We start from the raw sequence: 55928 nt of genomic DNA on the forward strand, positions 1-55928 counted from the left end.
GCCATCCAGCGGCCAGGCCAGCGTCGGCTTTGCCTCGCGCAATGCGGGCCGGGTGAACTGGCTGAAGATCAGGCGCGCTTTTTTCCACGCCAGCGAGGTGCGGGTTTCACCGATGATCTGTTCGAACAGCTGCAGGGTCGAGTTATGGATCTCTTTGGCTCGCGCCGCCGCCAGGATCACCGTATCGGGAGTGACGACCTCGCGAATAGCCCGCAGCTGATGCTCCAGCAGCGCCAGGGTTTTCGGGACTTTGATCAGCACCGCCGCCGGGGCCGCAGGCAGTTCGGCCAGGCTATCCACAAAGTGAACGTCGCTGTCATCCATATCGTTGAATTTCAGGTTCTGACGGGCAGCCTGCTGGCTCAGCCAGGAGTCACTGACGTGCCAGACGGTGCGCGGATTCAGTGCACAGGTTAATGCCCCGAAACTGTCGTTGAACACCAGCACCGGTCCCTCTGGCAGCGCCTGCTGCAACAGGTATTCATCAGCCGCGTCCCAGGCTTGTAATGGACTTTCGTCACGCATCTGCGGGAAACGATGCAGGATCAGTGTGCGATCGTTCAGTTCAAGTTGGCTCATGAATTCTCCGGCGTGGTACACTTTGATTAATTTTCGCCCCGATAAAAAGGGCGCGCAGTATACTCTTTTTCGCCTGGAATCCCTAATGTCCCAACTGATCTACCTTCAGGGTTATCCTGCCCCGCTGCTTGAGCAGGTTCAGACGCTGATAGCCCACCAGCGCTTAGGTGCGTTTTTGCAGGAACGCTACCCCGACACCCACGATGTCATGAGCGACAAGGCGCTGTATGACTATACCCAGGCGCTGAAGAACCGTTATATGCGCAACGCCCCGCCAATCAGCAAAGTGATGTGGGATAACAAAATCAAAGTGATGAAGCACGCGCTGGGTCTGCACACCGCCATTTCACGGGTTCAGGGCGGTAAGCTCAGGGCGAAAGCGGAGATCCGCATCTCCACCTTTTTCCGCCTCGCGCCGGAGCCGTTTCTGCGGATGATCGTAGTGCATGAGCTGGCGCACCTGAAAGAGAAGGATCACGACAAAGCGTTCTATCAGCTCTGCTGCCACATGGAACCCGACTATCACCAGCTCGAATTTGATGCGCGCCTCTGGATGACCGACCAGGCGATGCGCGGCAACGCCGCTTAAAGAAACTCCTGCGCTTTCTGGATCAGGCTGGTTTTGGTCAGCGCCCCCAGAAAGCGTCGCTCTTCAGGATTATTGAGCACCGGCAGCCGCTCCAGCGTGACGGCCGCAAAGGCTTCCCACCCCTCGCGCATACTCTGATTCTGATAGGCCACCGGGAAATCCTGGTCCATCACGCACTGTACCGGTGAGTCGAGGGTGATCTCCTGCGCCAGCACCCGGCGCGAGATCTCGTGGATCGACACCACGCCGAGAAAAGCACCTGCCGCGTTTATCACATAGACGTAGCGTTCACGCTTCAGCGAACTGACCGCCAGCGCCTGCCCTACCGACTCTTCCGGCTGCAGCGCCGCTCCCGGAATAATCAGCTCGGCAATGCGCATATTATCGAAATCATATTTCGCTTCTGACCGGCTGAAGTGATGGCTCACTACCGGATAGGTACTGGCAGACTGCAGGCGATAGACCACCATCGACGCCAGCACCGTGGCGATCATCAGCGGAAACAGCAGGCTGCTGTTGAGCGTCATCTCCAGCACCATCAGCATCGCCATCAGCGGGGCCTGGCTGACCGCTGCCAGCACCGCCGCCATGCCGATGGCGGCATAGAGCAGCACATTGCCGAGTGGCAGATGCAGCGCCGCGCCGACGGTAGCGAGCGTCACCCCCAGCAGCGCGCCAATCAGCAGCGACGGGGTAAAAAGTCCGCCTACTGCATTCGACCCCACCGACAGGCTGGTGGCGAGCGTTTTCAGCACCAGCAGTAACAGCAGCCCCGGCAGCAGATAGTCACCCGCCATCACTTTGACGATCACCTCATAGCCGTTACCGAGAATATCGGTGGAGATCAGCGCCAGCAGGCCGACGGCGAATCCGCCTGCGCCCAGCCGCAGCGGCAGCGAGGCGATCCGGCTGAAGAGCAGTCTGCTGCGGGCGATGCTTTTGATGACGATCCAGCCCGCCAGACCGGCGCTCAGACCAATCACCACCGTCATCAGCAGCGTGCTGAGGTCCATGGTGAAATCAGCCTCCGCCAGCGGATAGAGCGCGTTGCGGAAGCCCAGCGTCCACATCATCATTACTGCCGTGGCGGAGGCGATAATCAGCGGGATCAGCCGCTGCAGTGCCGAGATGCCGAAGGCGATCTCCGCCACGAAAATCGCCGAGGCCAGCGGTGCGTGATAGACCGATGAGAGGCCCGCTGCTGCCGCCATCGCAACCACGTCGCTGTTTTTCAGGTTCAGCGATGCAGGTAACAGACGGCCAATCGCACTGCCGCAGAGCGCCGACAGCTGCACCATCGGCCCCTCTTTACCTATCGACGCACCGCTGCCGATACTGGCTATCGACGACAGGGCGCGAAACAGCGAGGTCCGGGTAGGCACCGCATCGAGCCGGGCGTTGATCACTTCCAGGTAATCGGTTTTTATCGTCTGCTGCTGTTCGAGGGCGACCGCATAACGCAGAAAAAAGCCGGCCAGCACGCCACCTGCGCCCACCAGCAGCGGCCAGAAGATCCACGGCCAGAGCGCAAGGGACTCGGTAATCTCACCGCTGCGGGCAAACAGCAGATGGTTGATCAGCTCAATGACGCCGCGAAACGCCAGCGTGACCAGCGATGCCGCGCAGCCGACCGGAATGGCGATCAAGAGTGTGGTCCAGTTTAATGCGTGCTTATTTGCTTTCACCTGCGCTCCCTGTTGCTGCCTGAAAATCGTCGCGTCCGCATAGTAGTGGAATGCAGATCGCAGGATCAATCTCTGCCCGTCCGGCACCCTTGCGCAGCGTGGAAGAGATGTTACTCTGCCGTTTTACTGCTGCCGGAGAGATGACGTGATTCGTTTTGCCATTGTGGGAACAAACTGGATTACGCGCCAGTTTATTGATGCCGCTCATGAAACCGGCGCGATGACACTGCACGCGGTTTATTCACGCAGCCAGTCACAGGCCGACGCGTTTGTTGCCGATTATCCCTGCCAGCAGACCTTTACCTCGCTGGACGCCCTGGCCGCCTGCCCGGAAATCGAAGCGGTCTATCTGGCCAGCCCCAATGCCCTGCACTGTCAGCAGGCGCGGCTGTTTATGTCACACGGCAAGCATGTCATTTGCGAAAAGCCGCTGGCGTCGAATCTGGCAGAGGTGGAGCAGATGATCGCCTGCGCCCGTGAACATCAGGTCGTGCTATTTGAGGCATTCAAAACCGCCAGCCTGCCCAACTTCCAGCGGCTCCGGCAGGCGCTGCCGGATGTCGGTAAGCTGCGAAAAGCGCTGCTGAGTTACTGCCAGTACTCCTCACGCTATCCGCGCTATCTCAACGGTGAGCACCCGAATACCTTTGATCCGCGCTGGTCGAATGGATCCGTAATGGATATTGGCTATTACTGCCTGGCCGCGGCGGTGACGTTGTGGGGTGCGCCCGCGCGCGTGCAGGCCAGCGCAACGCTGCTGGAAAGCGGCGTGGATGCTCATGGCGTCGTGGTGCTGAGCTACGGTGAGTTCGACGTGACGATTCTGCACTCCAAGGTGAGCGACTCAAGCCTGCCCAGCGAGATTCAGGGGGAAGCGGGCGCGCTGGTGATCGAAAAGTTAGCGGAGTGCCAGCAGCTGATCTTTGCGCCGCGCGGCGGGGAGAAGAAGGTGCTGAGTGAGCCGCAACAGAGCAACACGATGTACTATGAAGCCGCCGACTTTGCCCGGCTGGTTGCGCAGCGTCAGGTGGAGCACCCTGGGCTGGCGGTGTCGCGCACCACGGCGGCGCTGCTGACGGAGATCCGCCGCCAGACCGGGGTGATCTTCCCGGCGGATCGCGCCGCTGTGTAAATATTTCTAAATATGACTGAGAACGATTGCTTCCTGAGTAGCGAAACCGTAACGTACTCTCCTGCAAAGGGGAGTAACTTGTAAGCTGATTGATCGTCACTACGTTGCGAAAGCATCCGGTCATCAGGCAACCCGGAATCGATTTCTGTGTTGTAAGTGAGACCTTGCCGGAAGGCGAGGTTTGCTTACAGAAAAATAAGCGGCTGATGTCTTCTGACTTCAGCCGTTTTTTTATTTTAAGACAGGATACGACTATGCAGACTGTGGGTACGCCTCTTCTCTGGGGCAGCTTTGCGGTTGTGGTGCTGATCATGCTGGCTATCGACCTGCTGCTGCAGGGACGCCGTGGCGCGCAGACCATGTCTTTCAAACAGGCGGCTGTCTGGTCGCTTATCTGGGTTTCCGTCTCTCTGCTGTTCAGCGCCGCCTTCTGGTGGTATCTGGAGGGCAGCGCAGGCCGTGAGGTCGCCAATACGCAGACGCTGGCGTTCCTGACCGGCTACGTACTGGAGAAGGCGCTGGCGGTGGATAACGTCTTCGTCTGGCTGATGCTCTTCAGCTACTTCTCGATTCCGGCCAACCTGCAGCGGCGCGTGCTGATCTACGGCGTGCTGGGTGCCATCGTGCTGCGTACCATCATGATATTTGCCGGAAGCTGGCTGGTAACGCAGTTCAGCTGGATCCTCTATGTGTTTGGTGCCTTCCTGCTGTTTACCGGCGTGAAGATGGCGCTGGCGAAAGAGGATGACAGTGCGGTGGGTGACAAACCGGTGGTGCGCTGGCTGCGCAGCCATTTACGTATGACCGACGATCTCGACGGCGAGAAGTTCTTTACCCGCAAAAACGGCGTGCTGTTTGCGACGCCGCTGCTGCTGGTGCTGATCATGGTGGAACTCAGCGACGTGATCTTTGCGGTCGACAGTATCCCGGCGATCTTTGCCGTGACGACCGACCCGTTTATCGTGCTGACGTCAAACCTGTTCGCGATTCTGGGCCTGCGTGCCATGTACTTCCTGCTGGCAAACGTGGCGGAACGCTTCTCGATGCTGAAATATGGTCTGGCGATTGTGCTGGTGTTTATCGGCTTCAAGATGCTGATTGTCGACCTCTACCATATTCCGGTCGGTATCTCACTGAGTGTGGTTGGCGTGATTCTGGCCTCAACCCTGCTGATTAATGCCTGGGTCAACCGCAAAAGAGACCAGAAACGGATCTCACCATAATTACCTGCGGGGGCAGCGGATGCCCCTGTTTTATTTTGCGGCGCCCTGCCGCGACATTTCATCCCTCTGTCACACTTCCACTATCCAGCATAATAAAAACCCGACCTCCGCCACAGCGACAGAATTTTCTCTTTTCTCGTCCAATCTTTTCCTTATACTCCGCCGGGCAAACCGTTTTAGCCGATGCAAAACATCGCGCCTGAAACTACATCCGCGACAAAATATAGAAAATATTATGCAGAAAACTCTCTCCTCACGTCTGGGCACGCTGCTCGCCGGAAGCCTGGTGAAGCAAATCATGATTGGGCTGATCGCCGGTGTGGCGCTCGCCTGGATTTCACACGATGCCGCGCTGGCGGTGGGTCTGCTGGGTGAACTGTTTGTCAGTGCGCTGAAAGCGGTTGCGCCGGTGCTGGTTCTGATGCTGGTGATCGCCTCGATCGCCAGCCACCAGCAGGGCCAGAAAACCAACATCCGGCCGATTATTATGCTCTACCTGCTGAGCACCTTTTTCGCGGCGATCGTTGCGGTGGCCTTCAGCCATCTGGTGCCGCAGACGCTGACGCTGGCGGTGGGCAGCACAGAGATCGTGCCGCCTTCCGGGATCACGGAAGTATTGCGCGGACTGCTGATGAGCATGGTATCGAACCCGATTACTGCCCTGATGCAGGCTAACTATATCGGTATTCTGGTCTGGGCCGTTGGCCTGGGGCTGGCGTTCCGTCACAGCAGTGACACGACCCGCGCGGTGCTGAATGATGCTTCGGAGGCCGTCACCTGGCTGGTGCGCTGCGTCATCCGCTGCGCACCAATCGGGATTTTCGGTCTGGTGGCGTCGATTCTGGCGTCAACCGGCTTTGGCGCGCTGTGGCAATATGCCCATCTGCTGGCGCTGTTACTGGGCTGTATGCTGCTGATGGCGCTGGTGGTCAACCCGATGCTGGTGTTCTGGAAAATCCGTCGTAATCCCTATCCGCTGGTCTTTACCTGCCTGCGTGAAAGCGGCGTCACCGCCTTCTTTACCCGCAGCTCTGCCGCCAACATTCCGGTGAATATGGCGCTGGCAAAACGTCTTGGCCTGGATGAGGATACCTATTCAGTGTCGATTCCGCTGGGCGCAACCATCAGTATGGCGGGAGCCTCAATCACCATCACCGTGCTGACGCTGGCGGCCGTGCATACGCTGGGCATCAGCATCGATGTGCCGACGGCGATTCTGCTGAGTCTGGTGGCGTCACTCTGTGCCTGTGGCGCATCCGGGGTGGCAGGTGGTTCACTGCTGCTGATCCCGGTGGCCTGCAACATGTTCGGCATCCCGAATGACCTGGCGATGCAGGTAGTCGCGGTGGGCTTTATTATCGGCGTCCTGCAGGATTCGGCGGAAACCGCGCTGAACTCCTCGACCGATATTCTGTTTACTGCCGCCGTCTGTCAGTCAGAAGCAGAGCGCGAAACCAGCCGGGCTTAATTTTTCAGATAGCGCAACCGCTCAAAGAGCGGGTGGCGGCGTCCGAAGAGTAAAGCGTCCCGCGCCAGGGAAGGCGCGGGCTGAGCGAGCAGGGATGCTTTAAGCGACGTTGCGATCGGCCTCCGCCACCCGCGACGGGCACAGAATTAACCGACGATGATGGCAACGCCAGAGTTGCCATTTTTGCCCGGCTAATCAGAGCGTCACACCGCTTTTGAAAATCGCCAGTTCGCGGAAATCGTTCTTCTCATTGTTGGTCAGCTCACCGCTGGCAATCGCAACGATGTGGTCGACAAAATCTTCCAGCATCGCCTCCATACTCATTCCCTCGATCAATCGGCCGGCATTAAAGTCGATCCAGTGCGGCTTCTTCTCTGCCAGCGGTGTATTGGTTGCCAGCTTCACCGTCGGTACAAAACCGCCATAGGGTGTACCGCGTCCGGTACTGAACAGCACCATGTGGCATCCGGCGCCCGCCAGCGCACTGGTGGCGACGGCATCGTTGCCCGGCGCACTCAGCAGATTCAGCCCCGGCGTTTTTAACCGCTCGCCATACTTCAGCACATCGACCACCTGGCTCTGCCCCGCTTTCTGGGTACAGCCCAGCGACTTCTCCTCCAGCGTGGTGATGCCGCCCGCCTTGTTGCCCGGTGACGGATTCTCGTAGATCGGCTGCTGGTGATCGATAAAGTACTGTTTGAAATCGTTGATCATCGCCACCGTTTTGCGGAAGGTCGCCTCGTCGCGACAGCGGCTCATCAGAATCTGCTCTGCGCCAAACATCTCCGGCACTTCGGTCAGTACGGTGGTGCCGCCGTTGGCGATCATCTGATCGGAGAAACGGCCCAGCAGCGGATTAGCGGTAATGCCGGATAAGCCATCCGAGCCGCCACACTCCAGACCAAACTTCAGCTCGCTGAGCCTGCCGGGTTCGCGACGGTCGTGGCGCATTTTCTGATAGAGCGCATGCAGGCGCTCGACTCCGGCCTCAACTTCGTCGTCATGCTGCTGGCACACCATAAACGCCACCCGGTCGCGTTCAAACGCGCCAAGCGTGTCGCGAAACGCATCGACCTGATTGTTTTCGCAGCCCAGGCCAATCACCAGCACCGCGCCCGCATTGGGATGGCGCACCATATTCTGCAGCATCGTGCGGGTATTTTCGTGATCCTGCCCCAGCTGTGAGCAGCCAAAGGTGTGGCTGAACAGAAACACGCCGTCTGTCCCTTCTGCCTGCTGCGTCTCTTTCAGGAAGCGTTGCAGGATATGGCGCGCAATACCGTTGACGCAGCCGACGGTAGGCAGGATCCACAGCTCATTGCGGATACCGACCTCGCCGCTGGCGCGACGGTAGATCTGCACCTCGCGATCGCCCGGCTGTGGCGGCAGCGTCACAAAATCGGGCTGCCAGGCGTAGTCGTCCAGGTCGCTGAGATTGGTGCGGGCGTTCTGCGAATGGATCAGCTCTCCGGCAACGACCGGCTGAGTCGCATGGGCAATCGGCAGCCCATATTTGATAATCAGCGCATCCTGCGCGACCGGATGCAGAGCAAATTTATGCCCGCGCCCTACCGCCTGCTGCAGTACCACACTTTGTGACGGCAGCTCGACGGTGGCACCCACCTCTAAGTCACGTAACGCCACCGCGACATTGTCGCGGGGATCAATTTTAATCGCATCTTGCATAGCGTTATCTCAGTTGGCTCAGCGCCTCACGCATTCCGTGGGCGACGATGTTTTGCAGGTGTTGAGTGACCTGTTCAGCCAGACCGGGCTGACAGGTTAAATCCTGGCCCCAGTGCTGCGTGTTGCCGAGCACGCCCTGCACCAGTTGCGGCAGCGAATGCGGGTCGGCCTCACAGGCTTTCCAGGCTTCAGCGTAAAAGGCCAGCCAGTGCGGCTCATCCTGCAGCGGCCACGATTTTCCGGCTGACTCGCCGCGATAGAAAGCGATCAGCGCCGCCAGTGCAAAGGTCATGTGCGTCGGCCATGTGCCGGTTTGCTGATGGGCAGCAAGCAGCGGCGTCAGCAGTCGGGTGCGGAATTTGGTCATGCCATTCAGGGCAATCGACAGCAGCGCGTGTCGAATAAAAGGATTGCGGAAGCGGCGCACGACGGCATCGGCAAACCTGTGCAGTTCCTCTGGCGGCAGATCCAGCGTCGGGATCACCTCGTGGCGCAGTAGCCGATCCACAAATCCGGCGATCGCCGGATCGGCCATCGCCTCACCAACGCTCTCAATACCAGCCTGAAACGCCACCGGCACCATCGCGGTATGCGCACCATTAAGGATGGCGACCTTCTGTGCTTTATAAGGCGCGATATCATCCACATGCCGGACCTGCGGCGACAGCGCCGCCAGTTTCAGTTCACTGAACAGCGCCGATGGCCCCTGAATCACAAACTGGTAGTAGACTTCGCCTGCCACCAGATAGCGATCTTCATAGCCCAGCTCGCTTTGCAGCTGCTCACTCTCCGCCGGAAAACCGGTCACGATACGATCTACCAGGGTGTTGTAGAAGGCACAGTGCTGATTAACCCAGATTTTAAATTCTGATGGCAGATGCCAGAGGTCGGCGTAGCGGAGCACAAGTTCGCGCAGCGTGTCGCCGTTGTGGTCTATCAGCTCGCACGGCACCACCAGCCAGCCCCGGTCGCTGGCGCCGCTGAAGTGGGTATAGCGCGCCCAAAGCAGCTGTGTCAGTTTGCCGGGAAAACTGCCGGCAGGGGCGTCAGAGAGCCGATCCGTCTCGCTGAACGTGATCCCCGCTTCGGTGGTGTTGGAGAAGACCATACGCAGATCGGGATTGCGGGCCAGCGCCATAAACGCGTCATGCTGCTGCCAGGGCTGGATCTCGCGATTGAGGCTGCGGATCAGCCGGGTTTCGCTGATCGGCTCGCCTCGATCGTTCAGTCCCCGGATCAGCGTGGTGTAGAGACCATCCTGCTGATTCAGGCTGTCGCTGACCTCACGGTTGCGCGGCCGCACCACCACGATCCCGGCATCAACGCCCTGATGTTCATTCAGCCAGTCAATTTGCCAGTCGATAAAGGCACGCAGAAAGTTGCCTTCACCGAACTGGATGATCCGGTCGCGGTAGACCGCACCCGGAAAGTCGTGGCGGTTCAGCCTTTTCATCATCAGGCTCCCAGCTCGATGCCGAAGTAATCACGGGCATTGTCGAAGCAGATGTTGCGGACCATCTGACCTAACAGCGCCTCGTCGGCCGGTGCCTCGCCCCGCTCGACCCACTGGCCAATCATCTGGCACAGCAACCGGCGGAAATATTCGTGGCGGGTGTAGGAGAGGAAACTGCGGCTGTCGGTCAGCATTCCGACAAAGCGACTCAGCAGGCCGATCTGCGCCAGCTGCGTCATCTGACGCTGCATGCCATCCAGCTGATCGTTAAACCACCAGGCTGAGCCGAACTGCATCTTGCCCGCCTGACCTTCGCCCTGGAAATTGCCTGCCATGGTGGCCAGCACTTCGTTATCGCGCGGATTCAGGCAGTAGAGAATGGTTTTGGGCAGCGCGTTATCCCGGTTCTGGGCACCCAGCAGGCGCGCCAGTGGCTCTGCCAGCGGCTGGTCGTTGATGGAGTCGAAGCCCACATCCGGCCCCAGCAGCTGAAACTGGCGCGGATTGGTGTTGCGCAGTGCGCCGATGTGATACTGCTGCACCCAGCCGCGACGGGCATATTCGCTGCCCAGCCAGACCAGCACTGCGGTTTTAAACTGTGCTGTTTCCTGTGGGTCGGGCGCGGCACCGCTGCGACGACGCGCCAGAATGGCATCCAGCGTGGCGTCATCCGCCTCGGCATAACAGACCACGTCCAGCGCGTGATCCGAAATCCTGCAGCCGTGCGCGGCGAAGTGATCCAGCCGCTGATACAGTGCGCGGCGCAGATCGTCGAAGCGCTGCACACTGATGTCCGTCAGTTGCTCCAGCGATGCAATCCACGGCAGGAAGGTTTCCGCTTCAATGTTAAACGCTTTATCCGGTCGCCAGCTCGGCAGCACCCGGACGCTGAAGCTGGCATCGTCTGCCATCGCACGGTGATGCCGCAGATCGTCCAGAGGATCATCGGTGGTGCCGACCATCTTCACGTTCATCTGCTGCATGATGCCGCGCGTGGTGAAGCTCTCCTGCGCCAGCAGCGCATTGCAGCGATCCCAGATGCTGTCAGCCGTTTTTTCTGAAAGCAGCGTATCAGTGATGCCGAAAGGCCGGCGCAGTTCGAGGTGGGTCCAGTGATAGAGCGGGTTACCAATCGTGTGGGGCACGGTGCGCGCCCAGGCATCAAATTTTTCGCGGTCGCTGGCGTCTCCGGTAATGAACGCCTCAGCCACACCGTTGGCACGCATCGCCCGCCATTTGTAGTGGTCGCCTTTCAGCCAGATATCATAGAGATTGGCGAAGCGATAATTTTCGGCAATCTGCTGCGGAGGTAAATGGCAGTGATAGTCGAAAATCGGCTGATCTTTCGCATAGTCGTGATAGAGACGACGGGCGAATTCACTCTCCAGCAAAAAATCCTCGGTCATGAAACGTGACATACAAGCATCCTCATCTACTGAACCACCAATGGCTCAAAGTTATCATACCAATTCTGGTGTGTTACCGATTTGTTTGCGATCCTGCTCACATAAACAGCGTTGCCGGGCGACCGTTATGGACGTTTTTGTCGCCGGTAGCGCGCTAAATGGCTGTCATTACGCAGGTTTCCAGTATCCCACAGTGCAGAAAGGGTTTTTGTGATAGCTCTCAACTTTTAAAGTTGTATAACAAGTTAGGCTCTCGCTCTGTCGTGAGATCGCTGACGACAGACAAATGGCAAGGTCAAAACAGGGTTGCTGTGACAGAACCTGCGGGCGTGAGCAAAACTGCATCACGAGCTGTCCCGCTCCAGATAACAACAGCGGCAAGACCGCATACAGAACTGGAAGAGGTAGAGGATGCGTAAGATCAAAGGGTTACGCTGGTATATGATAGGGCTGGTGACGCTCGGCACCGTGCTGGGGTACCTGACCCGCAACACGATCGCCGTGGCCGCCCCGACATTACAGACAGAGCTGCATATCACCACGCAGCAGTACTCCTACATAGTGGCAGCTTACTCAGCCTGCTACACGCTGATGCAGCCGGTCGCCGGGTATGTGCTGGATCTGCTCGGCACCAAAATCGGCTATGCGATGTTTGCAGTGCTGTGGGCAATCTTCTGCGCCGCCACCGCGATGGCGGGCAGCTGGGGTGGCTTCGCACTGGCACGGGGCGCGGTCGGTGCAGCAGAAGCTGCGATGATCCCGGCGGGCCTGAAAGCGAGCAGCGAATGGTTTCCGGCCAGAGAGCGGTCGGTGGCGGTCGGCTACTTTAACGTCGGTTCCTCTATCGGCGCGATGCTGGCTCCGCCGCTGGTGGTCTGGGCGATCGTGGCGCACAGCTGGCAGATGGCCTTTATCATCACCGGCGTACTGAGCATGGCCTGGGCGCTCTGCTGGCTGATTTTTTACAAGCATCCCAAACAGCAGACCAAACTCAGCGACGAAGAGCGGAATTACATTATTTCCGGTCAGGAAGCGCAGCATCAGACCGGTAACACCCGCAAAATGTCGGCGCTGGAGATCATCCGTAACCGCCAGTTCTGGGGCATTGCGCTGCCGCGCTTTCTGGCAGAACCGGCCTGGGGAACGTTTAACGCCTGGATTCCGCTCTTCATGTTCAAGGTTTACGGCTTCAATCTTAAAGAGATCGCGCTGTTTGCCTGGATGCCGATGCTGTTCGCGGATTTTGGCTGCATTCTGGGAGGCTATCTGCCGCCGCTGTTTCAGCGCTGGTTCGGCGTTAACCTGATCGTTTCCCGTAAGCTGGTCGTGACCCTGGGCGCGGTATTGATGATCGCACCCGGCACCATTGGCCTCTTCACCAGCCCCTATGTCGCTATCGGGCTGCTGTGCGTCGGCGGCTTTGCGCATCAGGCGCTGTCCGGTGCGCTGATCACCCTGTCATCTGACGTATTTGGCCGCAACGAGGTGGCGACGGCTAACGGCTTAACCGGCATGGCTGCCTGGACCGCCAGCACTATGTTTGCGCTGGTCGTCGGTGCGCTGGCCGATACGCTGGGCTTCAGCCCGCTGTTTGCTGCGCTGGCAGTGTTCGATCTGCTGGGTGCGGTAGTGATCTGGACGGTGCTGAAGAATAAACCGATCTCAGAGCTGAACGCTGAACAGGTTATTCCGCAGGCCAGTGCAGTCCGTAGCTAATCTGTCGGGCTGGCGCAGGTCAGCCCATTTCCTCGCCGGGCCTGAAGTGGTATAACAACTTATCTGTCTGCTACCAGGATTGTGCTATGGACCTCACCGAATCCCGTCGACTCTATCAACAGCTGGCCAGCGAGCTGAAAAGCCGCATTGAAACCGGGATCTATCCGGTGGGTGATAAGCTGCCTGCTGAACGGCTGATTGCCGAAGAGATGGAAGTGAGCCGCACGGTGGTTCGCGAAGCGATCATCATGCTGGAAGTGGAAGGTTATGTGGAAGTCCGCAAAGGTTCGGGCATCCATGTCATTGCCAGTCAGCAACAGAAACGCATCAGCGTCAGCAGCAGCCAGCTGGAGTTCGCCACCTTTGGCCCGTTTGAATTACTGCAGGCCCGCCAGCTGATTGAAAGTAACGTGGCCGAATTTGCCGCCACTCAGGTAACCCGTCAGGACATTATCGACCTGATGGCGATTCAGGAGAAAGCCCGCCAGGAGGATCACTTCCGTGACTCCGAGTGGGATATGCAGTTTCATGTCCGCATTGCCCAATCCACTCAGAACAGCGCGTTAGCCGCCATCGTTGAAAAAATGTGGCTGCACCGCCTGCACAATCCCTACTGGCTCAAACTCCACGAGCACATCGACCAGCGCAGCATTCTCAGCTGGTGCGACGACCACGATCAGATCCTCAAAGCTCTGATGCGCAAAGATCCTGCCGCCAGCAAACTGGCGATGTGGCAACATCTGGAAAATACTAAGCAGATGCTGTTTAACGCGACGGCGGATGATTTCGAATTTAACGTGGATCGTTACATGTTCAGTGAGAACCCGGTCATCCTGCCTGAAGGGTCTGATAACGCCCGCTGAACGCGCCTGAATCCTCCTGAAAGGGTCAGTTAATCTGCAATAGTGTCAGGACGTGTAAAGCTCCTTTTTACAGGTCGTTTCACAAGGTAAAACTCCTGCTTGTCAGAGAGTTTCCCTGTCTCAGACAGGCGATTTTTGTTACAGTTATCACCCTTTTATTACCCTTTGCGACAGGGGGTTATAAAGTCGCTGATTTAACAATCGATTCTGGAAGGATCCGGAAAATCCCGCCCAGGCTGTGCTCCTGAAAATTTATAACGAAATGCCGGTCTGCGTTTAAGTCCCTGTGGGACATGTTTAACAATGATGTTCAGGAATGATTGATGGATATTTTGCAAGCGTTGCTGCATGCCCTGTGGCAACAGGATTACGAAACTCTTTCCGATCCCACGCTGGTATGGGCCATTTACGGCGTGCTGTTTATGATTCTGTTTCTGGAAAATGGCCTGCTTCCTGCCGCATTTTTACCGGGTGACAGCCTGCTGATTCTGGTTGGCGTGCTGATAGCCAAAGGCACCATGAGTTTCCCGTTAACGATCCTGGTATTGACTACGGGTGCCAGCCTTGGCTGCTGGGTAAGCTATATCCAGGGGCGATGGCTGGGCAATACGCCTACCGTGCAGAAGTGGCTCTCTCACCTTCCCGCCCAGTACCACCAGCGCGCGCACAGCATGTTTCATCGTCACGGTTTGTCGGCTCTGCTGATTGGCCGCTTTATCGCCTTTGTGCGGACGCTCTTGCCAACCATTGCCGGATTGTCCGGCCTCAGCAATACCCGTTTCCAGTTTTTCAATTGGGTAAGCGCCTTCCTGTGGGTTGTGATTTTAACCGTTATCGGCTTTGCGCTGGGTAAAACCCCGATTTTCCGGCGTTACGAAGATGAGATGATGTTCTTCCTGATGATGCTGCCACTGGCGCTGCTGGTCTTTGGCCTGATCGGGTCCCTGGTCGTGTTATGGCGTAAGCGTCAGGCGAATCAGAACGGGAAAGCCGAGTAATGAAACTGCTACAGGCTGTTCCCAAACGGTGGCTACCGTGGCTGATTGCTGCCGCCTTTGCGCTGGCCGCGCTCTGTCTTGTTCCCGGTCTGATCAAACACGAAACGGTAGTGCAGATTCGGGTTTCCCATGCCGGAGCGACGCTGCCCGACGGTTTTTATCTCTATCAGCAGTTAAGCGCGCAGGGTATTCGTATCAAAAGCATCACGCCTGCAGGTGATGCGCTGGTCATCCATTTTGACAGCGAAGAGCAGAGCCTGGCGGCGCAAAAAGTCCTGCGTCGTCTGTTGCCACAGGGCTTTATTGTGGCGCAGCACGATCACTCGCAGCACCTCTCTCTGGCCTGATCGCCCGAACTCGCCTCCTTCAGTCCACCGCGTTGTTACAGGGTGGGCTGAAAGAGGACCTATCTCCCGGTCTTCTTTGAACTTTTTACTATCGCTGTCTATGCTTAAGCGAGAGTCGATCCTCAGCACCCGAAATCAGATGATTACGCCAGTGATGACGGATCAGGTCGCAAAGGAAGGGTTCAGGACCGATGAAATATCAAATTTTACTGGGTGTCACGCTCTTCTCGCTGTCCGGTTCACTGCTGGCCGCCGAAGCGCTGTGTGAGCAGAAGGAGCAGGACATTCAGCGTGAAATCGGCATGGCACAGAAGCACAACAACCAGCGCCGGGTTAACGGTCTGGAGCGTGCGCTGACAGAAGTCCGGGCTGACTGCAGTGATAAAAAACTCGAAGCAGCCCATCTGGAAAGAATTAACGCGCAGAAGCAGAAAGTGGCGGAACGCGAGCACGCACTCAGGGAAGAGCGCGAAAAGGGTCATGACAGGGAGAAAATGGCCAGAAGACAACAAAAGCTGGATGAAGCGCGCCGGGAGCTGAAAAAGTTACAGGCGGAGCCCTATTAATCGGAATTAACCCACTGATGTTAAAGGAGTATTTTATGTCTAAAGACACATCATCGGAACATTTGCGTGCTGAGCTGAAAAACCTGGCGGATACGCTGGAAGAAGTGCTGAGCAGTGGCACTGAAAAATCCAAAGGCGAGCTGGATAAACTGCGTAACAAGGCGCGTGTGGCGCTGGACAGTTCGCGCGAACGTCTGGGCGAATCTGGCGAGCGTATTGCGGCGACCACCCGCGAAGCGGCACAGAAAGCTGAAGGCTACGTGCGTGAAAATCCCTGGCATGGTGTGGGCATCGGTGCAGCGATTGGCGTCGCACTGGGCATGCTCATTTCGCGTCGTTAATCATGACTGACTCACAGCAGAACCACGGCCCGGCGAAAGGGGTCATTAACATCGGTCAGCGTATTGTAACCACGCTGGTGGGTATGGTTGAGACGCGTGTCCGTCTGGCAGTGGTGGAACTGGAACAGGAAAAAGCAAACCTGATACAGCTGCTGTTGATGGTGGGCCTTACCATGCTGTTCACGGCATTCGGTCTGATGAGCCTGATGGTGCTGATCATCTGGGCGGTCGACGCACAGTATCGCCTGATGGCGATTGGCATCACGACCGGAACGCTGTTCCTGCTGGCGGTTATCTTCGGGCTCTGGACACTTCGCAAAACACGTCAGTCCACGCTGTTGCGCCACACGCGCAAAGAGCTGGAAACCGATCGTAAATTGCTGGAGGAGCAACGCTGATGAGCCGCCGCGAGCGTGAAGAACGCATCCATGAACTGCTTAAGCATGTGCAGCAGCAGCGGCTGGACTTGAGCGCTGCGCGGCGTGACTGGCTGGAAGGCACCGCCCACTACGATCGCGGCTGGTTTACTTTCCTCAGCTTACGTCGTTATCTGGCTATCGGCAGCAGTGCTCTGGCCGTCTACTCGATTCGCAGCCCTAACAGGCTGCTACGCTGGGCAAAACGGGGCTTTGGCGCCTGGAGCACCTGGCGCATGATTAAGTCCGCCATGCCACCGCGCTAATCCTGTTAAAAGCCGGCCCTGAAAAGGCCGGCTTTTCTTCATCAGAATTTCTGAAAAACACTGACAGTTTATCTCGCTTACAACCTTTTCGCCGCGCGACTATCATCTCCAGCCATCACCCCAATGAACGCAGCACTGCTTTCAGCGGGCATAAACCCTGCGGGCAACCTGCCCTGCATCACTGATAGCGCTGGAGTAAATGATGAAAAAATTCGAAGATACTGGTCTGTTACTGGCTCGCATCCTGATGCCAATCCTGTTTATCACGGCAGGCTGGGGCAAGATCACCGGTTATGCCGGTACGCAGCAGTATATGGAAGCGATGGGCGTACCTGGCTTTATGCTGCCGCTGGTGATCCTGCTGGAGTTCGGCGGTGGTCTGGCCATCCTGTTTGGCTTCCTGACCCGTTTTACGGCTCTCTTTACCGCAGGCTTCACCATCCTGACGGCGTTCCTGTTCCACAGTAACTTTGCCGAAGGCGTCAACCAGCTGATGTTTATGAAGAATCTCTCCATCGCCGGTGGCTTCCTGGTATTGGGTCTGGTCGGTCCTGGCGCATACAGCCTTGATCACCTGATCAGCAAAAGAAAACCGCAGGCCGTTGCGCGCTAATCTCACGTAATGCGTAATGCCACATATACTTAGCAGGGCGGGGAAGTTTCCCCGCCCTGTTTGCATTGGAGCCATTATGGGACAGTTAATTGACGGTGTCTGGCATGACACCTGGTATGACACCAAATCGACCGGCGGTCGATTTAAGCGTTCAGAATCAGCGTTCCGTAACTGGGTTACGGCGGACGGCAGTGCGGGTCCGACAGGCAGCGCGGGATTCACCGCTGAACGCGACCGCTATCATCTTTATGTCTCGCTGGCCTGCCCATGGGCGCACCGCACCCTGCTGATGCGTCAGCTGAAAGGGCTGGAGAGCATGATCGATGTGTCAGTCGTCCATCCCCTGATGCTGGAGAACGGCTGGACCTTTGATGATACCTTCGAAGAGGCGACCGGCGACAAGCTCTATCAGAATGAGTTTCTTTACCAGCTCTATCTGCATGCTGACCCGCAGTATAGCGGCCGCGTCACCGTGCCGGTTTTGTGGGACAAGCAGCAGAACACCATCGTCAGCAATGAGTCGGCGGATATTATCCGCATGTTCAACAGCGCCTTTGATGCAGTGGGTGCGCGCGCCGGTGACTATTATCCCGAGGCGCTGCGTCAGGAAATCGATGAGCTGAACGGCTGGATCTATGACACCGTGAACAACGGCGTCTACAAATCGGGCTTTGCCACGTCGCAATCCGCCTACGATGAGGCTGTGACTGCCCTGTTCCATTCGCTGTCGCGGCTGGAGCAGATTTTAGGCCAGCATCGCTATCTGACCGGCGACCAGCTGACCGAGGCGGATCTCCGACTCTGGACCACGCTGGTCCGTTTCGACCCGGTCTATGTGACCCACTTTAAATGCGATCGTCACCGGATTTCTGATTACAGAAACCTCAGTGGTTTCCTGCGCGACATCTATCAGATGCCCGGTATCGCAGAGACGGTCAGCCTGCCGCATATCCGTCACCACTACTATTGCAGCCACAAGACCATCAACCCGCACGGCGTCATTTCGCTGGGCCCGGCGTTTGACTGGGATGAGCCGCACGGTCGCGGTTAAAGGTTGTGAGTGTCATAAAAGCAAAAACCCCGCAGAAGCGGGGTTTTCAGTAAAAAGTCGAAGCTGACCGTTAAGCCGGGTTCTGTCGTGGACAGTCATTCATCTAGGCCAGCAATCGCTCACTGGCTCAAGCAGCCTACCCGGGTTCAGTACGGGCCGTACCTTGTGAACCCCTATTTGGCCTTGCTCCGGGTGGAGTTTACCGTGCCACGAACTGTTGCCAGTCGCGCGGTGCGCTCTTACCGCACCCTTTCACCCTTACCTGATCCCATTTCTGGGCCATCGGCGGTTTGCTCTCTGTTGCACTGGTCGTAGGCTTGCGCCTCCCAGGCGTTACCTGGCACCCTGCCCTATGGAGCCCGGACTTTCCTCCCCTCTGCCCGTCTCCCCACAAGTGAGGACGACGACAAAGCGGCGACTGTCTGGTCAGCTTCGGCGCGGGATAATAGGACATTCCCCGCCGTTTGTCACGCCTCTTGCTGCGCCAGCGCATACTTATAAAGCGCATTCTTCTTCACGCCGTGGATCTCTGCCGCCAGCGCCGCCGCGCGCTTCAGTGGCAGCTCCTTCTGCAGCAGCGCCAGGGTTCGCAGCGCGTCAGCCGGTAACGCATCGTCATCCAGGACCTTATGCCCCTCGACAATCAGCACCATCTCACCTTTGCGGCGATTCTCATCCTCTTTTACCCAGGCCAGCAGCTCGCCTGCCGGCGCACCGTGGATGGACTCCCAGGTTTTGGTCAGCTCACGCGCCAGCACGACATACCGGTCAGCGCCCAGCTCACTGACCATATCCTGCAGGCTGTCGATCAGACGGTGGGTGGATTCATAAAAAATCAGCGTGCGCGGCTCCTGCACCAGCGCCCGCAGCGCATCACAGCGGCCTTTGGTTTTGGCGGGCAGAAACCCTTCGTAACAGAAACGATCGGACGGCAGACCGGCGGCACTCAAGGCGGCAATCGCGGCACAGGCACCCGGCAGCGGCACCACACGGATACCTGCTTCACGGCAGCGACGCACCAGATGGTAGCCCGGATCGTTGATCAGCGGCGTGCCAGCATCAGAAACTAAGGCTATGCTTTGACCTTCCTGCAGCTTCGTCAGCAGCAGCTCAGCCTTGTGCTGTTCGTTGTGGTCATGAAGTGAGAAGAGTCGCGCATTGATGGCGAAATGTTGTAGCAACAGCCCGGTATGACGTGTATCTTCCGCAGCGACCAGATCGACGCTCGAAAGCACCGTCAGCGCCCGCTGGGTGATATCACCCAAATTACCAATCGGGGTTGGAACGATGTAGAGCGTGCTGGCAGAAATCTCTGCCCGATCGAGTTGTTTCATTGTTTCATCCGAATTGCCGATTTAATATTGAGCATCTTGAAAAAAACATCACTGGATACAGTATGCTTCCTTCAAAAGTCGTTCGTCATAAAGCAGGACGCTTTCTGCCTGTCATTCTTGCTGGGCTGATTTTAGCCGCGTGTAGCGGTCAGGGGCCGCAAACCTCAACCGTTAATATTCAGGGGCCTGTCACAGCCAGCTCCGCTTACTATCTTCAACAGGCGCAGCAAAGCAGCGATGATAGCAAGACCGACTGGCAATTACTCGCAATCCGCGCCCTGTTGAAGGAAGGAAAGTATCCTGAAGCGACGCAGCAACTGAGCCAGTTGCCGCAGCAGCTCTCTGAGACGCAGCAGCAGGAATCTCTGCTGCTCAACGCGCAATTGCTGATTGCGCAGCAGAAAACTAAAGAGGCTGAACCGCTGTTAGCCCAGGTGAAAACCGGCGCACTGTCGCAGGATCAGCTGGCGCGCTACTACAGCCTGCAGATCGCCAGCGCCCAGGGTCGCCCGTCGCTCTCACTGGTGCGCTCTTATATCGCCCAGGAGCCGCTGCTGAAAGGCACCGATCATCAGGGCAATATTGACGCGACCTGGCAGACGCTGACGCAGATGTCACCGCAGGAAGTCAGCAACCTGGTCATCAATGCCGACGAAAATGTGCTGCAGGGCTGGCTGGATCTGCTCGCGGTCTGGCGCGCTAATGCCCAGGATGCGGAGATGCTCAAGTCAGGCATTAAAGACTGGCAGACCCGCTACCCGCAGAACCCGGCGGCCAAAACCCTGCCGACGCAGCTCAGTCAGATGCAGAGCTACACCAAAGCCTCAACCAGCCTGATCGCGCTGCTGCTGCCGCTGAACGGCCAGGCGCAGGTGTTTGCCAACGCGATTCAGAAAGGCTTTAACGACGCGAAGAACGGTCTCTCTGCTCCGGCCGCGCAGCCTGCCGCAGCCGCACAGCCCGCCGAGGCCGCGGCCAGCACGCAGCCCACTGCCGTCGCAGGTTCTGCCAGCGATCCGATTAGCGCACCGCAGCAACAGCAGCAGCAGCCTGCCGAGACCGCCGCTCAGCCTCAGTCTCAGCCGATTGCCGCACAACCGGCCAGCAGTGCTCAAATCAAGGTGTATGACACCAGCAGCCAGCCAATTGAGCAGGTGATGCAGCAGGCTCAGCAGGATGGCGCCACCATCGTGGTCGGCCCGCTGCTGAAGAGCAACGTCGAGAAAGTCGCCAACAGCCAGACGCCGCTGAATGTGCTGGCGCTTAACGAGCCAGAGCAGATCCAGAATCATCCAAACATCTGTTACTTTGCGCTCTCGCCTGAAGATGAAGCCCGCGACGCGGCGCACCATATCTGGGATCAGGGTAAACGCCAGCCGCTGCTGCTGGTTCCGCGTAGCGGATTGGGCGATCGCGTCACCAACGCCTTTGCTCAGGAGTGGCAGTCGCTGGGTGGCACGACGGTGATGCAGCAGCGCTTCGGTTCCACTGCTGAACTGAAACAGGGCATCAACAGTGGCGCAGGCATCAGTCTCTCCGGTACGCCGGTGAATGCCGCCCCTGCCGCGTCGCAGGGTGTTTCTATCGCAGGGCTGACGATTCCTGCTCCACAGCAGAGCACGCCGGATGCGGTCAGCACCAGCAGCGGTGGCAGCGTCGACGCAGTCTATATCGTATCGACTCAGGATGAACTGCAGCTGATCAAACCGATGATCACGATGCGCACCGGCAGCCGCAGCAACATCTCGCTCTACGCCAGCTCACGCAGCGCACAGGCCGGTGCCGGTCCCGATTTTCGTCTGGAGATGGATGGCCTGCAGTTCAGTGACATCCCGCTGCTTTCCGGCAGCAACCCTGGCCTGATGCAGCAGACCGCGAAGTCATTTAACAATGACTACTCGCTGGTGCGCCTCTACGCCATGGGAATGGATGCCTGGACGCTGGCGAATCACTTTAACCAGATGCGCCAGACACCAGGCTTTACGCTGGACGGCAACACCGGCAGGCTCAGCGCCAACACGGATTGTGTGATCAACAGGAAGTTGACATGGAACCAGTATCGTCGGGGCGAAATCGCACCGGCCAACTGACCCGCCGCCAGATAGGTGCCGGGCATGAAGATGCGGCCCGGCGCTATCTGGAGCAGGCTGGCCTGAAATGGGTCGCCAGCAATGTTCACTTTCATCATGGTGAACTTGACCTGATTATGCGTGACGGGCACTGTTGGGTGTTTGTGGAAGTCCGCTACCGTCGCGACGCGCGTTATGGTGGCGCACTCGCCAGCATAACCCGGAATAAACAACAAAAGCTGCTGCGCGCTGCCGCTCTCTGGCTGGCGCAACGCGGCGGCAGTTTTGAAACAGTGAATTGCCGTTTCGATATCATCGCCATTACCGGCACGGCGCTTGAATGGCTGCCGAATGCCTTTAATGCAGACGTTTAGAACCAGGTGGTCGTGTGCAGGAAAGAATTAAAGCGTGTTTTACTGAAAGTATTCAGACCCAGATAGCCGCCGCCGAGGCATTGCCCGATGCCATCTCCCGTGCGGCCATGACGCTGGTACAGTCGTTACTCAATGGCAATAAAATCCTGAGCTGTGGCAACGGGGCCTCATCGGCCAATGCCCAGCATTTTGCCGCCAGCATGATCAATCGTTTTGAGACCGAACGCCCCAGCTTACCGGCGCTGGCGCTGAGTGCAGACAACGTGATGCTGACGGCAATCGGCAATGACCGGCTGCATGATGAAGTGTATGCCAAGCAGGTGCGCGCCCTGGGACAGGCTGGCGATGTACTGCTGGCGATCTCTACCCGCGGCAACACGCGTGACATTATCAAGGCGGTGGAAGCCGCAGTGACACGCGATATGACTATCGTTGCGCTAACCGGGTATGATGGCGGAGAGCTTGCCGGACTGCTGGGCCCGCAGGATGTGGAAATCCGTATTCCCTCTCATCGCAGTGCCCGGATTCAGGAGATGCATATGCTCACCGTGAATTGCCTGTGCGATCTGATCGATAACACTCTCTTTCCCCATCAGGAATGAACGAAGGAGCACGAATGAAAGCATTGAACGCTATAGCTATTCTGTTAACTGCCATGCTGCTGCAGGGCTGCGTTGCGGTCGTTGCGGGCGGAGCTGCCGTTGCGACCAAAACGGCGACCGATCCCCGCTCTGTCGGGACGCAGGTGGATGATGGCACGCTGGAGCTGCGCGTCACAAACGCGTTAGCTAAAGATCAGCAGATCAAAACCGATGCCCGCGTGATTGCCACGGCTTACCAGGGCAAAGTGCTGCTGACCGGTCAGGCACCGTCGCAGGAGATTGCTAATCGCGCCAAACAGATCACGATGGGCGTTGATGGCGCAACCGAGGTGTATAACGAGATCCGTATCGGCCAGAAAGTGACGCTCGGCACCACCTCGTCCGACACCTGGATCACCACCAAAATCCGCTCACAGCTGCTGGGCAGCGATCAGGTGAAATCGTCTAACGTGAAGGTGACGACGGAGAATGGCGAAGTGTTCCTGCTGGGTCTGGTGACGCCACAGGAAGCGCAGGCAGCGGCCGATATTGCGAGCCGTGTCAGCGGCGTGAAGCACGTTACCACCGCATTCACCATGCTGAAGTAATCGGCAGAAAGCAAAAAAGGCGGCCCTGGCCGCCTTTTTTATTGCCTGTAATTCAGACAGGAATGTCGATGATCAGCGCGCGGGTCGCTGTTTTCGCGGTCAGCTGCAACAGCTTCTCCTCCTGCAGGAACGCGCCGTCGCCGCAGCCCAGTTTTTCCTGATGGTCGGTGCCGGACATGGCCGTCAGCGATCCGTGAATCGACTGCAGATAGGCGCGTGGCCCTTGCAGGCGCAGCGCGTGCTGCTCACCGGGTGCCAGTTCAACCTGATAAATCCACACCTGCTGACGCAGTTGCAGACTCGCTTCCACGCCATCCGGCGAGGCGACCAGCTGCGACAGCTGCCCGTCGGCCAGCGCCATTTTCTGCATCCGTGGGTTTTCCCGCTCCGGGCAGGCGGCCAGCCAGAGCTGCATACGCGTCAGCGGACGCTCTTTGCTCAGGTTGATTTCCGTGTAACTGACCCCCGGCTGCGCAGAGAGCAGCAGCGCCTCCCCTTCCTGCACGCTGATGGTGTTGCCTTCGCTGTCGCGATACTCCGCTTCACCCTGCAGCACGATGTTCAGCACATCGACCTGGGGATAGGAGCGCGGCTGAAACGCCGCGCCCGGTGCCAGCACTTCCTGGTTCAGGACGCGCAGTGACGCGTAGCCCATCAGCTTTGGATCAAAATAGTGGCCAAAAGAGAAACTGTAGCGGGCCTGTAACCAGCCAAAATCGGCCTGGCCACATGCGGACGCGCTGCGTGTGGTGATCATGATTTACCTCCGGCATCCGTTGACGAGGATCGGTCACGGACTCTATACCCTCATGGTAAAAGTCTGGACGCCGGATTGTTAGCCAGTTAATCTGCCCGGCATGTTCAAATTTCCTGACAGAGAACCGGGATGGCTAAAGAGCGTGCGTTAACCCTTGAATCTTTACGTGTGATGGATGCGATCGATCGGCGAGGCAGTTTTGCCGCCGCCGCGGATGAACTGGGCCGCGTCCCCTCCGCCCTCAGCTACACCATGCAGAAGCTGGAAGAGGAGCTGGATGTGGTGCTGTTTGACCGTTCCGGTCATCGCACCAAATTCACGAACGTGGGACGCATGCTGCTGGAGCGTGGCCGGGTGCTGCTGGAAGCCGCCGATAAACTCACCACCGACGCGGAAGCGCTGGCGCGCGGCTGGGAGACCCACCTGACCATCGTAACCGAAGCGCTGGTGCCGGTGGAGGCACTGTTTCCGCTGGTCACGCGGCTGGCCGACAAGGCCAACACGCAGTTTTCGCTGGTTACCGAAGTGCTGGCGGGGGCCTGGGAGCGGCTGGAACAGGGTCGCGCCGACATCGTGATCGCGCCGGATATGCACTTCCGCGCCTCCACCGAGATCAATACCCGCAAGCTCTACACCATGATGAGTGTCTATGTCGCCAGCGCCGATCACCCGATTCACAACGAGCCTGAACCGCAGTCAGAAGTGACGCGGGTGAAATACCGTGGCATTGCGGTGGCAGACACCGCCCGAGAGCGGCCGGTGCTGACCGTGCAGCTGCTGGATAAGCAGCAGCGCCTGACCGTGAGCAGTATGGATGACAAGCGCCGCGCGCTGCTGGCGGGCCTGGGCGTCGCGACCATGCCCTATTCGTTAGTGGAGCAGGATATTGCCGAAGGTCGCCTGCGGGTGGTCAGCCCGGAGTATACCCGCGAGGTCGATATTATTATGGCGTGGCGGCGTGACAGCATGGGCGAAGCCAAATCCTGGTGTCTGCGTGAGATCCCGCGCCTGCTGGCGAAAAAAAACTGATACTCAGGGGCGGCTCAGACAATCCATTGCGACCGCCCTGAAGCTGCTGAAATCGGTGCAGTCCCGCAGGCGGGTCATCGCCCTTTCACGCAGAAACGTCACAAACAGATCGTAGATCGCCATCGCCTCTTCATACTCACTTTTGCTGATCGCCAGCAGGAAAATCACATAGGCGGTGTCGTCGCCCCAGGCGATCCCCTGCGGGGCCAGCACCGTGCAGACCACGGTTTTCTTTGCCAGCAGCCCCAGCGAGTGCGGCAGCGCAATGCCTTCGCCGAGCATGGTGCTGACAATCGCCTCACGCTCCTCCACCGACGGACAGAACGCCGCATCCACGAATCCCTCCGCCTCCAGCTGGTCGCACAGCTGGCGAAACAGCGCAGAGCGGGTCATGGGTCGATCAACAATATGGAAATGCTGAGCATCAAAAAATTTCGCCAGCATATAGGGACGGGTGCGATCGACCAGCACCAGTTTGCCAATCTGCTCCAGTTGAAAACCGGTGGGAAACGGCGACATGACCACCACCGGCTTCTCTTTTTCGCTGAGCCGGATGGTCGAGATCACAAAATCCTCTTCGATGCGGCTGCGCGCCTCATATTCACGCTGTGACAGCCGTGCCGTGACCTGCAGCTGCGGATAGCGGCGCAGCAGCATCGCCTCGATCATCCGCAGCGTGGAGTTGCCGCTGTCGCACACCAGCAGCACCTGCGGATGGCGCTGATAGCCGACATCATAGTGGCGCTCCAGCCCGACACCGATGTGCAGCACCAGAAAGCCAATCTCATTCTCGCTGATCACATAAGGGGTATATTTCCCCCAGCTGGTTACCGCCGCCAGAGTGACATCATAGGCCATCGGGTAGTGCTGCTTGATGTTACTGAGCAGCGGATTGGGAATGTGAATCTGATAGCGTACCCGGGTAATCATGGTCTTGATGTGGGTAAGCAGATCGGCACGCAGCTGCTGGTCGTTCTGCAGATTGAAGTTGTAGTGGGTGTTGATAAAGCTGAGCAGATAATCCACCAGCGCATCGCCATCATCTGCGTTGATCGCGCTGGGGGCCACCGCCTGAATCCGCCGCGCCGCAATGTTAATCCGCAGCCAGTGCTCTTCGGCCGGGGAGATCGGTTTACTGACCAGCGGTCGCATCAGCGTGATCAGCTGATGTGCGGCTTCACGCTCCTCATCGCCAATCTCTTCGGCACCCGGATCGTTAAGCGGATAGCCTTCGCTGATACGCCGCACCGCTACGGCGCAGTAGATCCGCAGGTAGCGCTCCCCCTCATCACTGAGCCGGATGTTATGCCGGGCGAAACAGCGCTGCAGCAGCGGGCGCAGCGTCTCCAGTATGCCGCTGTTCAGCGCCTCGATGGTCAGCAGCGGGCTCTCCGGCTGCACCTGATCGATTTGCCACAGCAGGTCGGTCAGACAGGTGCGGATCGCCACTTCGCTGCCAAACAGCTTCATGCCGTAATGCGGCTTGCTCTCGATCGTCAGGTGATAGCGCCCCAGCCATTCGCGCACTTCGGCCATATCATTCTGCAGGGTGGCGCGGCTGACAAACCACTCTTCGGCCAGCTCCTCCAGCTTCAGCGAATAGGCGGCGGTGAGAAAGCGGGTCAGCAGATAACGGACCCGATCCGGTGCGGTTCGCGGCACCCGCAGCGGCGACGCACTGTGCTGTTGCAGATGCTGAAAACGCTGCGCATCCTCAATCTTCAGCTGATAGCCCGCGCCGCGATTCAGGATAAACTGCGCGCCATGCTCTGCCAGCAGCGCATTCAGCGCCGTAATGTCGGTGCGCACGGTTCGTGTCGAGACCGCAAAGCGCCGCGCCAGCTCATCCTGAGGCAGCGTTTCGTTTTGCAGGGCATCGAACAGTTGCGCAAGGCGCTGATTGGGAAATCTCACAAGCGTTACCTGTTAGCAGACAAAAGGTGGAAATCAGCCTACGGCGATCGTCGCGCAACGTCCATGCTGCGCGATCGTGCCGGGGCGGTTCGATCGTATCGATCCTCAGGCCAGCAATGTTTTAGAGATGGCCAGCAGCTGCCGCACATCCTCCACGCGCGTCTCGCCACTGGCCTGGTCGATGATCGAACTATAAACGTGCGGGATCACTTTACTGACGCCGGACTCCAGCGCAATACGGACGATCTCACCGAAGTTTTCCAGATCGATGCCGCCGGTCGGCTCCAGCCAGAAATCCTGCTTTGCGCACGCCTCCGCCACGGCGCGATACTCCGCCACCGCCTGCAGCCCGCCCATCGGAAAATATTTCACCGAGCTGCCGCCCATATCCTGCAGCATCGCGATGGCGGTTTCGACCGGTACGATCCCGTCCCGCTGTTTTGCGCTGCGTGGCCCGGTGGAAATTTTTACCCGACCCGGCGTGCCGGTCGGTGAAATCAGGCCGTTCACCACCGTCTGCGACTGGCCCAGCAGGGCGCGGCTGGTGGCGACGCCGGTAAAGACCTGGTTTACATGCTGCGGTTGCAGCACCGCCGCGATCTCACTCACCATCTGTGACTGATTAGGATCGCCCGCGCCCAGCCCGATCGAGAGCGCGTTGTCGATCAGCGCGGCATACTCGCGCATATCGGCGATCGCGGCCGCGTTGCTGGCGTAGTTTTTCGACAGTACGCCCACCAGCACATGCCCTTCTGCCGCCTGCCAGATGGCGTGCGCATTCTCTTTTGATCCTGCCAGCACATTCAGGCAGAGACGATCCTGATAAAAATGGGGGGTCAGCGTCATGCGTGGTTTTCTCCGTTTAACAGCGCCTGGATGCGGGTAAAGATGGTATTCAGCTGATCGGCGCTGACGCTGCGGACGTCCGCTTCGATGATCCCTTCGTTGGCTTTGTAGCCGCGGAAGTAGATCGCCACGTCGCCCTTTTTCAGCGCCTGCACCAGATCGCCGGTGCGGTGCGGGATCGCGGCTTCATCGAAGGCGATCTCCGTGCGGGCGATATCGCGCCCGGCCCCGTCCCACACCACTCGGGCCGTCACGCCGTGCAGGCTGTTGAGCTGCTCAATAAACGGCGTCATTTTTTCCACCATCTGCGCGCCGCTGATCTTCGGCTGCGTCAGATAGCTTTCGATGGCCTGGGTCAGCCCCAGAATGCCCTCTTTGCCGACTTTCATCGCCCGGCCAATACCGTTGCTCTGACGCTTCACCCATTCGACATACTGATGCCTGCCGATCACCAGTCCGCTGGTCGGCCCTTCGATCGCTTTGGCACCGCTATAGATCACCAGATCCGCGCCCGCCGCGTAGTAGCAGTACAGATCCTCTTCTGCGGCAGCATCGACGATCAATGGCACGCCGTGCTCGCGCGCTACGGCGGCAGCCTGCGCCACATCAAGATGGCTCTTCTGCACGCAGTGGTGCGATTTTACATAGAGGATGGCTGCGGTCTGTGGTGTGATCGCCGCGGCGAGCTGAGCGGCTGAGCATTCGTTGCTGTAGCCTGCCTCTACCAGCACTCCGCCGCCCAGCGCCACCATACTTCCCACCGGCGCGCCATAGTTCACGTTGTGCCCTTTCGGCACCACAATCTGATGCGGAACGGTCAGCGGCGCAGCATGCAGATTATCCAGCAGCCAGTCGTTATCTTTGACAATCACCGCCGCCACGCTCTGGGCGATACCGGCCGAGGCGCAGGAGACCACCAGCGCGTTCTCCACCTTCAGCAGATCGGCGATATGGGCGCCCGTCTTATCCACCAGATCGTTCATTTCGAAGTAGTGATCGAGGCCATATTTCACCGTGTCGATTACCTCACTCGACGGCGTGGAGACACCGAGGATCGTCATACGGCCAGAGGCGTTAATCACCGGCTTCAGGCCATACTTTTCATAAACCGAATTCATGCGCGGCTCCTTCTTCAGTCGCAAACCACTCTCCGGCGACCACGGCCGCCAGCGGGATCAGATGTTTGTCACCGGCCACCTGTTCACCTTCTGAATCGATGAAGGGCCGGATCGCCTGGTTAACGCTAAATACCGTCAGATCGGCGTCATAACCCACTTTCAGCTGGCCTTTACGCTGCAGGTGAAGTCCTGCGGCCGCCCTGACCGTGACGCAGTCGATGACCTGCGGCAGCGTCATGCCAACGCTGAAAAACTTCGACATGACATGCGCCAGACTGTGCACCGGCCCGGCCATGCGATTGCGGCAGTAGATGTCTGAGCTGATGGTGTCGGGCAGAATGCCCTGCGCGATCGCCGTCCGGGCGACCTCAAAGCTGAAACTGGCGCTGCCGTGACCGACATCAAGCCGGACACCGCGCGCAATGGCCTGCTTTACCGCCACTTTCAGTTCGCCCTGCGGTGTCAGAATGCGGTTGGGCTTGCCGTTAAAGCAGTGAGTAATGATGTCGCCGGTGGTGAGCAGATCCACAATCTGGTCGAGATCGGGCGGATTGTTACCAATATGCACCATCAGCGGCAGCCCGCCGCTCTCCTGCTGGATCGCTTTGGCCTTTATCAGCGGCTGCACGCCATTTTTACCGACCACGCTACTGCTGATACGCGCCTTGAGGCCGACAATAAAATCAGGCAGCCGTGTCACCGCCTGCTGCACCGCCTCGCCATCGATCTGCGTCATATCGGCCAGCTCGTTCTGGGTGACGATGCCGGTACGGGCGATATTGATCAGCGCATAGACCTGCGTCGTGGCCGTGCGCGTCAGCCGGTAAAAGTCATCAATGTGATCTGCGCCGGTGCTGCCTGCATCGACGACCGTCGTGACGCCGTGCGCCACGCCAATCGCATCCGCCTCATCATGGTAAATCGGGGATTTGGGATAACAGTGAACATGGGAGTCGATCCAGCCCGCGCTGAGATAGAAGCGGCCCGCCAGGTTGCGCTCGCGGCGGGCGCGGCCCTGCACATGGCCTATCGCCGCGATGCGGCCATCCTGTAGCGCAATATCGACCACCTGCTCATCGCAGAGGCGCGCGGCGCGGATAATTAAATCGTACATGGTTTCTCCTTAACGGCAGCCCGCTGCCGGGCTACCGGTGAGATCAGAGCGCAATCGGGTAAATCGCACCCAGAATCATTGCGCCCAGAATCGCGCCGCCGGTAATCGGCTTGTGCCAGAGATAGAACAGCAGCGCGCCCAGCAGCGAACCCAGTCCAATCGGGATAGAGGCGCCCATCGCGGAGAGAATGATGAGCGGCCCCAGGAAGCGCCCGGAGGCGTTACCCGCGCCCATCATCACGTCAGCGCCGTAAGTCGAGTCGCTCTGATTGATGGTGAATTTACGTGCCAGAATTATCAGGTAGCCAATGGCCAGGCCGATCACCAGCCCGGTCGCCAGCGAGGCGGCGAAGTTTGCCACCGGAAAGATGATGCCTGCGCCCAGCAGCAGCGCCGGAACGCCCAGCCCGACACCGGTCTGAATCGCGCCGCCGATATCCAGGATGCCTACCAGCGAGCCTTCGATAATGCGGGCAAAGAGGAAGCTGGCCCCAAAGGCGGCGACCGCGCCATAGACGCCGCTTTCCATGCCTGCGCGCAGCATCGAGACAAACGCCACTTCGTTAAACGCACCGATGCCGTAGAGGTAATACATGTGGGTTCCGGCAAAGACACCCGAGGAGAGCAGGCCAACAAAGATCGGGAAAGACCAGTCTGCGTACCAGAAGCCTCTGTTTTCGTTCATCGCATCGCCCTCTATTTGCCGCTGACGGCGTTATGGATCAGGTCAAGCCAGCCAGGAATGCCGAGCTGGAATGACTGCAGCAGTTTCATGTCGAAACCCCGGAAGAAGCCGCTCAGCACAAACAGCAGCACAATTGCGGTCATCATGACCCTGGTGACCCGGTTCCAGCCGCTCTCTTCCACGCCTTTACCGATCAGAATTCCCAGCACCAGGCCCGGCACGGCGTTGCCCATGATCAGCTGCGCCAGACCGCCAAAAATGGTGGCCCAGAAGCCCGACTTCCTGCCCGCGTCGATCGCCGCCAGCCAGAAGATGACCGGCATGACGGTGTTCACCAGCAGATTCGCGGCAGGCACCAGTACTTTAACCGCCGTGACCTGCAGCGCAGCCGGTACCGCCGAGGCGGTCGAGTTGAGGAAGGCAACCACGATCATGCCGATGATGCCGCAGGCGATAGCCATTTTTTTCGGGTTGTGCAGCGTCTCCGCCACGTTACGATTCTTCACCATCAGCGCCGCCGCGCCCCAGTTCGGGATGATGCGGTGATCCACATCCTGCGTGAAGGAACCGGCTGCAACAGAAGATGCCCAGGCATTGAAAAAGAAGCCAAGACCAAAGGAGAAGTGGGATGCCGGATCGCCTTCGCACGAGTTCAGCTCGCCCAGCGTTCGAAACGCGCCCATACCCTGGGTCGTCGGCGCGTGGAACATGCGCGCGGCGCCTGCACCCACGCCGACGCCAACCAGCCCGCCAATGATCAACGACTTAAACAAAATGATTAAAAACATGTTGTTGTACCTTATTGTCGTTTTTTGCCCGCCCGGCGTCAGCCGCCGCCTCGCGCTGCCCGCCGCACCGTCGCGACGGCAGAAATGTGGCAGAACGGCCCGATGCTGACAGGCTTATGATGTTGTCGTGAACACCACCTGCTCCGTGTCGAAAACGGTGACGCTGACGGTGATCTCCAGCGTGACGCTGAAGCGCCGGCGCTGACGCGCCAGAAAGAAGAAGAGAAACTTCTCGGTTCTGACGCTCTCCTGCGCGCGCAGCACCCGGACATCCTGAGGCTCGATGCGCAGCAGGATTTTTTGCGTTGCGCGCAGAACCTGGTTCTGCACACGGCTCAGGGCATCGGCAAAGGCTTGCGCTTTGGTGTCGCCTTTGCCGTCGACCGTCACCTGCGTCACGTAGTGTTCTTTCATGATCCGCTGCCGTGCTTCCTGTTCCAGGCCTGCACCAGCCGCTCGCCTAACTCCTCCTTGTCCATAAAACCAAAACCCAGCACCGTGGCGCCTTCATTGATGGCAGTAACGCCCTCATCGACCGAGCGCATGCCATGTTTTGCTTTGTAACCATGTTTGTTCTGCGCGGTGATCGCGCCTGCACCGCCACTGCCGCAGAAAGAGATGCCAAAATCAGCGTTTTCAGCCTTCATCACATCACCCAGCTTCATGTCGGCCGCCACCCCCGGCACCACGATGGCCCGGCCACCCGCTTTTTCGATGCCTGCCGCCACTTTCTGCCCTTTACCTAACCGATCGCCAATCACGACTGTGACCATGTTCTGTTCCTCTTCAGTTGTTGGATCGCGCGACTTCAATATGGACTGACAGCAGCCACGCCTCTTCACGGGGCAGATTGCCAAACAGCGCCACCACCTGCTGCGCCAGCACTAACGTCTCCGGCGGAATATCCTCAAACAGCTCCGCTTCCACATCCGGCAGCGGCTCCCCGCTCAGTGAGCGTGACGCCATGGCGGTGACATGGGACTGCAGCATCTGCTGCTGCACCGCATTGGGCTGAATGCCATGCTGCTGGTAAATCGCCTCAATCTGCCTCATCACGCGCTCAGCCAGCGCCTGCACTTTCTCCGGTGGCGCTTCATACACCGGGACGCCGTTATTGCTCACCTTGCTACTCCTGTTAAGCCGGATAATTCGCGTTGAAAATAAATTAGCCCGCATCGCACCGGCTGTGGAGAGGCAACATTTCCAGCAGCAAGTGGAAATCGAGGTGAAGGTTGTGCGTCAGATCGCAGCCTGCACGATTAGTGCGGCAGACATCACAGATTGCACAGAACGTGACGCCGGACGGTCATAAAGCGGGAGGTCGTGCGGCGCAGTGGTGGACGAGCGCTAAAAGAGGAGGACGTGATAAGCAGAGGTGATGATAAAAAACCGCCGGTCGGGCTGACCGGCGGTCTGATTAACGGAATTTCTTATGGTTGGTATTGCGGATGTCATCAAATTTAGCGGCTTCGCGCTTTGCGCCATCCACGTTGTTCGCTTTCGCCAGCGCATCGACCACATCGATCTGGGCAATCAGCGAGTCCAGACCGGCGTGATACGCTTTTACCTGCGCGCTGTCAGCAGGCTGACCTTCCAGCTTATCCGGCGTGGACTGCTTCGCATCCTGCGCGGCAGTGCGCATCTTCGCTAACGCCTGCTGCATCTCCTGAGCATTGTCCGTTTTTTTGACAATTTTCAGGTTCGCATTCAGCGTGCCCATATCCTCTTCCAGATCCGCCGCATAGAGGCTGACGCTGGAGAACAGCAGAGAAGCCGACAACATTGCAATCACATGCTTACGCATCATTATTTCCTTTTTTATTGTGATGAAAAAAAGCAGCCAGCCGGCTGCTTCAGGAATCCATCTTATTGTCCCGCTATCTTCATTTCAGGCAGCAATACGGAACCGCACTGAATGTTGCTGCGGGTTTCGATGTCGTCACCGATGGTCACCATGTTGCGCCACATCTCTTTGAGGTTACCCGCGATGGTGATTTCGCTGACCGGATACTGAATCACGCCATTCTCAACCCAGAAGCCGGCTGCCCCGCGAGAGTAATCGCCGGTAATGGCGCTGACGCCCTGACCCATCAGCTCGGTGACCACCAGGCCGGTGCCCATCTGCTTCAGCAGGTCATCGAAACTGTGACCCTGGCCTGCGATGCGCCAGTTGTGGATACCGCCAGCGTGACCGGTGCTGGTCAGGCCCAGCTTGCGCGCCGAGTAGCTGGTCAGCAGCCAGGTCTGCAGGACGCCCGCTTTGATGATGTCGCGCGACTGGGTACGCACGCCTTCGCTGTCAAAAGGCGTAGAGGCCAGCCCTTTCAGCAGATGCGGCTGTTCATTGATGGTCAGCCACTCCGGCAGAATCTGCTGTCCCATCGCGTCCAGCAGGAAGGTCGATTTACGGTAGACGCTGCTGCCGCTGATCGCTCCCACCAGATGGCCAAACAGGCCAGTCGCCACCTCCGCAGCAAAAATCACCGGGGCTTTCATGGTCGGCAGCTTACGCGGTGCCAGACGGGAAAGCGTGCGGCGCGCACACTCTGCACCCACCCACTCCGGGCTTTTCAGATCCTCAAACGCACGGCCAATGGTGTAGGCGTAGTCGCGTTCCATGTTGTCATCCTGCCCGGCAATCACGCTACTGGCGAGCGAGTGACGGCTTGAACAGTAGCTCTGCAACATGCCGTGGCTGTTACCAAAGACTTTGATGCCGACATGGCTGTTGAAGCTGCCGCCTTCGGTGTTGGTAATCCGCTTGTCGGCGCGCAGCGCGGCCTCTTCGGCCTGCGCCGCCAGCTCGATAGCGCGATCGGCGTCAATCTCCCACGGATGGTAGAGATCCAAATCCGGCGCATCATAGGCCAGCAGTTCTGCATCGGCCGGACCGGCAAACGGATCGGGGGAGGTGTAGCGCGCAATATCAATCGCCGCCTGCACGGTACGTTTGATCGCATCCGGGCTGAGGTCGGTCGATGAGGCGCTGCCTTTACGGTTCTGATGATAAACGGTGATGCCCAGCGCACCGTCGCTGTTGAATTCGACGTTTTCCACTTCGCCATAACGGGTACTGACCCCGATGCCGGTGGTTTTACTGACCGCGACTTCCGCGCTGTCAGTGCTTGCCTTAGCCAGTTCAAGTGCCTGCGCAATCGCCTGCTCCAGTACTTTTCGCTGTTCTGCAACCTGAGTAGATACGTTCATCGACCTGCCGTCTAATCTTATGTGTGAATGATTTGAGTCTATCAGAGTCAGAGAACAATTTCGCAGTCACCCGATAAACTGGTAGGATTAGCCTCTTTTTTTTGGGAGCCCGGAAATGACTAAAAAGCCCGATGAGTGGCTCGACGATGTGCCAGATAATGACGAAGAAGAAGATGAAGAGATTATCTGGGTCAGTAAGAGTGAAATTAAACGCGATGCCGAAGAGTTAAAACGCCTGGGTGCCGAACTGGTCGATCTGGGGAAAAACTCGCTGGATAAGATCCCGCTGGATGAACGCCTGCGCACCGAGATCGAACTGGCACAGCGCATTAAGAAAGAGGGTCGCCGCCGTCAGCTGCAGCTGATCGGCAAACTGCTGCGCAGTATCGACGTCGAGCCAATCCGCGTGGCGCTGGACAAGCTCAAGAACCGTCACAACCAGCAGGTTGCGCTGTTCCACAAGCTGGAAATGTTGCGCGATCGTCTGATTGAGCAGGGCGATGAGGCGATGAGCGACGTGATTGCACTTTATCCTGAGGCCGACCGTCAGCAGTTACGCAGCATGATCCGTAACGCGCATAAAGAGAAAGCGGGCAACAAGCCGCCAAAATCTGCCCGTCAGATTTTCCAGTACCTGCGCGAACTGGCCGAAGCAAACTAAAGCCAGACCTGACCCCAGTTGCAGGCAGATTAACGCACGTTCTGACCGGTTCGCCTCGGTCATTGATACAGGCCAGCCGCCGGTATCGCTGGCAAAAAAAGCGCCCGATGCGGGCGCCTGTCGTGTTACTGCAGCCTGTCCAGCAGCTTCTGATGAATCCCCCCAAAGCCGCCGTTGCTCATGACCAGGATCGAGTCGCCTGGCTGAGCGGCTTTTGCCACCATCTCCACCAGCGTGTCGATATCTGCACTCCAGTGGGCTGGCGGGATACAGGCTTCGGCAACATCGGACACCTGCCACGGGATATGGTGCGGCTGGAACAGAAACACCTCATCCGCGCGCGCCAGTGACGGTGCCAGGTCGTTTTTGCTGATGCCCATCTTCATCGTGTTAGAGCGCGGCTCCAGCACGGCCAGGATGCGCGCCCGGCCGCCGACCTTGCTGCGCAGTGCGGCCAGCGTCGCCAGAATCGCGGTCGGATGATGCGCAAAGTCATCATAGACCTTGATGCTGTTCACTTCGCCACGCAGCTCCAGCCGGCGACGGGCATTGATAAAGCTGTTCAGCGCCTGCCCGGCATCTTCCGGCCGGACACCGACATGACGCGCGGCCGCAATCGCCATCAGGCCATTGTGCATGTTGTGCTCGCCCACCAGCGCCCAGTTCACTTCACCCACTTTTTCGCCGTCGAGCCACACTTCCCAGTGTGAGGCGTCGGGCGTCAGTTTCTTCGCCTGCCAGCGTCCGTGGTCGCCCACGCTCTCCTGCTCGCTCCAGCAGCCCATCGCCATCACCTGCCTGAGGTTAGCATCGTGTTCCGGCAGCAGGATCTTGCCCTGCCCCGGTACGATCCGCACCAGGTGGTGGAACTGCTTCTGGATGGCGCGCAGATCGTCAAAGATATCCGCGTGATCAAACTCAAGGTTGTTGAGGATCAGGGTGCGTGGCGCGTAGTGGACAAACTTGGAACGCTTATCGAAAAAGGCACAGTCATACTCATCCGCTTCGATGACGAAGAATGGACTTTTTCCTAATTTTGCCGAGACATCGAAGTTTCCGGGCACACCACCAATAATGAAGCCCGGCTCCAGGCCGCAGGCCTCCAGAATCCACGCTGCCATGCCTGCTGTGGTGGTTTTGCCGTGGGTTCCGGCGACCGCCAGCACCCAGCGGTCGCGCAGCACAAAATCATGCAGCCACTGCGGGCCAGAAAGGTAAGGAATGTTACGTTCCAGCACCGCTTCCACACAGGGATTACCCCGCGTCATCGCGTTGCCGATAATCACCAGGTCGGGTGCCGGGTCAAGCTGGCTCGCGTCGTAACCTTCAGTTAATTCAATACCTTGCTGTTCGAGCAGCGTGCTCATTGGCGGGTAAACGTTGGCGTCGGAACCGGTCACCTGATGACCCAGTGAGCGAGCCAGCACCGCCAGACCGCCCATAAACGTGCCACAAATCCCGAGGATGTGAATGCGCATAACATGATCCATTACTCAAAAGTTCGGCGCACAGTGTAACCCTGCTCGCAGACGGAAGAAACGGATTAGGACTATGGTTTTTGAAGTTCAATCGGCTAAACTGCGTACGCATCCGTTGGCAGACTGTTACGCGTGCTGCCACTCCATCGCAGATTCAGGGAATGTGTTATGAAAACGTTGGGCGAATTTATCGTCGAGAAGCAGCACGACTTTCCGCACGCCACAGGTGAACTGACGGCACTGATCTCAGCTATCAAGCTGGGTGCCAAAATCATTCACCGCGACATCAACAAAGCCGGATTAGTGGATATCCTCGGTGCCAGTGGTGTGGAAAATGTTCAGGGTGAACAGCAGATGAAACTGGATCTGTTCGCCAATGAAAAACTCAAGGCAGCCCTGAAAGCGCGTGGCATCGTCGCCGGTATCGCTTCTGAGGAAGAAGATGAGTTCGTGATCTTCGAAGGCGAAGAGAACGGCAAATATGTGGTGCTGATGGACCCGCTGGATGGTTCGTCTAATATCGACGTGAACGTGTCCGTCGGCACCATCTTCTCTATTTATCACCGCGTCAGCGAACCGGGTACGCCAGTGGTTGAAGCGGACTTTATGCAGCCGGGCAACAAGCAGGTCGCTGCAGGCTACGTGGTTTACGGCTCCTCCACCATGATGGTTTACACCACCGGTGCAGGCGTACATGCGTTTACCTACGATCCGTCGCTGGGTGTGTTCTGTCTGAGCCACGAGCGTATGACCTACCCGGAGACCGGCTACACCTACTCCATCAACGAAGGTAACTACATTCGTTTCCCGCAGGGCGTGAAGAAATATCTGAAGTTCTGTCAGGAAGAGGATCTGCCAACCCACCGTCCTTACACCTCGCGTTACATCGGTTCGCTGGTCGCAGATTTCCATCGTAACCTGCTGAAAGGCGGCATCTACCTCTATCCAAGCACCGCCAGCCATCCTCAGGGTAAGCTGCGTCTGCTGTATGAGTGCAACCCGATGGCCTTCCTGGCCGAACAGGCGGGCGGTAAAGCCAGCGATGGTCAGCGACGTATTCTGGATATTCCACCGGTCACGCTGCATCAGCGCTGCCCGTTCTACTGCGGTAATGAGGCGATGGTGAACGACGTTGAGCGTTTCCTGGCCGAGTTCCCGGATTGCCGTCAGGGCTAATCCGGTCGCGGGTTAAGCCAGAAAAGCGAAAAGCCAGCGCGCGGTTAACGTGCGCTGGCTTTTTTGATCCGGCGGAGCAATGACCCGATCGACAATCAGACAGCCGCCGTTCGGGTCAGCGGGCGAATCCCCCTGATCGTTACGCCGTATGCAGCCTGAACTGCGCCATCGTGGCCTGAAGCTGATCGGACTGCGCTTCCAGCGACTGGGTCGCCGCCGTAGCCTGCTCCACCAGCGCGGCGTTCTGCTGCGCTGCCGCATCCATCTGCGTCACGGCCTGATTAACCTGCTCAATGCCGCGGCTCTGCTCGTCGGAGGCCATGGAGATCTCTTTCATCAATGAGGTAACGCGCATCACCTCGCCCGAAATCTCATCCATGGTTTCCCCGGCGCGGGTCGCCATCTCGCTGCCCTCTTTCACCCGTGACTGTGAATCGCTGATCAGCGTGCGGATCTCTTTGGCGGCGTTAGCGCTGCGCTGTGCCAGCGTGCGCACTTCGTTTGCCACCACCGCAAAGCCCCGTCCCTGTTCGCCCGCGCGCGCCGCTTCCACGGCTGCGTTAAGTGCCAGGATGTTGGTCTGGAAGGCGATGCCGTCAATCACGCTGAGGATATCGCCAATGCGATTGGCGCTGTCGGTGATCTCATGCATTTTTTCCATTACGTAGCAAACCACCTCAGCGCCGCGATCGGCGGTGTCGGAGACGGCATTCGCCAGCTTGTGCGCCTGCTGAGCATTGCTGGCGTTCAGGCGGACCGTTGCTGTGAGCTGCTCCATACTGGCCGCGGTCTGCTCCAGCGATGCGGCGGACTCTTCGGTACGCTGCGACAGGTTGACGTTGCCCGCCGCCAGTTCACGGCTGCCGATGTCGATCTGCATACTCGCTTCACGCACCTGGCTGACCGAGGTGCGCAGCGACGCCTGCATGTCGGCCAGTGCGTGGTTAAGCCGTCCCAGTTCGTTGTTGCTGGAAGGTGGCAGCGCCTGCGACAGGTCGCCCATCGAGATCTGCTCAAGATGCACGATCGCCTGGTTCAGCGGCAGCAGCAGCATCCGGCGCAACAGTTGCCAGGCAAGAACCAGCAGCATCAGGGTTAAGATCACCGCCACGGCGATCAGGATTTTCATTTTAGTTTCGTTGTGGGCCGCCTGCGCCAGCTGGGCCTGCGTCACCTGTTCAGCGAACTGGCTGAAGTCGGTGACGGCCTTGTTGTATCCGGCCGCCAGCGTCGCCAGGTTGCCTTCCAGCAGCTGGTAATATTCGTCGGTGTACTGCTTATCCAGCGCGGTCATCATCGGCTTAATGCCCTGGTCGAGATAGGCCTTGTAGCTGGCCGCAATCGCATCCGCCAGCATTTTTCCGTGCGCCGTCACCGTTCCCGCATCCACAAAACGTTTCAGGTTCTGCTGGGATGACACCACATCGGCCTGCGACAGCCTGGTCACGGCCGCGCCCTCCTCCAGCATACCAATTTCGATTTTACGCACCGCCAGCGCCGCGTTGGCGCGGGCCCGCATCAGATCGGCGTTACTCTGATAAAGGCTGTTCAGCTCAATCCCCTGAATGCGGTTGATCACATCCAGCGAGCGGTTGCCTTTATTAATTGCCACGATCCCCATAAAACTCACCGCCAGCAGCAGCAGTGTCATAAATGCCAGCAGTGCCAGCAACCCCGTGCGAAGTGATATCTGTTTCATCCTGATGATTTCCATGTATGAGAAAAGGCGAAAATTTAAGCGGCCCTAATGCGGAAGAGGTATCGGCAATAACGCTCCGAAACTTTAACCCTGATTAATAGAGTGTTAACGCCTTGATCATCCCGGAAACATCCAGCAAGCTGAACGCCGCCCCTTTTTATCCGGAGAAACCGATGAAATCAGGATTGTTTCTGATGCTGCTGCTTGTGAGCACCACGACGATGGCAGACGATCTGAAAACCGAAGCGTCCCTTGACCGCTGCCTGGATAGGGCCTCGACCACCCTTGCCATGAACCAGTGCTACGCGGCGACGACGCGGGCCTGGGATCAGGAGATGAATGCGCAGTACAACACGCTGATGACACGCCTCAGCGGGGAGGAGAAGACGACGCTGCGGCGCGCACAGCGTGCGTGGCTGAGCTACCGCGATAGCTGGCTTGAGGCCAGCCGGAGCCGGCTCAAGACCCAGGGTTCGCTGGGCAGCGTGGATCTGAGCGCCCAGGGGCTGAGCCTGGTGCGCAATCAGGCGCTGATGCTGCAGTCGCTGGGTAAAGGCAGCTGCGCTAACCCTGATGATTGCTGATCGCAGCGGTTTTGACGCTGGCGAGTCAGTGCGCCCACTCACTTTCAGGAAGAGACCATGGCACCTTACGTCCCGACCCTTATTCTTATCGGCCTCGCCGTACTGAGTTACTTCGTTCACAACACCGCAGTCACGATCTCCATTCTGGTGCTGCTGGCGATCAAACTGACCCCACTCTCCCGGTTTTTTCCCTATGTGGAAAAACAGGGCATTACGCTGGGCATCATTATCCTGACCGTGGCGGTGATGGCGCCGCTGGCCAGCGGGTCGCTGCCCGCCTCGTCGCTGATAAAGTCGTTTGCTAACTGGCAGTCAATTGTGGCGATTCTGGTCGGTATTTTCGTCGCCTGGCTGGGCGGACGGGGCGTGAATTTTATGAGCGTCCAGCCTTCGGTGATTGGCGGGCTGCTGATCGGCACGATCATCGGTGTCGCGTTCTTCCGGGGTGTGCCGGTAGGACCATTGATTGCTGCAGGGATTGTTTCGCTGTTAGTGACCGCGAAGTAGCCTTTGGGCGCATTCCGAAACGCTAAAAAGAGGGCATACTTTCAGAGTCAGTTGGCTATAATAGCCGACACTCAACATACGACCATTGAAGGAATACCCGATGAGTTTGAACCAGGTGCCAGCAGGTAAAGACCTGCCAGAAGATATCTACGTTGTCATTGAGATCCCAGCGAATGCTGATCCGATCAAATATGAAGTTGATAAAGAGTCTGGCGCCCTGTTTGTAGACCGTTTCATGTCTACCGCGATGTTCTATCCGTGCAACTACGGCTACATCAACAACACCCTCTCTCTGGATGGTGACCCGGTTGACGTACTGGTTCCAACCCCGTATCCACTGGTTCCAGGCTCAGTGATCCGCTGCCGTCCGGTTGGCGTGCTGAAAATGACCGACGAGTCTGGCGAAGATGCCAAACTGGTTGCCGTTCCGCACACCAAGCTCTCTAAAGAGTACGATCACATCAAAGATGTGAACGACCTGCCAGAACTGCTGCGCGCCCAGATCACCCATTTCTTTGAGCACTACAAAGATCTGGAAAAAGGCAAATGGGTGAAAGTGGATGGCTGGGACAACGCCGAAGCGGCTAAAGCCGAAATCATCTCCTCTTACGAGCGCGCTCAGAAGAAATAATTCTGCTGCCGGTCTGTAAGTCGAAAAAAACACCGTCCATCTGGACGGTGTTTTTGTTCAGGCCCCTGGCTCCTCATCGCGCTTCAGCCAGTCTCCACTCGTGATGTGCTGGCGTCCTGCCACTGAGCGTTGATAGACATAAAGCCATGCACTGCCAAACGGCGTCTGAGTCAGATAACGTTTGTACTCTCCCCCTTTGGTACGGAGCGCATCCAGCTCCGCCAGGGTTGAGGCATCAATGCGGTACACTTCACAATGTACCGTTCCGTTGCCCTCAATTACGCCGGGATAATGGCCCAGACTGTAAAGCTCAAAGCCTTCAATCTGGTGATCACCCAGCCACTGCGCATTCGTCATCCAGTGACTGTTTCCCTGTTTGCGCCGTAAACTGCCGTAGACAATTATTCGCATTGCTAAAACTCAAACTGATAGAGCAAATCGAGAGCCTGATCCACACCGGACACGGCTTCCAGATAGAGTTTGGGCATCAGGCGGTAACGCAAGGTTAACGTCGCCAGTGAATCAAATATGCCAACACCGTATTTTACCTGCAGACCCGGCAGCACATAGCCACTGACCTGCACCTGCTGGCTGTCGCCAACACCCGCAGTATCAACAGCAAGATTGCTGACACCGAACGTCTCCCCGATTTTACCCACAACCTGACCACTTTGTGCAACCCCTAAGCCAACAAGGGCCGAAGTCAGCGCGTTACTGTCGCCGTCGCTGCCTAATCCCTGACCACGCAGCAGGTAGGAGAGCGCCTCCTGTTGCGACATCGCCGGATCGGAGAAGACTTCCGCCTTCGGCTCATCCGCCAGCCCGGTGACCCGCAGACCCGCCGTGACGCCATCTTCGGTGGCATCCGGATTACGAATCGCTTCGAGGTTGACGTAAGGCTGATCCGGCGGACCGGCAAACTGCAGCTCACCTTTACGCACGATCAGATCCTGACCATAGGCATGGAAGCGCCCGGACGGGATATTGATCTGGCCGTTCAGGCCCAGCCCGGATTTATCCTGCACCATCTTCAGGTCGCCATTCAGCTTCGCTTTCAGGCCAAACGCTGAGAGCCGCACATCGTTACCGACGTGGATCACCAGATTACTGTTAATCGGGATCGAGGCGGTTTTTGGTGCAATCGGCTTCAGCTGTTCATCCAGCATCACCTCATCGGACGAGACGCCGGTGGCGCTCTCCGGCACTTCCTGCACCGTGATACGCGCCCACGGAATATCGACACGGCCATCCAGGTTAAAGGCGGCTGGCGTCGCTTCAAAGACCAGATCCGGCGAGACATCCATACGCACCATTGGCGGCACCGTGACACGCACCCGGCTGCCCTGCGCCGCGATGCGCGCACGCCAGTTATCGAGCTGGCTCCAGTCGGCGTTGCCGCTGAGGTTGATGTTGCCCTGCGCGGTCTGCACCAGGCCGTTGAGCGTCGAACTCATGCCGTTGAACACCAGGTTCAGGCTGGCATTGGTCAGATCCACCGGCATAAAGTTGCCATCCACATCCACCCCGGTCAGTCCCAGCTGACCAAACACCTGGGGCTGCTGAATACTGCCGCCCAGGCGCAGGGCGCTGTTCAGACTGCCCTTGATTTTTTCGCCCTGCATCAGCGCCGGATTGAGCATCGCCAGCGAGAGATTGCGGATGTTGACGTTACCGCCCAGCCTGCGGCGGTTTTGCGGATCGTCGATCTGCACATTGCCATCCAGCTGCCCGTTACCGGCGATGCGGATCAGCCAGTCGAGCTGCGCGCGGCCGTTGCGCAGCGCCGCATTCAGGTTCAGCGTGTCAAAGGCGATCGGCAGGCTGTTGCCCTGCACATCCTGCACCACTTTGACGCCGTTGCCCTTGAGCGCCACGGTGCCGGTCGGCAATCCACCCTCTGCGGTCCAGTTTACGCGCACATCTCCGCTGAACAGGCCGCTCAGCTGTGTGGCATCCGGCATAAAGGGTTTAACCATCGCCAGGTCAAAGCGGTTCAGCACCACATGCGCATGGCCTGCCGGTCCGGCTTCGACCGGCTCCGGTACGCAGAGCTGCGCATTGGGGTTCTGCCAGCAGTGCGGACCAATCGTCGCCGTCTGGCGGCTGTTGAGGTAGTCGATCGCCATCGCGCGGGTCAGACGCCACTCCCCGACCGGCGTATCAAAGCGCGTGTCGTTGAGCGACCCTTTCCAGCGTTCGGTCTGGCGATCGAAGCTGCCGTTCAGCGCCAGCTGGCCGGACACCGGCTTGCCCTGCACATTGAGCTTCAGCTGATGCTGCTTTTCGTTGCCGTCGGCGTTCAGCGTCAGCAGGCTGATGTTCAGCGCATCCTGCTTCAGCTGCTCGACGCGCAGTTGCAGCTTGCCCGCCACCTGTTCGCCGGAACGAACGTCGCCGTTCAGCGTAACGCGGTTAATCTGCATCTGCTGCCAGCGCAGGCCGCGACCGTTAAGGTCGGCCAGCAGCTGCGGCGCTTTCAGGGTGCCGCGCGCTTTAATCGTGCCGTTGACAACCCCCCCCAGGCCCGGCAGCGCATTGTCGAGCTGCGGCGCGTTGATGCTGGCGTCGAGATCCAGGCTGTCGCCCAGCGCCCCTTTAACATCCAGGTGGTTGCGTCCCAGCGCCAGTTTGATGCCCGGCACCGTCCACTGGTTGTAGCTGTTACCGGTAAGTGAGCCGTCCGCAGTCACCGCGTTCTGCTTCACATTGCCTTTGAGTTGCAACTGCGGCACGCTCAGCTGCCAGCTGCCGCCATAGAGACTGCCGCGGGTGGTGATTTTGCCATCCAGTCGCGCGGGCCAGTCGGGGTACTGTTTCGCGGTGTTAATGCCTGCCAGCGTCAGTTCGCTGCGCCAGCTGATGGCTTTGCTCCAGTCCACCAGGGCGGTGAGGTCAATATTGCCCTGCAGCGCGGCAATGCGCAGGCGGTCGAGGCTGAACTGTTCGACATTGCCTTTACCCGTCAGCGAGACGCTGGCCGGCGGCACCGACTCCCCTTTCACGGCGGTCTGCAGTGTCATCACGTAGTCGGTGGCCTTGCCTTTGAACTGATAGTCCAGCTTATCCGCCTGATACTGTACCGGGCCGGTTAACGGCCAGCGCAGCTGCGGGCTGGTCAGTTGCAGCGACAGCGGCAGTCCGGCGACCGCCAGCTGCGTCGTGGCGTCGAGCTGCGCGTTGACCGGGCCGGAGAGGTTCAGCCCCAGCTTCAGCTCGTCACGCATCGCGCCACTCAGCTTCAGCGCCAGCTTTTCGCCTTTAATCGGGTCGGTGTTGACCGTGCCGTTGAGGGCGAAATCGACCGGCCAGTTATCCGCCAGTGTCGCCTGTCCGCTGCCGTTGAGCTTGCCCAGATTCGAGTCCACGTCCAGCGTTGTCAGCTGCATCTGACGGTCGGCGGTTCTGGCTTTCAGCAGTAACCGGCTGACCGAAATATCGGTGTCGCCGGTAATACGCAGCTGTTCGCCCAGAATCTGCTGCACATCAATATCCAGCGGCAGACGGAAATCGGGCAGCGCAGGCAGCAGAGGTTGCGCAAACATCGCCTGCAGCGTTTCACCCAGCGGCTTTTCAGCGGGATGAGGCTGCTGCACTTTCGGCTGCACCACCTCTTCATTCACAACTTTCGCCGCCCTGGGCAGCGCAATCAGCAGGCTCTGGATATGGGTCGGATTCAGCGTCAGGGCGCGATCCTGCCACTGCAGGCCGGTGGTGAAATCGAGCAGCGAGATCGCCGTGTCATCGACCTTCACATTAATATTGTGCAGGCCAAGATGACTCAGCGTGATCGGGTATGGCGTGCTGAGGTTGGTGTCGCCACTCTCCTCTTCCGGCGCTGGCGCAGATGGCGTCATCTTTTTGCTGTCGACCACCACGCTGATGTCGCGCAGGGAGATGTCGTCCACGCAGACCGACGAGTGCAGCAGGCAGTTAAGATTCACTGCCAGATGGATCTGCCCGGCATCCACGCTGACGCCCGGCATCTCGTAACGCAGACCGTTGAGCGTCAGGTTGCGCCAGCCGCCGTCTACCTGTTTGATCGACAGGCCGGGCACCCAGCGCGATGCGCCCTTCAGCACCAGATGCAGCCCCGGCGTGGTACCGATTAAAAACGCCACGCCGCCCAACAGCAGCACCAGAAAGATCAGAATACCAATCAGGACCTTTTTCCATAGCTTCATAGTTCAGGCCCCAGTCCGACGTAAAATTGCAATCCATGCTCCTCGTTATCACCAACAGGTCTGGCGATATCAAATTTGATGGGCCCTACAGGTGAAGACCAGCGCACGCCGACGCCCGCGCCGGTTTTAAAGTTGCTTTGTTTGATGTCGTTGACCGCTTCGCCGGAGTCTACAAAGACGGCCCCCCACCATTTACCGGTGACGTTGTACTGATACTCCAGCGATCCGGTTGCAAGTTTTGAGGCACCCGTAAGTTTTCCGTCTTCATCACGCGGAGAGATATTTTTGTATTTATAGCCACGAATACTGCGGTCACCCCCGGCGAAGAAGCGCAGATCCGGCGGGACTTTGTCGAAATCGTTGGTTTCTATCCAGCCAAGGTTGCCGCGGGCCACAAAGCGGTGACTGTCGCCCAGGGTGCGGATCCAGACGTTTTGCGCCTGCAGGATCAGGAAGTCGACGTCAGATCCCCAGGTCGTGTCTGAGACATCGACGGAGTAACGCTGGGTGTCGCCCCAGGTCGGCATCAGGCCACCACGCGAGCGGGTGCGGTTTACGCTGACGCCCGGATAGAGCAGCATGGTGGTATTGGTTACGTTGCCCTGCGTAAAGTGATCCAGGCTCCAGCGCAGATTAACGGCCTTCTGCCAGCCGCTGCTGTTGTCCCAGTTGCGCGACACGGCAAGTGTACTGGTATCGGCTTTGGTGTCATTGAGGTCGGTTCGCTTCAGGCCACCAGAGAAGGTGTAGTACTGCTCCAGCGGGCTTTTCAGCAGGGGCACTTTGTAGCTTAAATCGACCTGCTGTTCCGGCGCAGAGACATAGGCACTGGCCGTCAGGCTGTGGCCCCGATCGTTAACCCAGGGTTTCTTCCAGGTTCCCTTGAGGCGTGGCCCCACATCGGTGGAGTAGCCGACACCCGTTTCAATGGTGTTTTCGACACGGGGCGACATAGCAGCATTCAGCGGCAGCACTTTGGTCTTACGGCCCTTGCTGAATTCCGGCGCGACCACCACCGAATTAAACCAGCCGGTGGCCGAGAGGCGGCGGTTCAGCTCGGCTAAATCGCGGGAGTTGTAGTAGTCCCCCTCTTTAAAGGGCACCAGATTCTGCAGGTACTCTTCGCGGATCTGCGAGCCCTGGAAGGTCACGTCGCCGAAGCGGTAACGCTCGCCGCTGTCGTAATCGATATCCCAGAAAGCTTCGTGCCGCTCAACCGACACGCCAAGCTGGCTCTTTTTAAAGGTGCCGTCGAAGTAGCCGTTGCGCAGGGCGAGATTAGAGAAGCCGCTTTTGAATTTGTCATATTGCCCATGGTTGAGCTGGGTGCCCACTTTTGGCCGCCCCTGCTTTACCCAGGCTTTGTAATCGGCGTCGTTGCGCGCATCGCCTTCGACCACGATGGTGCTGCCGCCGATTTTAACCGGCTGGCCGGGCGTCACTTTTGCCACCAGCACCGGGCGACCGCCCTGTTCTGGCGCAGGACGGGATTCGAAGTCGATAGTAGGTTCGTAATAACCGAGTGCGCGCAGCCCCTCTTTTATTGCGACGGAGACGCGTGCCCGAAAACGGCCATCGTTTGAGACCTCATCGCTGCCAATGGTCGACAGGCGCGCCCTGACATTCTTTTGCAAATCCCCGGTTAAGCCGTCTACCTGCAATCGCACGGTCGCCGCCTCAAGGGCGGGCGCGGCAAGCAGCAGGCTGGCCATGCAATAAGTGTGAAATCGTGGCACCTGTACTCCTGTTAATCATGCCGGCCCCTTTTCCACGGGGCATTTATTAATCATCTTTGCCCGCACTACCGCAACGGCAACACCCTCATCATAGCCGCACTTTATGGCAAACGGCGACGCAACGCTGACATCTAAGTCAAATAACGCCATATTGTCGGTAAATGAACGGGGGGATACAACTCCTGCGGGCGGGAATGATCGGTCCGGAATGACGCACTCAGATAAATCCGGAACACGCTGGCCGCTCAGGCGTCGTGACACGGTGGTTTGCCCTCTGGCGGCACGATGAGCGCTCCTGCTATAATCGGCCACCACAGGCATCCCGCCTGTTTTCATTTCTGCCCCGACATCTCATTCTCTGTCGATATGGCGCAGACATTTTTGGCACGGATAGCTCTGTTTCATGGATAAACCCGCTCTGTTTGCGCTTACCCACGCTGCCCAGGCCAAAAATGACATGTGGATAACCTTTTGGATCTCATATGTTAGATAGCTTACTCATCATTCTGTTGCTGATCGTAATCAGTGCTTTTTTTTCTCTGTCCGAGATCTCGCTGGCCGCGGCCCGTAAGATCAAACTGAAACTGCTGGCCGATGAAGGCAATGTCAATGCGCAGCGCGTATTGAAAATGCAGGAAACGCCAGGCATGTTCTTCACCGTGGTGCAGATTGGTCTCAATGCCGTCGCCATTCTGGGCGGTATCGTCGGTGATGCGGCGTTTTCGCCGGTCTTCCGCGGCCTGTTTGATCAGTTTGTCTCCCCGGCGCTGGCCGAACAGCTCAGCTTTATCTGCTCCTTCACCATCGTCACCAGCATGTTTATCCTGTTCGCCGATTTAACCCCGAAACGGGTCGGCATGGTGGCCCCGGAAACCATCGCGCTACGCATCATCAATCCGATGCGCTTCTGTTTGCTGGTCATGCGCCCGCTGGTGTGGCTGTTTAATGGCCTGGCTAACGTCTTCTTCCGCCTCTTTAAACTGCCGATGGTGCGTAAAGATGACATCACCTCCGACGATATCTACGCCGTCGTTGAAGCGGGTGCGCTGGCCGGGGTGCTGCGTAAGCAGGAGCATGAACTGATTGAAAACGTGTTCGAGCTGGAGTCGCGTACCGTTCCCTCCTCCATGACCTCGCGTGAGAATATCGTCTGGTTTGATCTGCACGAAGATGAAACCAGCCTGAAAACCAAAATTGCCGAGCATCCGCACTCCAAGTTTTTAGTCTGCAGCGGCGACATCGACCATATCGTCGGCTACGTCGACTCGAAAGAGCTGCTGCTGCGCGTGCTGGGCAATCAGAGCATGGCGCTGAACAGCGGCCTGCAGATTCGCTCTGCGCTGATCGTGCCGGATACGCTGACCCTCTCTGAGGCGCTGGAAAGTTTCAAAACCGCCGGTGAAGATTTCGCGGTGATCATGAACGAATATGCGCTGGTCGTCGGCATCATTACCCTGAATGACGTGATGACCACGCTGATGGGCGATCTGGTCGGTCAGGGCATGGAAGAGCAGATCGTCGCCCGTGACGAGAATTCATGGCTGGTTGAAGGCGGCACGCCGATCGATGACGTGATGCGTGTGCTGGACATTGATGAATTCCCGCAGTCCGGCAACTACGAAACCATCGGCGGCTTTATGATGTATATGCTGCGTAAGATCCCGAAACGCACCGACTTTGTGAAGTTCGCGGGGTACAAATTCGAGGTGGTGGATATCGACAGCTACCGTATCGATCAGTTACTGGTCACCCGCATTGATGAACGACCGCCGGTGCTGAGTATGACCAAAAGCGAAGAAGAGTAGATTCACTCAGCGCCTGTTCTGGCGGGCGTCGGGTGTCAGACGGTGGGCATCGGTGAAGGGGTGATATGCCCCGGTTCAGAGTGATGACGCAGACCCTCTGACCCCGTAAGCATCAAGGGCGCCCATCGGCGCCCTTGTCTTTAGTTGAACTCAAGCTTGAGACGCACGACCTGGCGGTTAATTTCTGACATCACGCTCAGATGCTGTTTGTCTTTGACGCGCGGAATAAGGACTTTCCCTTTATCAAACTCGAACGCGCCAACGTCCTTGATATACAACCTTCCTTTGAACAGCGTTTTTACATATTTCGCTATTTGCAGCGGATTATAGCGCTGGAAGATCTTCATACTGACTAACTCCTGTACATTTTTAAAGCACGCTTCGCCGTTTCCAAATTTGGTGCCAGCCCATGAAGCGCGAATTCGCGATAACTATAGAACACTCAGTCTGGGTGGTGTGCCAAAAAGTGAATTTTTTTACTGAATTGACACATCATTACAGAACACTCTGTTATCAGGCTCACATGACACAGTATAAACCTTCATTGGTTAAGGAATTGTGGCGGGCATAACAAACCTGACACCTTTCCAGGACAGGCGCATCATCCCTGCTTACTATTGCAGTAAAATGACTAACTGGTCTGATCACCTAAGGAAATAGCAATGCGAACAACTCTGGCCGCACTGGCGCTCTCGTTTCTGATCCCGACAGGTGCTATGGCGCACGATCTCAGACAGGAGACGCGTGTTCCGGCGGTGGGCGTCAATGACAAAGGCGAACTGATCCTGCAGCAGGAGAAGTTTAGCTATAAAAACTGGAACAGCGCGCAGCTGAGCGGAAAAGTTCGCGTCATCCAGCATATTGCCGGTCGCTCATCGGCGAAGCAGATGAACGCGGCGCTGATAGAGGCGATCAAGGCCGCGAAGCTGCCCCACGATCGTTATCAGACCACGACTATCGTGAATACCGATGATGCGATACCCGGTACAGGCATGTTTGTGCGCAGCAGCATCGAAACCAATAAGCAGCAGTATCCCTGGTCGCAGTTTATTGTCGACAGCAAGGGCGAGGTACAGCGTGCCTGGCAGCTTCAGCCGGGCAGCTCTGCGATCGTGGTGCTGGATAAGCAGGGCAAGGTGAGATTCGTGAAGGATGGACCGCTGACGCAGGATGAGGTGACCCGGGTGATAGCACTGGTGACCTCGCTGCTGAAGGCGTAACAGCAAAACCCCGGCGCCCGCCGGGGTTTTCAGGCTCAGCGCCGTCTTAAAACAGCGAAACGCGGAAGCCGGGATTAAGGAAAGATTCGCGCGGCGTGTAGTCCAGCGTTCTGCCCTGCCAGTCATGCACATGCGCGCCCGCTGCCATCGCCACCGCGTGACCCGCGCCTGTATCCCAGATGTTGGTCGGCCCGAAGCGGGGATAGAGCTGCGCTTTGCCTTCAGCCACCAGGCAGAATTTCAGCGAGGAGCCGGTTGCGACGGTCTGATGCTCTCCGAGTTGCTTCAGATACTCTTTCATCTCCTCGTCGTCGCCATGAGAGCGGCTCACCACCACCAGTGGCGGCCGGGCGTCACGTACGTGAATCTGCTCACGCTGACCGCCCTCCTCTTTCCACGCTTTGCCTTCGGCCGCGGAGTACATCACGTCCAGCACCGGCGCGTAGACCACGCCCATCACCGGCTTGCCCGCCTCGATCAGCGCGATATTCACGGTAAACTCACCGTTGCGCTTGATAAACTCTTTGGTGCCATCCAGCGGATCAACCAGCCAGTAACGCTGCCAGTGCTGACGCACCTCCCAGGCGGGCGGATCCTCTTCTGACAGGACGGGGAGATCGGGCGTCAGCGCCCTCAGCCCCGCCAGGATCACCTTGTGCGCGGCGATATCTGCGGCGGTGACCGGCGAATCATCCGATTTGTGAGAAACGTCAAGCGGCGCGGCGCCGTCATAGACCTGCATAATCGCGTCGCCTGCTTCGCGTGCCAGCTGGCAGAGTTGCTCTAACATTTTTCACCTCATTATGTCGATCTGCTGCGGGAAGAGCTCAGCGTCAGATAGTGACATTTTAGCAGTTTCGCCTGATGCGCCGGTTAACGGGCGAATCAGCGAACCAATTTATAGATATATCAATATCATAGTTATCGCCTTATCGCCACGCCCGCACTGTGGTGGTGCTGTCGTATCGGACTTTGCCGCAGGCCGATCGGCCAAAACGTTATATCCATCACGATTTAAAATGACTATCTGTCATGCTTTTACATTATTTTGAGAGCCTTAAATTAATCTGCAGCAGGAGCAAGCATGTTTAAGCCCGGAATGATGTTACTGGCCCTGAGCGTTTCCGTCGCCACACAGGCCGCAACGGTGGATTTGCGGATACTGGAAACCACCGATCTGCACAGCAATATGATGGATTTCGACTACTACAAAGACACGCCGACCGAGAAGTTTGGCCTGGTGCGCACCGCTACGCTGATTCATGCCGCGCGCCAGGAGGTAAAAAACAGCGTACTGGTCGATAACGGCGACATCATTCAGGGCAGCCCGCTGGGCGACTATATGGCCGCGAAAGGGTTGCGCGAGGGCGAGATCCACCCGGTTTACAAGGCGCTCAACACGCTGGACTACAGCGTCGGCAATCTCGGCAACCACGAATTCAACTATGGTCTGCCCTATCTGAAAAAAGCGCTGGCGGGCGCCCGCTTCCCCTATGTAAACGCCAACGTGATTGACGTGAAGAGCGGTAAACCCCTGTTCACCCCCTACCTCATCAAATCCACTCAGGTTGTGGATCGCGACGGCAATATGCAGACCCTGAAGATAGGCTACATCGGCTTCGTGCCGCCACAGATTATGGTGTGGGATAAAGCCAATCTGCAGGGTAAGGTGCGGGTCGATGACATTACAGAGACGGCGCGCCGCCTGGTGCCGGAGATGCGCGCGCAGGGCGCAGACCTGATCATTGCCATTCCCCACTCCGGTCTCAGCAGCGAGCCCTGGCACGCTATGGCGGAGAACTCGGTTTATTACCTCAGCCAGGTGGAGGGCATTAACGCCATTCTGTTCGGTCATGCACATGCGGTCTTCCCTGGCAAAGATTTTGCGACCATCCGGGGCGCCGATATCACCCAGGGTACGCTGAACGGGATCCCGGCGGTGATGCCGGGCATGTGGGGCGATCATCTCGGCGTGGTTGACCTGGTGCTCAGCAAGGAGGGCGATCGCTGGCAGGTAAGCAGTGGTAAGGCCCAGGCCCGGCCCATCTACGATACCGCCGCGAAGAAGTCGCTGGCGGCAGAAGACCCGGCGCTGGTAAACGTTCTGGCTGAGGATCACCGCGCCACCCGCGAGTTTGTGGCGAAGCCCATCGGCCGCTCTGCCGACGTGATGTACAGCTATCTGTCGCTGGTGCAGGACGATCCCACGGTGCAGATCGTCAACAATGCCCAGCGCGCCTACGTTGAGCACTTTATCCAGGGCGATCCCGATCTGGGCCGCCTGCCGGTGCTCTCTGCGGCCGCGCCGTTTAAGGCGGGCGGACGTAAAAACGATCCGGCCAGCTATGTCGAAGTGGAAAAAGGCGCGCTGACCTTCCGAAACGCCGCCGATCTCTATCTTTATCCGAACACCCTGGTGGTGATGAAGGTCAGCGGCGCGCAGGTCAAAGAGTGGCTGGAGTGTTCAGCCGGGCAGTTTAATCAGATCGATCCGAACAGCCCGAAAACGCAGTCGCTGATCAACTGGGATTTCCGCACCTATAACTTTGATGTGATCGATGGCGTCACGTATCAGATCGATGTCACCCAGCCCGCCCGCTACGATGCGGAGTGTCAGCTGATCCATCCGGAGTCGTCACGTATCCGTCAGCTGAGCTGGCAGGGTAAGCCCATCGACCCGCAGGCAACCTTCCTGGTGGCGACCAATAACTATCGCGCCTATGGCGGCAAGTTTGCCGGCACCGGCGATCGCTATATCGCCTTTGCCTCGCCGGATGAGAACCGCGCCGTGGTGGCCGCCTACATCAGCGCTGAAACCAAAGCGCACGGTGAGGTGCAGCCAAAGGCGGATAATAACTGGCGGCTGGCGCCGATAAGCGCCTCCACACCGCTCGACATTCAGTTCGAAACGGCGCCGGGTGAGAAAGCGACCGGGTTTATTCAGCAGCATGCGCAATATCCACTGCAGCCCAAAGGGACTGATGCGACGGGCTTTGCGTTGTGGCAGGTGAATTTACAGCAGTAACAGGCGGGGAAACGCTGCAACCCGCGGGTTGCAGCGCTGAAGATTACAGAATTTCCAGCAGTTCGACTTCGAAGATCAGGGTGCTGAATGGCGGGATGGAGGCACCCGCGCCACGCTCACCGTAGGCGAGGTTCTGTGGGATCACCAGTTCCCATTTCGAGCCAACCGGCATCAGGGTCAGGGCTTCGATCCAGCCTGGGATCACACCGCTTACCGGGAATTCTGCCGGTTCACCACGCGCAACGGAGCTGTCGAACACGCTGCCGTCGATCAGTTTGCCCGTATAGTGAACGCGAACGCGATCCTGGCGTGACGGGATTGGACCTTCACCCTGGGTAATCACGCTGAACTGCAGGCCCGACTCGGTGCTGTTCACGCCTTCACGCTGCGCATTTTCCTGCAGGAAGGCCTGGCCTTCTGCTGCCATCGCTTCGGTGCGCTCACGACGCACGCCTTCAGCACGTTCATGCACTTCACGCAGTGCGCGATGAACCACATCAACCGGAACGGCCGGCGAGTTCCCTTCCAGCGCGTCGCGCAGGCCCGCGAGCAGTGCTTCTGGTTGCAGCCCCTGCAGACCAGATTCCAGCAACTGCTGGCCAACCTGTAAACCAATACCGTAACTTGCTTGTGCTTCGACGCTGTCGAAAGAAGGGGTAGTCATCTTCGTTCCTTTCACTCTCGGATAAATTCGAACCGGCAGCATAGCAGCGCAGGCCGCTGGCGTAAAATGCCCTGCGTCGCAGATGACTTTTGCTGATGAAAAGGAAACAATAGAGTCGTCAATTTTATGAATGCTGGCAGGCACTTCGCGCCGGTATTGCCCATACTATAACTATGGACGGGATTTACCCCGTCTCAAGCATACTAATAAGAGAGTAAACATGGGCCAGATTGCCCCCCGCCGCCGCAGGATGCGTGCAACACAGACCGTTTCCCGGCTGCAGGCCTGGCTGGCCGCACGCAGGCCACAGCGCCCTGCCGGAGAGGAGGAACCCCGAATGGCTTCAGACGCGTCGTCCCGCCTGCCAGCATGGCTTCAGCGTATCTGGCACTTTACCGACCACATCGGCTGGATGGATCCGCTGCCCGCACCGCACCGGCGCGGCATCGTGGCGGCCCTGCTGGTGATGCTGGTAGCGTTTCTCTGGCCTGCCAGCACGCTGCGCTATCCGGTCGAACAGCCTGCGACCCCCTCTGCAGAAAAAGAGGTGCCGATGCAGGCGGATATCTATGATGACAACAGCAGCCGTCAGCCCTCCTCTTCTGCCTCACAGCAGACGCCAAAGGCCGATTCGCAGGGCGCATGGCGCAGCCTGACTATCGCCTCGGGTCAGACGCTGGCGCAGCTGTTTCGTGACAATAGCCTGCCGGTGAACGATGTGTTTGCGATGGCGCGGGTGGAAGGCAACGATCAGCCGCTCAGCTCACTGAAAAGTGGTCAGCAGGTGAAGATTCGTCAGGATGCGCAGGGCACGGTGACCGGCCTGACGGTTGACAGTGCCAGCGGTCCGGTACTCTTTACCCGTCAGCCGGACGGCAGCTTTATCCGGGCGCAGTAAGCGGCGAACTGCGGTGAGGTAAACGATAAAAACAAAAACGCCGGCACAAGGCCGGCGTCTTTTTTGTCGTGCTCAGTTAATCAGATTAACCAGCAACAACTTTTACGGTCAGCTTAGCGAATACATCGCTGTGAACCTGGAAGTCCACTTCATGCTCACCGGTGGTACGCAGAACGCCGTTCGGCAGACGAACTTCGCTCTTCGCTACGTCAACGCCTGCTGCAGTGACTGCATCAGCGATGTCGCGGGTACCGATTGAACCGAACAGTTTACCTTCATCGCCTGCTTTAGACGTGATGGTCACGGTGCCCAGTGCATTGATCTTCTCAGCGCGTGCAGTCGCTGCAGACTGAACGTCAGCCAGTTTGGCTTCCAGTTCAGCACGACGTGCTTCGAAATACTCAACGTTTTTCTTCGTGGCAGGAACAGCTTTGCCCTGTGGAACCAGGAAGTTACGAGCGTAGCCCGCTTTAACGTTAACCTGATCACCCAGGCTGCCCAGGTTTGCTACTTTATCAAGCAGAATAACTTGCATTACCTTATCCTCTTAAAGTCGTTAATGGACAGTTGCCGATTACTGATGACGATCAGTGTACGGCAGCAGAGACAGGTAACGCGCGCGCTTGATGCAGCGAGCCAACTGACGCTGGTATTTTGCACGAGTACCGGTGATACGGCTCGGGACAATTTTACCGCTTTCGGTAATGTAATTTTTTAACGTTGCGATGTCTTTGTAATCGATCTCAACAACGCCTTCCGCGGTGAAACGGCAGAACTTGCGACGACGGAAATAACGTGCCATTAGGCTAGTCTCCAGAATCTATCAATTCAATCTGCTCGG

At 58.0% G+C, this 55928-nt stretch carries 57 protein-coding genes and 1 other RNA gene (2 of these 58 cut by a window edge); 28 read left to right on the forward strand and 30 right to left on the reverse strand.

Features of this window, described 5'->3' with window-relative positions; translation table 11 throughout:
- A protein-coding gene (rlmG, locus tag AB1748_RS17690; RefSeq protein ID WP_111142021.1) for a 23S rRNA (guanine(1835)-N(2))-methyltransferase RlmG crosses the window boundary here: on the reverse strand, positions 1–579 show its 5' portion. Its footprint begins 540 nt before the window's first position; only the first 579 of its 1119 coding nucleotides appear in the window; its start codon is at positions 577–579; its stop codon lies off the left edge, out of view.
- A gap of 85 nt (positions 580–664) precedes the next feature.
- Here rlmG and AB1748_RS17695 point away from each other — a divergent pair, with 85 nt between their 5' ends.
- The gene (locus tag AB1748_RS17695; RefSeq protein ID WP_111142020.1) at positions 665–1168 is read left to right on the forward strand and encodes a M48 family metallopeptidase; all 504 of its coding nucleotides are present in this window, start codon (positions 665–667) and stop codon (positions 1166–1168) included.
- Here AB1748_RS17695 and AB1748_RS17700 read toward each other — a convergent pair.
- The gene (locus tag AB1748_RS17700) at positions 1165–2853 is read right to left on the reverse strand and encodes a chloride channel protein (RefSeq protein ID WP_367395849.1); all 1689 of its coding nucleotides are present in this window, start codon (positions 2851–2853) and stop codon (positions 1165–1167) included. The two genes, AB1748_RS17695 and AB1748_RS17700, sit on opposite strands and share 4 nt — an antisense overlap.
- A 145-nt stretch (positions 2854–2998) precedes the next feature.
- Here AB1748_RS17700 and AB1748_RS17705 point away from each other — a divergent pair, with 145 nt between their 5' ends.
- The 3 genes from AB1748_RS17705 (at position 2999) to sstT (ending at position 6676) form a co-directional block, all read left to right on the forward strand.
- Positions 2999–3985 carry a Gfo/Idh/MocA family protein gene (locus AB1748_RS17705; RefSeq protein ID WP_111142018.1) on the forward strand — a complete coding sequence of 329 codons (987 nt, stop codon included), beginning with the start codon at positions 2999–3001 and terminating at the stop codon, positions 3983–3985.
- Between the two features lie 254 nt (positions 3986–4239).
- The gene (locus AB1748_RS17710) at positions 4240–5208 is read left to right on the forward strand and encodes a TerC family protein (RefSeq protein WP_111142017.1); all 969 of its coding nucleotides are present in this window, start codon (positions 4240–4242) and stop codon (positions 5206–5208) included.
- 235 nt (positions 5209–5443) lie between these two features.
- Complete coding sequence (gene sstT / locus AB1748_RS17715) at positions 5444–6676, forward strand: serine/threonine transporter SstT (protein WP_111142016.1); 1233 nt, start codon at positions 5444–5446, stop codon at positions 6674–6676.
- A gap of 195 nt (positions 6677–6871) precedes the next feature.
- Here sstT and AB1748_RS17720 read toward each other — a convergent pair whose 3' ends face one another.
- The 3 genes from AB1748_RS17720 to uxaC are packed head-to-tail and all read right to left on the reverse strand — an operon-like array spanning position 6872 to position 11233.
- Positions 6872–8362, reverse strand: coding sequence for a UxaA family hydrolase (locus AB1748_RS17720; protein ID WP_367395850.1), 1491 nt, complete (start codon positions 8360–8362; stop codon positions 6872–6874).
- A gap of 4 nt (positions 8363–8366) precedes the next feature.
- The gene (locus AB1748_RS17725) at positions 8367–9815 is read right to left on the reverse strand and encodes a tagaturonate reductase (RefSeq protein ID WP_111142130.1); all 1449 of its coding nucleotides are present in this window, start codon (positions 9813–9815) and stop codon (positions 8367–8369) included.
- A gap of 2 nt (positions 9816–9817) precedes the next feature.
- Positions 9818–11233 carry a glucuronate isomerase gene (gene uxaC, locus AB1748_RS17730; RefSeq protein ID WP_111142128.1) on the reverse strand — a complete coding sequence of 472 codons (1416 nt, stop codon included), beginning with the start codon at positions 11231–11233 and terminating at the stop codon, positions 9818–9820.
- A 399-nt stretch (positions 11234–11632) separates the two neighbouring features.
- On the opposite strand from uxaC, the gene AB1748_RS17735 reads away from it, so the two are divergent.
- The 10 genes from AB1748_RS17735 to AB1748_RS17780 all read left to right on the forward strand — a co-directional run bounded on the left by AB1748_RS17735 (position 11633) and on the right by AB1748_RS17780 (position 18398).
- Positions 11633–12937, forward strand: a complete 1305-nt coding sequence (locus AB1748_RS17735) for an MFS transporter (protein WP_367395851.1) — start codon at positions 11633–11635, stop codon at positions 12935–12937.
- 86 nt (positions 12938–13023) lie between these two features.
- Positions 13024–13800, forward strand: coding sequence for a transcriptional regulator ExuR (gene exuR / locus AB1748_RS17740; protein ID WP_111142126.1), 777 nt, complete (start codon positions 13024–13026; stop codon positions 13798–13800).
- A 323-nt stretch (positions 13801–14123) separates the two neighbouring features.
- Positions 14124–14798 (forward strand): DedA family protein, encoded by a 675-nt coding sequence (locus AB1748_RS17745; protein WP_111142125.1) that lies wholly within the window; start codon positions 14124–14126, stop codon positions 14796–14798.
- The gene (gene mzrA / locus AB1748_RS17750) at positions 14798–15145 is read left to right on the forward strand and encodes an EnvZ/OmpR regulon moderator MzrA (protein ID WP_367395852.1); all 348 of its coding nucleotides are present in this window, start codon (positions 14798–14800) and stop codon (positions 15143–15145) included. The genes AB1748_RS17745 and mzrA overlap by 1 nt, the downstream gene beginning before the upstream one ends.
- Positions 15146–15336: 191 nt before the next feature.
- Positions 15337–15711: a DUF1090 domain-containing protein gene (locus AB1748_RS17755; protein ID WP_111139263.1), complete on the forward strand. Its 375-nt coding sequence runs from the start codon at positions 15337–15339 to the stop codon at positions 15709–15711.
- A 35-nt stretch (positions 15712–15746) separates the two neighbouring features.
- Positions 15747–16052 (forward strand): YqjD family protein, encoded by a 306-nt coding sequence (locus AB1748_RS17760; protein ID WP_111139262.1) that lies wholly within the window; start codon positions 15747–15749, stop codon positions 16050–16052.
- 2 nt (positions 16053–16054) lie between these two features.
- Positions 16055–16450, forward strand: a complete 396-nt coding sequence (locus tag AB1748_RS17765) for a phage holin family protein (RefSeq protein ID WP_199559984.1) — start codon at positions 16055–16057, stop codon at positions 16448–16450.
- Positions 16450–16734: a YqjK-like family protein gene (locus AB1748_RS17770; protein WP_111139260.1), complete on the forward strand. Its 285-nt coding sequence runs from the start codon at positions 16450–16452 to the stop codon at positions 16732–16734. Before AB1748_RS17765 ends, AB1748_RS17770 begins: the two co-directional genes overlap by 1 nt.
- Positions 16735–16936: 202 nt before the next feature.
- Entirely contained in the window at positions 16937–17347 is a 411-nt protein-coding gene (locus AB1748_RS17775; RefSeq protein ID WP_111139259.1) for a DoxX family protein, read from the forward strand.
- 76 nt (positions 17348–17423) lie between these two features.
- On the forward strand, positions 17424–18398 hold the full coding sequence (locus AB1748_RS17780; RefSeq protein ID WP_367395853.1) for a glutathione S-transferase family protein: 975 nt from the start codon (positions 17424–17426) through the stop codon (positions 18396–18398).
- A gap of 55 nt (positions 18399–18453) precedes the next feature.
- On the opposite strand, the gene rnpB is transcribed toward AB1748_RS17780, so the two are convergent.
- Positions 18454–18832: RNase P RNA component class A (gene rnpB / locus AB1748_RS17785), an RNA gene on the reverse strand.
- A gap of 33 nt (positions 18833–18865) precedes the next feature.
- Positions 18866–19732, reverse strand: a complete 867-nt coding sequence (gene rsmI, locus AB1748_RS17790) for a 16S rRNA (cytidine(1402)-2'-O)-methyltransferase (RefSeq protein WP_111139257.1) — start codon at positions 19730–19732, stop codon at positions 18866–18868.
- 62 nt (positions 19733–19794) lie between these two features.
- Here rsmI and AB1748_RS17795 point away from each other — a divergent pair, with 62 nt between their 5' ends.
- Genes AB1748_RS17795 through dolP form a run of 4 tightly spaced genes read left to right on the forward strand, consistent with a single transcriptional unit; the run spans position 19795 to position 23364 of the window.
- The gene (locus AB1748_RS17795; RefSeq protein WP_367395854.1) at positions 19795–21822 is read left to right on the forward strand and encodes a penicillin-binding protein activator; all 2028 of its coding nucleotides are present in this window, start codon (positions 19795–19797) and stop codon (positions 21820–21822) included.
- Positions 21780–22175, forward strand: coding sequence for a YraN family protein (locus tag AB1748_RS17800; protein ID WP_111139255.1), 396 nt, complete (start codon positions 21780–21782; stop codon positions 22173–22175). The genes AB1748_RS17795 and AB1748_RS17800 overlap by 43 nt, the downstream gene beginning before the upstream one ends.
- Before the next feature lie 14 nt (positions 22176–22189).
- Positions 22190–22777, forward strand: a complete 588-nt coding sequence (diaA, locus tag AB1748_RS17805; RefSeq protein ID WP_111139254.1) for a DnaA initiator-associating protein DiaA — start codon at positions 22190–22192, stop codon at positions 22775–22777.
- A gap of 14 nt (positions 22778–22791) precedes the next feature.
- Positions 22792–23364, forward strand: a complete 573-nt coding sequence (gene dolP, locus AB1748_RS17810) for a division/outer membrane stress-associated lipid-binding lipoprotein (RefSeq protein WP_111139253.1) — start codon at positions 22792–22794, stop codon at positions 23362–23364.
- A 52-nt stretch (positions 23365–23416) separates the two neighbouring features.
- Here dolP and AB1748_RS17815 read toward each other — a convergent pair whose 3' ends face one another.
- Complete coding sequence (locus tag AB1748_RS17815; protein WP_111139252.1) at positions 23417–24121, reverse strand: pirin family protein; 705 nt, start codon at positions 24119–24121, stop codon at positions 23417–23419.
- Positions 24122–24250: 129 nt separating this feature from the next.
- On the opposite strand from AB1748_RS17815, the gene AB1748_RS17820 reads away from it, so the two are divergent.
- Positions 24251–25150 carry a LysR family transcriptional regulator gene (locus AB1748_RS17820; protein ID WP_111139251.1) on the forward strand — a complete coding sequence of 300 codons (900 nt, stop codon included), beginning with the start codon at positions 24251–24253 and terminating at the stop codon, positions 25148–25150.
- A 3-nt stretch (positions 25151–25153) separates the two neighbouring features.
- Here AB1748_RS17820 and AB1748_RS17825 read toward each other — a convergent pair whose 3' ends face one another.
- The 11 genes from AB1748_RS17825 to pmbA form a co-directional block, all read right to left on the reverse strand.
- Entirely contained in the window at positions 25154–27064 is a 1911-nt protein-coding gene (locus AB1748_RS17825) for a transcription antiterminator (RefSeq protein ID WP_111139250.1), read from the reverse strand.
- Between the two features lie 105 nt (positions 27065–27169).
- Positions 27170–27910: a KDGP aldolase family protein gene (locus AB1748_RS17830; protein ID WP_111139249.1), complete on the reverse strand. Its 741-nt coding sequence runs from the start codon at positions 27908–27910 to the stop codon at positions 27170–27172.
- Positions 27907–29028, reverse strand: a complete 1122-nt coding sequence (locus tag AB1748_RS17835) for a DgaE family pyridoxal phosphate-dependent ammonia lyase (RefSeq protein WP_367395855.1) — start codon at positions 29026–29028, stop codon at positions 27907–27909. The genes AB1748_RS17830 and AB1748_RS17835 overlap by 4 nt, the downstream gene beginning before the upstream one ends.
- A complete protein-coding gene (locus AB1748_RS17840; protein WP_111139247.1) occupies positions 29012–30142 on the reverse strand; it encodes an amidohydrolase/deacetylase family metallohydrolase in 1131 nt (376 codons plus the stop codon). Before AB1748_RS17840 ends, AB1748_RS17835 begins: the two co-directional genes overlap by 17 nt.
- 43 nt (positions 30143–30185) lie before the next feature.
- Positions 30186–30827, reverse strand: a complete 642-nt coding sequence (locus AB1748_RS17845) for a DUF4310 family protein (protein WP_367395856.1) — start codon at positions 30825–30827, stop codon at positions 30186–30188.
- 11 nt (positions 30828–30838) lie between these two features.
- Positions 30839–31615, reverse strand: coding sequence for a DUF4311 domain-containing protein (locus tag AB1748_RS17850; RefSeq protein ID WP_367395857.1), 777 nt, complete (start codon positions 31613–31615; stop codon positions 30839–30841).
- A gap of 114 nt (positions 31616–31729) precedes the next feature.
- Entirely contained in the window at positions 31730–32029 is a 300-nt protein-coding gene (locus AB1748_RS17855) for a DUF4312 family protein (RefSeq protein ID WP_111139244.1), read from the reverse strand.
- Complete coding sequence (locus AB1748_RS17860) at positions 32026–32388, reverse strand: SFCGS family glycine-rich protein (RefSeq protein WP_111139243.1); 363 nt, start codon at positions 32386–32388, stop codon at positions 32026–32028. The genes AB1748_RS17855 and AB1748_RS17860 overlap by 4 nt, the downstream gene beginning before the upstream one ends.
- A 13-nt stretch (positions 32389–32401) precedes the next feature.
- Positions 32402–32737, reverse strand: coding sequence for a glycine dehydrogenase (locus AB1748_RS17865; RefSeq protein ID WP_111139242.1), 336 nt, complete (start codon positions 32735–32737; stop codon positions 32402–32404).
- A 295-nt stretch (positions 32738–33032) separates the two neighbouring features.
- A complete protein-coding gene (gene cybC, locus AB1748_RS17870; protein ID WP_111139240.1) occupies positions 33033–33419 on the reverse strand; it encodes a cytochrome b562 in 387 nt (128 codons plus the stop codon).
- A 62-nt stretch (positions 33420–33481) separates the two neighbouring features.
- A complete protein-coding gene (pmbA, locus tag AB1748_RS17875; protein WP_111139239.1) occupies positions 33482–34822 on the reverse strand; it encodes a metalloprotease PmbA in 1341 nt (446 codons plus the stop codon).
- A gap of 115 nt (positions 34823–34937) precedes the next feature.
- Here pmbA and yjgA point away from each other — a divergent pair, with 115 nt between their 5' ends.
- Positions 34938–35483, forward strand: a complete 546-nt coding sequence (gene yjgA / locus AB1748_RS17880; RefSeq protein ID WP_367395858.1) for a ribosome biogenesis factor YjgA — start codon at positions 34938–34940, stop codon at positions 35481–35483.
- 125 nt (positions 35484–35608) lie between these two features.
- Here the strand turns inward: yjgA and mpl are convergent, their stop codons facing one another.
- Positions 35609–36961 carry a UDP-N-acetylmuramate:L-alanyl-gamma-D-glutamyl-meso-diaminopimelate ligase gene (gene mpl / locus AB1748_RS17885; protein WP_111139266.1) on the reverse strand — a complete coding sequence of 451 codons (1353 nt, stop codon included), beginning with the start codon at positions 36959–36961 and terminating at the stop codon, positions 35609–35611.
- A gap of 168 nt (positions 36962–37129) precedes the next feature.
- Here mpl and fbp point away from each other — a divergent pair, with 168 nt between their 5' ends.
- Positions 37130–38137 carry a class 1 fructose-bisphosphatase gene (fbp, locus tag AB1748_RS17890; RefSeq protein ID WP_009087416.1) on the forward strand — a complete coding sequence of 336 codons (1008 nt, stop codon included), beginning with the start codon at positions 37130–37132 and terminating at the stop codon, positions 38135–38137.
- 139 nt (positions 38138–38276) lie between these two features.
- Here the strand turns inward: fbp and AB1748_RS17895 are convergent, their stop codons facing one another.
- Positions 38277–39836, reverse strand: coding sequence for a methyl-accepting chemotaxis protein (locus AB1748_RS17895; RefSeq protein WP_367395859.1), 1560 nt, complete (start codon positions 39834–39836; stop codon positions 38277–38279).
- A 173-nt stretch (positions 39837–40009) separates the two neighbouring features.
- Here AB1748_RS17895 and AB1748_RS17900 point away from each other — a divergent pair, with 173 nt between their 5' ends.
- From AB1748_RS17900 to ppa, 3 genes are all read left to right on the forward strand, one after another.
- Complete coding sequence (locus tag AB1748_RS17900; protein ID WP_367395860.1) at positions 40010–40420, forward strand: lysozyme inhibitor LprI family protein; 411 nt, start codon at positions 40010–40012, stop codon at positions 40418–40420.
- 57 nt (positions 40421–40477) lie between these two features.
- Complete coding sequence (locus AB1748_RS17905) at positions 40478–40927, forward strand: DUF441 domain-containing protein (protein ID WP_111139236.1); 450 nt, start codon at positions 40478–40480, stop codon at positions 40925–40927.
- Between the two features lie 100 nt (positions 40928–41027).
- The gene (gene ppa, locus AB1748_RS17910; protein ID WP_111139235.1) at positions 41028–41558 is read left to right on the forward strand and encodes an inorganic diphosphatase; all 531 of its coding nucleotides are present in this window, start codon (positions 41028–41030) and stop codon (positions 41556–41558) included.
- A 57-nt stretch (positions 41559–41615) separates the two neighbouring features.
- Here the strand turns inward: ppa and AB1748_RS17915 are convergent, their stop codons facing one another.
- From AB1748_RS17915 to AB1748_RS17925, 3 genes are read right to left on the reverse strand one after another with little or no spacing between them, the layout of a single operon-like run.
- On the reverse strand, positions 41616–41969 hold the full coding sequence (locus AB1748_RS17915; protein WP_111139234.1) for a gamma-glutamylcyclotransferase: 354 nt from the start codon (positions 41967–41969) through the stop codon (positions 41616–41618).
- Between the two features lie 2 nt (positions 41970–41971).
- On the reverse strand, positions 41972–45739 hold the full coding sequence (locus AB1748_RS17920) for a translocation/assembly module TamB domain-containing protein (protein WP_367395861.1): 3768 nt from the start codon (positions 45737–45739) through the stop codon (positions 41972–41974).
- Positions 45736–47451 carry an autotransporter assembly complex family protein gene (locus AB1748_RS17925; protein ID WP_293774610.1) on the reverse strand — a complete coding sequence of 572 codons (1716 nt, stop codon included), beginning with the start codon at positions 47449–47451 and terminating at the stop codon, positions 45736–45738. Before AB1748_RS17925 ends, AB1748_RS17920 begins: the two co-directional genes overlap by 4 nt.
- Before the next feature lie 506 nt (positions 47452–47957).
- On the opposite strand from AB1748_RS17925, the gene AB1748_RS17930 reads away from it, so the two are divergent.
- Positions 47958–49280 (forward strand): hemolysin family protein, encoded by a 1323-nt coding sequence (locus tag AB1748_RS17930; RefSeq protein ID WP_111139231.1) that lies wholly within the window; start codon positions 47958–47960, stop codon positions 49278–49280.
- 140 nt (positions 49281–49420) lie between these two features.
- On the opposite strand, the gene AB1748_RS17935 is transcribed toward AB1748_RS17930, so the two are convergent.
- Positions 49421–49627 (reverse strand): DUF1107 domain-containing protein, encoded by a 207-nt coding sequence (locus tag AB1748_RS17935; RefSeq protein WP_003855513.1) that lies wholly within the window; start codon positions 49625–49627, stop codon positions 49421–49423.
- 315 nt (positions 49628–49942) lie between these two features.
- On the opposite strand from AB1748_RS17935, the gene AB1748_RS17940 reads away from it, so the two are divergent.
- Entirely contained in the window at positions 49943–50500 is a 558-nt protein-coding gene (locus AB1748_RS17940) for a YtfJ family protein (protein ID WP_111139230.1), read from the forward strand.
- 46 nt (positions 50501–50546) lie between these two features.
- On the opposite strand, the gene cysQ is transcribed toward AB1748_RS17940, so the two are convergent.
- Entirely contained in the window at positions 50547–51290 is a 744-nt protein-coding gene (gene cysQ, locus AB1748_RS17945; RefSeq protein ID WP_111139229.1) for a 3'(2'),5'-bisphosphate nucleotidase CysQ, read from the reverse strand.
- Positions 51291–51584: 294 nt separating this feature from the next.
- Here cysQ and AB1748_RS17950 point away from each other — a divergent pair, with 294 nt between their 5' ends.
- Positions 51585–53525, forward strand: coding sequence for a bifunctional 2',3'-cyclic-nucleotide 2'-phosphodiesterase/3'-nucleotidase (locus AB1748_RS17950; RefSeq protein WP_367395862.1), 1941 nt, complete (start codon positions 51585–51587; stop codon positions 53523–53525).
- Positions 53526–53568: 43 nt separating this feature from the next.
- Here the strand turns inward: AB1748_RS17950 and fklB are convergent, their stop codons facing one another.
- The gene (fklB, locus tag AB1748_RS17955; protein WP_128085096.1) at positions 53569–54189 is read right to left on the reverse strand and encodes an FKBP-type peptidyl-prolyl cis-trans isomerase; all 621 of its coding nucleotides are present in this window, start codon (positions 54187–54189) and stop codon (positions 53569–53571) included.
- Between the two features lie 220 nt (positions 54190–54409).
- On the opposite strand from fklB, the gene AB1748_RS17960 reads away from it, so the two are divergent.
- Positions 54410–55087, forward strand: coding sequence for a LysM-like peptidoglycan-binding domain-containing protein (locus AB1748_RS17960; protein ID WP_293774408.1), 678 nt, complete (start codon positions 54410–54412; stop codon positions 55085–55087).
- Positions 55088–55172: 85 nt separating this feature from the next.
- Here the strand turns inward: AB1748_RS17960 and rplI are convergent, their stop codons facing one another.
- The 3 genes in view from rplI to priB are tightly spaced (at most 39 nt apart) and all read right to left on the reverse strand, a layout consistent with a single transcriptional unit that may run on beyond the window.
- Complete coding sequence (gene rplI / locus AB1748_RS17965) at positions 55173–55622, reverse strand: 50S ribosomal protein L9 (RefSeq protein ID WP_058956512.1); 450 nt, start codon at positions 55620–55622, stop codon at positions 55173–55175.
- A gap of 39 nt (positions 55623–55661) precedes the next feature.
- Complete coding sequence (rpsR, locus tag AB1748_RS17970) at positions 55662–55889, reverse strand: 30S ribosomal protein S18 (protein ID WP_002210155.1); 228 nt, start codon at positions 55887–55889, stop codon at positions 55662–55664.
- 4 nt (positions 55890–55893) lie between these two features.
- On the reverse strand, positions 55894–55928 hold the 3' end of the coding sequence (gene priB / locus AB1748_RS17975) for a primosomal replication protein N (protein WP_111139225.1). The gene runs 283 nt beyond the window's last position; 35 of the gene's 318 nt are visible here — the last part of the coding sequence; its start codon lies off the right edge, out of view — the gene reads right to left on this strand; the stop codon is at positions 55894–55896.

It is taken from the genome of Pantoea sp. Ep11b, assembly GCF_040783975.1.
In the GTDB taxonomy this organism is placed as follows: Bacteria; Pseudomonadota; Gammaproteobacteria; order Enterobacterales; family Enterobacteriaceae; genus Pantoea.

Bases quoted from the DNA above. Each gene is read 5' to 3' on its own strand.
- AB1748_RS17770 (WP_111139260.1), top strand. From the start codon at position 16,450: ATGAGCCGCCGCGAGCGTGAAGAACGCATCCATGAACTGCTTAAGCAT.
- AB1748_RS17745 (WP_111142125.1), top strand. From the start codon at position 14,124: ATGGATATTTTGCAAGCGTTGCTGCATGCCCTGTGGCAACAGGATTAC.
- AB1748_RS17755 (WP_111139263.1), top strand. From the start codon at position 15,337: ATGAAATATCAAATTTTACTGGGTGTCACGCTCTTCTCGCTGTCCGGT.
- AB1748_RS17915 (WP_111139234.1), bottom strand. From the start codon at position 41,969: ATGCGAATAATTGTCTACGGCAGTTTACGGCGCAAACAGGGAAACAGT.
- AB1748_RS17960 (WP_293774408.1), top strand. From the start codon at position 54,410: ATGGGCCAGATTGCCCCCCGCCGCCGCAGGATGCGTGCAACACAGACC.
- mpl (WP_111139266.1), bottom strand. From the start codon at position 36,961: ATGCGCATTCACATCCTCGGGATTTGTGGCACGTTTATGGGCGGTCTG.
- mzrA (WP_367395852.1), top strand. From the start codon at position 14,798: ATGAAACTGCTACAGGCTGTTCCCAAACGGTGGCTACCGTGGCTGATT.
- ppa (WP_111139235.1), top strand. From the start codon at position 41,028: ATGAGTTTGAACCAGGTGCCAGCAGGTAAAGACCTGCCAGAAGATATC.
- AB1748_RS17780 (WP_367395853.1), top strand. From the start codon at position 17,424: ATGGGACAGTTAATTGACGGTGTCTGGCATGACACCTGGTATGACACC.
- AB1748_RS17935 (WP_003855513.1), bottom strand. From the start codon at position 49,627: ATGAAGATCTTCCAGCGCTATAATCCGCTGCAAATAGCGAAATATGTA.
- AB1748_RS17850 (WP_367395857.1), bottom strand. From the start codon at position 31,615: ATGTTTTTAATCATTTTGTTTAAGTCGTTGATCATTGGCGGGCTGGTT.
- AB1748_RS17940 (WP_111139230.1), top strand. From the start codon at position 49,943: ATGCGAACAACTCTGGCCGCACTGGCGCTCTCGTTTCTGATCCCGACA.
- exuR (WP_111142126.1), top strand. From the start codon at position 13,024: ATGGACCTCACCGAATCCCGTCGACTCTATCAACAGCTGGCCAGCGAG.
- rpsR (WP_002210155.1), bottom strand. From the start codon at position 55,889: ATGGCACGTTATTTCCGTCGTCGCAAGTTCTGCCGTTTCACCGCGGAA.
- sstT (WP_111142016.1), top strand. From the start codon at position 5,444: ATGCAGAAAACTCTCTCCTCACGTCTGGGCACGCTGCTCGCCGGAAGC.
- AB1748_RS17895 (WP_367395859.1), bottom strand. From the start codon at position 39,836: ATGAAACAGATATCACTTCGCACGGGGTTGCTGGCACTGCTGGCATTT.
- AB1748_RS17925 (WP_293774610.1), bottom strand. From the start codon at position 47,451: ATGGCCAGCCTGCTGCTTGCCGCGCCCGCCCTTGAGGCGGCGACCGTG.
- AB1748_RS17710 (WP_111142017.1), top strand. From the start codon at position 4,240: ATGCAGACTGTGGGTACGCCTCTTCTCTGGGGCAGCTTTGCGGTTGTG.
- AB1748_RS17840 (WP_111139247.1), bottom strand. From the start codon at position 30,142: ATGTACGATTTAATTATCCGCGCCGCGCGCCTCTGCGATGAGCAGGTG.
- AB1748_RS17775 (WP_111139259.1), top strand. From the start codon at position 16,937: ATGAAAAAATTCGAAGATACTGGTCTGTTACTGGCTCGCATCCTGATG.
- AB1748_RS17725 (WP_111142130.1), bottom strand. From the start codon at position 9,815: ATGAAAAGGCTGAACCGCCACGACTTTCCGGGTGCGGTCTACCGCGAC.
- AB1748_RS17860 (WP_111139243.1), bottom strand. From the start codon at position 32,388: ATGGTCACAGTCGTGATTGGCGATCGGTTAGGTAAAGGGCAGAAAGTG.
- AB1748_RS17720 (WP_367395850.1), bottom strand. From the start codon at position 8,362: ATGCAAGATGCGATTAAAATTGATCCCCGCGACAATGTCGCGGTGGCG.
- AB1748_RS17920 (WP_367395861.1), bottom strand. From the start codon at position 45,739: ATGAAGCTATGGAAAAAGGTCCTGATTGGTATTCTGATCTTTCTGGTG.
- dolP (WP_111139253.1), top strand. From the start codon at position 22,792: ATGAAAGCATTGAACGCTATAGCTATTCTGTTAACTGCCATGCTGCTG.
- yjgA (WP_367395858.1), top strand. From the start codon at position 34,938: ATGACTAAAAAGCCCGATGAGTGGCTCGACGATGTGCCAGATAATGAC.
- rsmI (WP_111139257.1), bottom strand. From the start codon at position 19,732: ATGAAACAACTCGATCGGGCAGAGATTTCTGCCAGCACGCTCTACATC.
- AB1748_RS17845 (WP_367395856.1), bottom strand. From the start codon at position 30,827: ATGAACGAAAACAGAGGCTTCTGGTACGCAGACTGGTCTTTCCCGATC.
- AB1748_RS17930 (WP_111139231.1), top strand. From the start codon at position 47,958: ATGTTAGATAGCTTACTCATCATTCTGTTGCTGATCGTAATCAGTGCT.
- fklB (WP_128085096.1), bottom strand. From the start codon at position 54,189: ATGACTACCCCTTCTTTCGACAGCGTCGAAGCACAAGCAAGTTACGGT.
- AB1748_RS17905 (WP_111139236.1), top strand. From the start codon at position 40,478: ATGGCACCTTACGTCCCGACCCTTATTCTTATCGGCCTCGCCGTACTG.
- fbp (WP_009087416.1), top strand. From the start codon at position 37,130: ATGAAAACGTTGGGCGAATTTATCGTCGAGAAGCAGCACGACTTTCCG.
- AB1748_RS17835 (WP_367395855.1), bottom strand. From the start codon at position 29,028: ATGAATTCGGTTTATGAAAAGTATGGCCTGAAGCCGGTGATTAACGCC.
- AB1748_RS17900 (WP_367395860.1), top strand. From the start codon at position 40,010: ATGAAATCAGGATTGTTTCTGATGCTGCTGCTTGTGAGCACCACGACG.
- AB1748_RS17815 (WP_111139252.1), bottom strand. From the start codon at position 24,121: ATGATCACCACACGCAGCGCGTCCGCATGTGGCCAGGCCGATTTTGGC.
- pmbA (WP_111139239.1), bottom strand. From the start codon at position 34,822: ATGAACGTATCTACTCAGGTTGCAGAACAGCGAAAAGTACTGGAGCAG.
- rplI (WP_058956512.1), bottom strand. From the start codon at position 55,622: ATGCAAGTTATTCTGCTTGATAAAGTAGCAAACCTGGGCAGCCTGGGT.
- AB1748_RS17950 (WP_367395862.1), top strand. From the start codon at position 51,585: ATGTTTAAGCCCGGAATGATGTTACTGGCCCTGAGCGTTTCCGTCGCC.
- AB1748_RS17695 (WP_111142020.1), top strand. From the start codon at position 665: ATGTCCCAACTGATCTACCTTCAGGGTTATCCTGCCCCGCTGCTTGAG.
- AB1748_RS17800 (WP_111139255.1), top strand. From the start codon at position 21,780: ATGGAACCAGTATCGTCGGGGCGAAATCGCACCGGCCAACTGACCCGC.
- AB1748_RS17855 (WP_111139244.1), bottom strand. From the start codon at position 32,029: ATGAAAGAACACTACGTGACGCAGGTGACGGTCGACGGCAAAGGCGAC.
- AB1748_RS17820 (WP_111139251.1), top strand. From the start codon at position 24,251: ATGGCTAAAGAGCGTGCGTTAACCCTTGAATCTTTACGTGTGATGGAT.
- AB1748_RS17760 (WP_111139262.1), top strand. From the start codon at position 15,747: ATGTCTAAAGACACATCATCGGAACATTTGCGTGCTGAGCTGAAAAAC.
- AB1748_RS17765 (WP_199559984.1), top strand. From the start codon at position 16,055: ATGACTGACTCACAGCAGAACCACGGCCCGGCGAAAGGGGTCATTAAC.
- cybC (WP_111139240.1), bottom strand. From the start codon at position 33,419: ATGCGTAAGCATGTGATTGCAATGTTGTCGGCTTCTCTGCTGTTCTCC.
- AB1748_RS17830 (WP_111139249.1), bottom strand. From the start codon at position 27,910: ATGACGCTGACCCCCCATTTTTATCAGGATCGTCTCTGCCTGAATGTG.
- AB1748_RS17795 (WP_367395854.1), top strand. From the start codon at position 19,795: ATGCTTCCTTCAAAAGTCGTTCGTCATAAAGCAGGACGCTTTCTGCCT.
- AB1748_RS17735 (WP_367395851.1), top strand. From the start codon at position 11,633: ATGCGTAAGATCAAAGGGTTACGCTGGTATATGATAGGGCTGGTGACG.
- uxaC (WP_111142128.1), bottom strand. From the start codon at position 11,233: ATGTCACGTTTCATGACCGAGGATTTTTTGCTGGAGAGTGAATTCGCC.
- cysQ (WP_111139229.1), bottom strand. From the start codon at position 51,290: ATGTTAGAGCAACTCTGCCAGCTGGCACGCGAAGCAGGCGACGCGATT.